Raw genomic sequence first — 57,671 nt, 5'->3', positions numbered from 1 at the left:
TGAGCTGAAACGGATCATGCGCACCGGCACAGTCGCCTCGGTCGATAACCGCAACTGGGAGCTGCGCGATCAGTCCGGCCCGGTCCAGCGCCTGAGCCAATCACGCGCAATCGCGCTGGATATGGAAAGCGCAACAATTGCTGCAAATGGCTATCGGTTCCGCGTCCCCTATGGCACGTTGCTGTGCGTGTCTGACAAGCCGTTGCACGGGGAATTAAAGCTTCCCGGCATGGCTTCGTCGTTCTATACCACTCAGGTCAGTCGCCATCTGGCGATCGGAATTCGCGCGATGGAACACTTGCGCGGCATGCCGTTAGAGCGTCTGCACAGCCGGAAATTGCGTTCATTTGACGAAACGGCCTTTCTCTGACGCAAAAAAACAACGGATTCCCCCTATTTTTAGGGTTTTCCGCGCTACTATTCGTTGTGTTCGGCCACAATATCCCGTTACAGTTACGCGGTGAGGCCCTATGTATCGGGCACGTTAAGGAGACCAAGAAATGGCAAAGCCTATGACAAAGACTCAGCTGGTTGCTGCTCTCGCTGAGGAAATGGGAACCGACAAGAAAGCTGCAAACGCCGCGCTGGAGGCCGTGACCGGCCTGATCACCCGCGAAGTTTCTGCCGGCGGCGCAGTGACCCTGCCCGGCGTTGGCAAAATCTACTGCCGTGAACGCCCCGAGCGCATGGTGCGCAACCCCGCCACCGGCGAGCAGTTCAAGAAAGAAGCTGACAAGGTGGTCAAAATGACCATTGCGAAGGCACTGAAAGACAGCGTGAACGGCTGATCCCAGCTTTCACTGCTAACGATTGAGGGCCGCCTTTTGGGGGCCCTTTTTCTTTTTTGTTTTGCGAATCGTGAACGACTGCTCGATCACCTGAGCTAGCACCACCTTGCTAGTGGCGCTTACAGAACGCTCATAGCAAAGACAGATTTCGCCTGATTACCCCAGATCAAAGATTTCTGTTGGCAATTGGGCTGCCGGTATGTCGATTTCTGCCACCGTGTCCTCGGGCAAAGACAGCTCAGGAAACGTCGGGGCTTCAGGGGCAGAAACGTCCACTGGTAAATCTGGCAATTCGACGTCTGGAACGTCGATTTCCGGGAAGTCGAAATTCAACTCCTCGAGCTTGTCGATTGCATTTTGCGAAGGGGTTGGCACTTTTGTAGGCTTCATTCATCTTGCTCCTTTTAGTTATCCACTCGACGCTTTTTCAGGACGCTTTGATTTGCCTTTTTTGTTTTCGCACACCTATTCGTATCCAATGTGCCCGCTGAACTTCCGGGCTTATCTTGCACGCACCAATGTGAAGCATCCAAACAAACGGGAAAGAAACAATCTGTTCACTTTGAGTAAACAGTGGTGGTCTGGTCACACCTTGGAAGCATCAGCGCACTGCCCAATCATGAATGACCACGCGAACAACCAGAACAAGTAGACAGCCAAAGAACCGCCCCAAGATGCGAGCGTGATTTTATGGTGAGGCTTTTTGACAAGCAAAGCTTGCAGCCAAATTGGAAATCGGGAACAGTCCCAGCGATGTGACAGGAGGCCCAATGGACTTACGCGCAATAGCCATGGGGCTGGTTTTTGCCTTCATATGGTCGTCGGCCTTTACCTCCGCTCGGATTATCGTTGCTGATGCGTCTCCACTTTTTTCACTGGCTCTGCGATTTTTGGTTTCGGGCTGTCTGGGCGTGGCAATTGCGCGCGCCATGGGTCAAAGCTGGAACCTGACGCGGCCCCAGTGGCGCGCGACGATCCTGTTTGGAATTTGCCAAAATGCCCTTTATTTGGGTCTGAACTTCTATGCAATGCAAACTGTTGAGGCCTCTGTTGCTGCTATCATAGCCTCGACCATGCCACTGCTTGTGGCGTTGACTGGGTGGTTGTTTCTTGGAGAGAGGCTGCGCCCAATTGCGGTACTGGGCTTATGTGCCGGCTTCGCTGGCGTGGCCCTGATCATGAGCACCCGCATCGGAGGCGGTGTCGACCTGTTTGGCGTAACCCTCTGCTGTATCGGGGCGCTGGCGCTGACCTTTGCCACGCTAACCATACGCGGGGCGACCTCGGGTGGGAATTTCATGATGGTGGTCGGGTTGCAGATGTTGGTCGGATCGGCCGTTCTGTTCGTCGCTGCATCTTTGTTTGAAACGATCTATATCCATCTGACAGTGCCTTTGGCGCTGGCGTTCACCTACACCACTTTGTTTCCTGGGCTATTGGCCACGCTGATCTGGGTATTGCTGCTGGACCGGATCGGTGCCACCCGCGCAGCGACCTTCCATTTTCTCAATCCTGTTTTCGGTGTTACCATCGCCGCCATTCTGCTGGGCGAAAAACTGGGCCCATTGGATGTTGGGGGCGTCGGGATCACGACGTTGGGGATTTTGGCTGTGCAATTGTCGCGGCAGCCGCTTCAGGGCAGCAAGGTCTCGACCTGACGCAGCAACTTGGGCGCGTCGGGCTTAACGTTGGCTCCATAGGTGGCAACGACAGAGCCTTGAGAATCCAGCAGGATCTTGTTGAAATTCCATCCCGGAACAAACCCTGTCTGAGCTGCCACGGACTTGTAGAATGGATGCGCCTCCGGGCCAGTCACCGGGGTAATATCTGTCATTGGTAGCGTCAGGCCGTAGTTCAGCTCGCAGAATTCTTTAACCTCATCTGCTGTGTTCAGTTCTTGGTTGAAAGAATCCGACGGCACGGCCAAAACAATCAAACCACGATCAGAATAATCCTCATATACCCTTTGTAGAGCCGCATATTGGCCGGTAAACCCGCATTGCGACGCTGTATTGACGACCAAAACCGGCTGGCCCCGCCAATCCTCGATGGACAATGTGCCACCGTCGATCGACGCAAACTCACCACTTACAGGAGCCGCCTGAACCGCACGTCCTATCAATATCAATGCAGTCAGAAGAAAAACGCGAACCATGGCAATACCTCCCTATTGTCATGGTATACGTTACGGTCGGGCCTGCGGATCAACCGCACGACTGCGCGAGCGCACTGAAATAGGGCTTTGATTTCCTCGCCCCTGCCCCCAGATTATGCCACAGGAAAAATGACCGGAGGAGCCATGACCCGCTATACCAAAGACCCCGAGGCCATCGCCGCCCTGTCGCCCGAAGAGTTTCATGTCACTCAGCGCAGTGGAACCGAGCGCCCCGGCACCGGCAAATACCTGAGCAACAAGGAACCGGGAATTTATGTAGACATCGTCTCGGGTGAGCCGCTATTTGCCTCGACCCACAAATACGAATCCGGTTGTGGCTGGCCCAGCTTTACCAAACCCATCATCCATGAGCATGTGGAAGAATTCCACGATGCCACTCATGGTATGATCCGCACCGAGGTCCGCTCGAAACATGGCGACAGCCATCTGGGACATGTGTTTCCAGACGGTCCGCGCGAACATGGCGGGCTGCGCTATTGCATCAATTCTGCCGCTCTGCGGTTCATCCATCGTGATGAGATGGAGGCCGAAGGGTATGGTGAATATCTGATCCACGTGGAGGAAATCCAATGACCGAAGAACGTGCCGTTCTGGCCGGAGGTTGCTTTTGGGGCATGCAGGACCTGATCCGCAAGCTGCCGGGGGTGTCTCGCACGCGCGTCGGCTATACGGGTGGTGACGTGCCCAATGCCACTTATCGCAACCATGGCACTCATGCCGAAGGGATCGAGATCTTTTTCGACCCCGCCACAATCACCTATCGTGATTTGCTGGAGTTCTTCTTCCAGATTCACGATCCCACCACAGTGAACCGTCAAGGCAATGATCGTGGGATGAGCTATCGCTCAGCAATCTACTATGTGGACGAGGACCAGAAACAGGTGGCCCTGGACACAATCGCCGATGTAAATGCCAGTGGCCTCTGGCCCGGCAAGGTGGTGACCGAGGTCGAACCCGTCGGTGATTTCTGGGAGGCAGAGCCCGAGCATCAGGATTATCTGGAGCGTATCCCGAACGGCTATACCTGCCATTTTCCACGCGCAGGATGGGTTCTGCCCAAGCGCGACGCAGCTGAATAAGAGGAAAGCCCCTGAGGGGGCTAACCCTTCGCCACTCGAGGGCGGCCGCTGGCCTCGACGGTGATCGTGGCCTCGACAAACACGTCTTGCGCCTCAATCCGGGCGGTTCGGACGTCCCGGTCGACCACGACTCGAATATCAGCTGCACCAGCTTCACGGACCGCATCTTCAGCCTCGGTTCGCAACACCGATTCCAAAAATTCCAACGCCGCGTCGGATTCGTTGAAATCCTGCGGTCCGTCTTCGAGGTGAACCCGGAACCGGCCCTCGGACGGGGACGTGACCGTCCCGGTTCTGCGCAGGGTTAGGCGGCCCACCACGGCACCGATGGCATTGGCCACGCCTGCATGTTCCGGCAGGATCATGCGACAGCGCAGACGCTCACCGACCGCAGGGTAATAGCTGGGCGCCGACGCCCCGAGGCCTACCACATCGACGTTCAACGTCGTATCCAGCGCCAACAGACCTCGGTGACCAGACAGGCCCCTTCGTGTCAGGACATGGCGGGCAAGATCAGCCGACGGAAGGCCAAAAGCCTCAGCCTCTTCTGCAAAAGCATTCTCTAACAAGGTCAAAGTGGTTTGTTCGGTCAGCTGGTCCACGATGATCTGCGCCAGTTCCTCCGGCGTCTTGGCCAGCCTGTCACCAGTTCCGATCCGCTTGCGCGCGATCAGTTCCAGCGCTTTGTGCGCGGCATCCCCATCCCAGGAATCCAACCGACCCAGAACATGGCTGGCATCCGATGGCGTCACGCCCGAGACCTGAACGATCCCACGATCCACCAACCGCGCCAGAGCCCCGTTCTCTATCCGGGTCCGCAGTAAATCGCCAAGCGGTAGAACCTTGTCACCCAGCCTTTCAAGCAGGCCCTCTTCCCGCGCATCCAAACCTTCGGCATGAATACCGGGAACGCGGCGAGCGAAACGCGTGTCATGCTCGCCCACTGTCGTTGCCCGCAACTGCGTGTCCAAAGCGACATGAACGACCTCAGGCGCTTCGGACGCAATCAGCGACACCGGCAGTACGCGGCGTGGTCCCAGAAATACGCCTCCTCCCAAACCTTCGGTCACCACATGCACCTGACTGTCACCACCCAGGCCATGGGTGCGCATCGCAACCGCCTCGACCATGGTGCGGAACCCGCCGACCTGCGCCCCCACCGGGTCAATCGCGGGCTTGCCGTCCCGGATCAGCGCTACATCGGTGGTCGTCCCGCCGATATCCGAAACCAGAGCGTTCTCGGTTCTCGTCAGCCAGCTTGCCCCGACAATAGATGCCGCCGGTCCGCTGAGGATGGTCTCAATCGGCCGTTCACGCGCCTGTTCCGCGCTCATCAGGGCGCCGTCCCCGCGCACCACCATCATCGGCGCGGTGATACCTAATTCCATCAGCCGGTCCTGCGCCCGCCCGATCAACCGGTCAATCATCCCGATCAGCCGGGCGTTCAGCACCGCGGTCACTGCCCGTTTTGGACCGTTCAGCTTGGCCGACAAGTGATGCGAACAGGTGACCGGAGCCCCGATCTTTTCCGCAATGATCCGCGCCGCCTCCAGCTCATGCGCCGGATTCCGTGTGGCGAATTGCGCCGCAATGGCAAAACCCGATATGCCTTTATGAGAGTCTAAAAACGCCTCAATCGCCGCCACATCCAGCGGCGCAGCTTCGCCCCCGGCATGGGTATGACCGCCTCCAACGACCAGCGCCGGATCACCCTTCAATGCGTCCCGCAAACCATGCTTGTCCAGATCACCGTCCTTGAACCCGATATAGATCAGCGCCACCCGCCCGCCCTGACCCTCAACCAGCGCGTTCGTTGCCAAGGTGGTCGACAGCGACGCCATCGAAATCTGCTCGGGCGCCACCTGCGCGGTGTCCAAAACCGCCTGAATCGCTTTGCCCACGCCAATCGCCAGATCGGCCCGCGTAGTCAGGGACTTGGCCGAGGCGATAACCTCACGCTCATCCCGGATCAGCACCGCGTCGGTATAGGTTCCGCCCGTATCCACCCCCAAAGCCAACGCCATCGGGTTCTCCTTCCTGTTCGCTGTGGATGGGTTTAGCGGTTTGGACCGACACGTCCAGCCTGTTTGCGGCACTTATGACAATCGTTGCACCGCCCAGCGCGCAGCGTCGGCAACTGTGGGGTCCAGATCATCGGTCAAACCCTGCGCGACGGGCCGAAGCTCGGACATACCCGAGTTTCCGATGGCGTACAGCACATTGCGGACAAATCGGTCCCGTCCGATCCGCTTAATCGGAGAGCCCGAGAATTTCGCACGAAAAGCTGCATCATCCAGCATCGCCAGTTCTGCCAAAGGCGGCGCTTTCAATTCGTCCCGGGCGGCATACCGAATGTCACTCGCCGCAACTGCAAACTTGTTCCAAGGACAGGCTGCCAGGCAATCGTCACAGCCATAAATCCGGTTGCCCAACTTGGTACGCAAGCCTTCGTCGACCGGCCCCTTGTGTTCAATAGTCAGGTAAGAGATGCATCGCCGCGCATCCAATTGATATGGGGCCGGAAAAGCATCGGTCGGGCAGGCATCCAAACATGCCCGGCACGAGCCGCAATGATCGACCTCGGCCATATCGGCAGGCAGGTCCACAGTGGTAAAAACAGACCCTATAAAAGCCCAATTGCCCCAGTCCCGGCTTACCAGATTAGTATGCTTGCCCTGCCAACCCAATCCGGCTGCATGACCCAAAGCCTTTTCCGGCACTGGCGCGGTATCGACAAACACCTTCACCTCACCCCCAGCTTCGGCGATCAGCCAACGCGCCAACCGCTTCAGCCGCTTCTTGACCAGATCATGGTAATCCTTGTTCTGCGCATAGACTGAGATTGCCGCCTTGTCCGGGTAGCCCAATACCTCAGTCGGATCATGTTCAGGCGTATAACTTTCGGCCAGCATGATGACAGATTGCGCCTCGGGCCAAAGCGCCGCCGGATCGCCCCGCCAGTGGGACCGCTCGGCCATCCACCCCATTTGACCATGATACCCAGCCTGTAAAAACGCGTCCAACCGGGCCGGAACCTGCGGCACATCCCACGGACGACAGATACGACAGGATACAAATCCTTCGTTCAGCGCCTGCGCCATCAACTTTTCCTTTAAACCCGATCCGCTCTTCATCTGGCTAAAAATATCCTCGGGGGAATCGCGCAACTGCGCGATGGGGGGCAGACAGCCCCCTTTTTACACTATCAGAAATCCAGATCGGCGTAATGCGGCGGTGGCCGGAAGCCGGGCACTTGATCCGCCAGAATAGACCGGAATGCCGGTCGGGATTTAATCTTGGCATACCAATCCTTAACCGCCTGAGAACGGTTCCAATCCACATCCGAAATGTAATCCAACGCCGAAAGATGCGCAGCAGCGGCAAAATCCGCCAAGGTCATCTGATCCCCTGCCAGCCAGCGCCGATGATCCAGCAGCCAAGCCATGTAATCCAGATGGTATTTGATTGCGCGGGCCCCTTCCTTGACGTTCTTACTGTCCGGATAGCCCTCACCCGTGACCTTCTTGTTAACCCGCTCATACAAAAGCTTAGAAGTCACCTCGTGGTGGAACTTGTCATCGAACCACCCCACCAGCCGGCGCACCTCGTATCGCGCCTCGGCCGTCTTTGGCATCAGCGGAGGCTCAGGTCGGGTTTCCTCGATATATTCGCAAATCGCAGCACTTTCCGCCATGACATGTCCATCCAGACGCAGCACTGGCACTTTGCCAGCAGGGTTGCGACGCAGGAAATCCGGGTCTTTCTCCCAGTATTTCTCTTCGACCAGCTCAACCTCGATCTTTTTTTCTGCCAGAGACAGGCGGACCTTACGGCAATAGGGGGACAGGGGAACATGAAACAGTCGCGCCATGGGCTTCCAATCGAACCAGTGAATACCCCCCAGCTTTAGCCTTGAGGGGCGATAAGTTTCAATCCTCGAAACAATCCGCGCGACCATCTGCGCGGATGGTGGCCGCTCCTTCCAGGATGGACGCCGCCCGCCTGCGGGTGAACACCGAAGGGTCGGTGACCGACCGTTTGCGGGGCGAGGGCAGAATGGCAGCAATCCGCGCGGCCTGTGTCGGCGTCATGTTTGCAGCACTGACACCGAAATTGTGCTGTGCCGCGGCCTCGACCCCGAACACACCGGTCCCGGTTTCGGCCACATTCAGATAGACCTCGAGAATGCGCTGCTTACTCCAGAAAATCTCGACAACAGGTGTAATCGAAGTTTCCAGCGCCTTGCGCACCCAACTGCGGTCCTGCCACAGGAACACGTTCTTTACGACTTGCTGAGTAATCGTGGACGCCCCGCGCGAACCGCCATCCTCCAACGCATCGCGGATGGCTTCGACATCAAATCCCCAATGCCGGCAGAAGTTGGCGTCCTCGGCTGCAACAACAGCACGGGCCATGACCGGAGAGATTTCTTCGATCGGCACCCAGTCACGTTCGACCTTGCCCAACCGGCGCCATTCAGACCAGATTGTATGGGTTATTGGCGGATTCACCACCGAATAGAGCATTACCAGACCAACGAAAAAGACCACGACGCCCAACAGGACACGCGTAACCCATCGACGAATCCGCGATAGGGTCTGTTTCTTAGCCTTCGACGCCTTGCTTTTCTTACTGCTCGACTTGCGCGCTGCTTTCTTTGCCATCCTGTTGCTATACGACGCGGCGGGCCGGTTTGGAACGGTTTATATCGCCAGCGCGCGGGCCTCGCGCGGGCGGATGACCGGGCGCGCGGTTTCCGGCAGCACCGGATTACGAGAACGCAGTTCCGGGAACAGACGCAATACCTCGTCCTGCGTGTCCTGCTCCGCCTGGGAAATTGCGTGGCCCGGATAATAGCTTTCGCTTTTAGCCCCGTTGGCTATGACGATCTCATGCTGTGCAAACAAAAGGTGGATGTATTCGACCTCACCACATTCGACGCGCGTGACAGTGCGCCCGTTAACCAGGCAATGCGCCGCAATCAGCACCTCGGAATGTCCAAACAAATAAGGCGCGCGCCAGTCAGCAATCAGCATTCGATGCTGCGGAGATACGGTCAACGGTTGATTCAGTCCCAATACTCCGGCCTCGAATCGGATGGGGGCCAGTTTACCCTGCGCCTGCACCTTGGTGCGCCCCATCCAAAGTAAGGGCTGGTCGCCATGATCTGTGGTGGTGATTAAATCCCCTACTTTTAAATCCTCGATCAATCGAGGCCCCTCGGGCGTGCCGATCATCGTGCCAGGCGTGAAACAGGGCGGGCCAAGATCACCATTTGCAATATTGACGGACCCGAATGAGGCCCCCGTATCGCTGGTATCTGTAATGGACGAACTGACGAAAGCACCGTCCTGCAGTACCTGGCCATCGGTGGGTGTAAACACCTCACGCCCATCGGCCAGATAAAACGTCACACCGGTATAAGTGACCTGAGTGCCGTCGCCTAACTCAACAGTTACCATGTCGTTGAAAAAAGAGGATGTGATGTCGACACCATCAACGGAATCGTCGTTCAAGCGATTGATCAGGTCATTATCGTTCTGATCGACAATATCAAACTTCTGCACCGTCAAAGTCGAGCCAGGCACCGTGCCATTGGCTCCTGGATTGGCCGGGTCCAGCACAAAGAACTGATCCGTATAGGTCATCGGCATGCGACTGCTTTCACCTCCTTGTCTCTCTGGGCTGCAATCTGCCTGCATCTCCCAAAAGAACTATGGCCACAACTAAACGTGGTCGGCATTAAATCGCAATTAACGAGGGGAAATTACTTTAAGACAAGGAAAACCCGCGTGCTTTTCGTGACACGCGGGCTTTGTTGTGTTCGGATGATCGCCTGGCTTATTCAGCCGGAACTGCTTCTGCTTCGTTGGTCAGAGGATGGCTGAGCTTGTTCAGCATCTCTTTCGGGCAAACCTGCAGGAAGTTGGCTTTTTCCACATCCCAATGTTGCAGAATGTCAGCGGCCTTGCGGCTGAAGGTCTCAGACTGATGGGTTTCGATCATCGATTTCAGCTGATCTTCCCAATGGTCGACGGTCACCGGGCAGGTCACCAGCGTTTCCATGTTCATCAGCTTTTCGGCCTTGCCTTCGGGGTCGTACAGATAGGCCATGCCGCCCGTCATGCCCGCGCCGAAGTTGGCACCGATATCTCCCAGAATCACAGCCACACCGCCGGTCATGTACTCACACCCGTTCGAGCCACAGCCCTCGATCACCACTTTGGCGCCCGAGTTCCGTACCGCAAACCGTTCACCGGCGCGGCCGGCAGCGAACAGGTACCCATCGGTGGCCCCGTACAGGACGGTATTGCCGATGATGGTGTTGTCATCCGCCTTCAGCGGGCTGACTTGCGGCGGGCGCACGACGATCATGCCACCCGACAGGCCCTTGCCGACATAGTCGTTGGCATCGCCCGACACTTCCAGCTTCAGACCCGGTGCTGCAAAGGCTCCCAGCGACTGACCGGCCGAGCCCTGCAGCTTCACGTGCAGGTGGTCGGACTGGAAGGTGTTCCGCATGCCGAAATTCTGCACGATGTGGCTGGAAACACGGGTGCCCACGGTCCGGTGCGTGTTCTGCACTGCGTAAGACAGCTGCATCTTCTCGCCGTCTTTCAGGAACCGCGCCGCATCGCGCACGATCTCGGCGTCCAGCGTGTCAGGTACTGCATTCCGATCCTTGTCACGGTTGTAGACGATGTCATGCGCACCATCGACAGTGATCAGCAGCGGGTTCAGGTCCAGATCATCCAGATGTGCCGAGCCACGGCTGACCTGAGCCAGCAGATCGGCCCGACCGATGATCTCGTCGATCGAGCGCGCACCAAGGCTGGCCAGCAGCTCACGCACTTCCTGCGCGTAGAAGGTGATAAGATTCACAACCTTATCCGCGTTGCCGGTGAACTTAGCGCGCAGGTCCTCGTCCTGCGTGCAGACACCGACCGGGCAGGTGTTCGACTGGCACTGACGTACCATGATACAGCCCATCGCGATCAGGGCGGCGGTGCCGATGCCGTATTCCTCAGCCCCCATCATCGCAGCCATAACGATATCACGACCGGTCCGCAGGCCACCATCGGTCCGCAAGGTCACGCGGTCGCGCAGATTGTTCATCGCCAGAACCTGATGCGCTTCGGTCAGGCCCATCTCCCACGGCAGCCCGGCATATTTGATGGATGTCGCAGGCGATGCGCCCGTGCCGCCATTATGGCCCGAGATCAGGATCACATCCGCCTTGGCCTTGGCCACACCAGCAGCAATCGTTCCCACGCCCGAGGACGCCACCAGTTTCACCGTCACCTTGCAGCGCGGGTTGATCTGCTTAAGGTCATAGATCAGCTGCGCAAGATCCTCGATCGAGTAAATGTCGTGGTGCGGCGGCGGCGAGATCAGGGTCACGCCCTTAGTCGAATGGCGCAGGCGCGCGATCAGGTCTGTCACCTTCATGCCCGGCAACTGACCACCTTCGCCCGGCTTGGCACCCTGCGCGACCTTGATCTCCAGCTCTTCACACTGGTTCAGGTATTCGGCAGTCACCCCGAACCGGCCCGAGGCAACCTGCTTAATTTTCGCTGACGGGTTATCACCATTGGGTTCCGGCACAAAATGCGCCGGATCTTCACCACCCTCGCCACTGTCGGATTTCGCACCGATCCGGTTCATCGCCACGTTCAGCGTCTTGTGCGCCTCGGGCGACAGCGCGCCCAGCGACATGCCCGGCGTGACAAAACGTTTGCGGATCGAGGTGATCGATTCGACCTCTTCAATCGGCACCGGCTTGCCTACGGGTTTGAAGTCCATCAGGTCACGCAAATGGATCGGAGGGTTCGACTGCATCTTGGCCGAATACTGCTTCCACAGCTCATATGAGGCTCTGTTACAGGCCATTTGCATCATGTGCATCGAGGTTGCTTCCCACGCGTGGGTCTCACCCGACTTGCGCGCCTTGTAGAAACCACCAATGGGCAGCACGTCCAGACCGCTGGTCCAGCCCTTGGCATGGATTGCCTCGGCCTTGACCCGGATTCCGTGAATACCGATGCCCGAAATACGACTGGTCATACCCGGGAAATATTCGGCCACCATGGCACGGCTAAGGCCGACAGCCTCAAAATTCAGGCCACCGCGATATGACGAGATAACCGAGATACCCATCTTGGCCATGATCTTGAGCAGGCCCTGGTCAATCGCCTCGCGGTAGCGGGCCACATTCTCGGTCAACGAACCGTCCAACAAGCCGCGTTCAATGCGGTCAGCCAGCGAATCTTCGGCCAGATAGGCGTTCACCACAGTCGCACCGCAGCCGATCAACACCGCAAAGTAGTGCGGGTCGATACATTCCGCCGAACGCACATTGAGCGAACAGAAGGTCCGCAACCCCTGGCGGGTCAGATGGCTGTGCACCGCACTGGTGGCCAGAATCATCGGCATCGCCACCTTGTCCGGCCCAGAATACTGATCAGTCAGAACCAAATGCCCGGCACCCGAGCGCACTGCCTCCTCAGATTCGGCTCTAATACGGGTCAAAGCACGATCCAATGCTCCTTCGCCGGGCTCAAAGCTACAGTCGATCTCGGCCAATGGAGAGTTGAAATTCTCGACCAGAGTTTCCCACTGAGCATTGCCGACAAAGGGGCTTTCCAGAACGATGATCTCGGTCTGGCTGCTGTCTTCGTCCAACACGTTCTTAAGGTTACCGAACCGCGTCTTCAGCGACATCACGCGGTATTCACGCAAACTGTCGATCGGTGGATTCGTTACTTGGCTGAAGTTCTGGCGGAAGAAATGGCTGAGCGGGCGGTATTGTTTGGACAGCACGGCCGAAGGCGTGTCATCGCCCATCGAAGCCAGCGCCTCTTTGCCATCCTCGGCCATAGGCGCCAAGATTTGCTCCAGTTCTTCAACCGAATACCCGGCAGCGATCTGGCGCTTGCGCAGCTCCTCACCTGCAAACAGGGGCCGTTCGGTCACACCGCTCAGCGTAGCATCCAGATCGTTGATCTTACCAACCCATTCGCCAAATGGCAGCGCACGGGCCAGTTTGTTCTTGATCTGCGTGTCGCGGTAGAGCTTGCCCTTTTTCATATCTACGGCCAGCATCTGCCCCGGTCCCAGCGCGCCTTTTTCGGTCACGGTGGCTTCGTCAATTGGCACCATGCCCGCCTCGGACCCCGCGATGACCAGACCATCGCCCGTCACCACATAGCGCATCGGACGCAGGCCATTCCGGTCCAACCCGGCACAGACCCAACGGCCGTCGGTCATGGCCAATGCGGCGGGGCCGTCCCAAGGTTCCATCACCGAGTTGCAGTAAGAATACATGTCACGCCAGGCCTGCGGCAGTTCCACCGCCTGCTTGGACCAGCTTTCCGGCACCAGCATGGTTTTCGCCATGGGGGCAGAACGCCCAGCGCGGACCAGAACCTCAAAAACAGAGTCTAACGCAGCCGAATCTGACGATCCTCCTGCGATGATCGGTTTGATATCATCGGCATAGTCTCCAAAGGTCGAGGACGCCATGCGGATTTCGTGGCTTTTAACCCAGTTGATGTTGCCCTTCAGCGTGTTGATCTCGCCGTTATGGGCCAACATGCGGAACGGCTGCGCCAGCCACCATTGCGGGAAAGTGTTGGTCGAATAGCGCTGGTGATAAATCGCAAACGCCGATTCAAAGCGTTCGTCCATCAGATCGGGGTAGAACACTGCAACCTGCTCGGCCAGCATCATGCCCTTGTATATGATCGAGCGGCAGCTGAGCGACGCCAGATACAAACCGGAAATCCCTGCAGACGCGGCGGCTTTTTCGATGCGGCGACGGATGACATAGAGCTCACGCTCGAATGTCTCCTCATCAACGCCCTTGGAATTCGAGATCAGGATCTGCTCGATCTCGGGGCGGGTCGCGTTTGCCTTTTCGCCCAAGCAGGTTACGTCCACCGGCACATGGCGCCAGCCATAGATGTAGTAGCCCATGCGTAAAACTTCGGTTTCCACGATAGTCCGGCACCGCTCCTGCGCGCCGAAATCGGTGCGGGGCAGAAAGACCTGACCAACGGCAATCAGTTCATCCAGATTGGGCTCATGGCCTGTGCGACGGATCTGATCATAGAAGAAGGGGACCGGGATCTGTACATGAATGCCCGCGCCGTCGCCGGTCTTGCCGTCAGCGTCCACAGCACCACGGTGCCAGATTGCCTTGAGCGCATCGATCCCAGCATCCACAACCTTGCGCGACGGCTTTCCGTCAACGGATACAACAAGACCCACACCGCAGGACGAATGCTCTTCTTCCTCGGAATAGAGACCGTTTTCCGCCATCCATTTGCGCTTGGCTTCTTCGGCCCGCACCCAATCGGCATCATATTTGGTCATTGGCTGTCTCCTTCTTCCGGCAGGGCATACATGGCTTCGACCTCGGCTTTGGTCATTTGCCTGCGTTCTCCTTCGAACGCGTATCCCTCGGGCTTTTTGTCGATATAGAGTTCAAGTTTCAGGGGGCTTCCGGTTCCGTTGTCGAACAATCCGGCGGCCATTTGTGTTTGTCCGTGCATTTCCCCGGGCAGGGTGATCCGGTACCACAGCGCCGATCCGCAATCCGAGCAAAACGCGCGTTCTGCCCAATCCGAAGACGCAAAGACCTTGACGGGTCCTAGCGCGGCATATCCAGGTTCGGCCTGAAAGGTCACCAGCATCGAGCTGGTCCAGCGGCGGCACTGATCGCAATGGCAGGCACCCAGCGCGTCGCGCGCCGGGGTGGCAGTCACTGTAACCGCGCCACACATGCATTGGCCTTGCAATTCGGGCATTCGAACCCTCCTGTCGCTGGGCTTGAGTTATTCGGCTGCGACGGCAGCCTTGCTGTTGAAACGGTCGATGATCGCATCGGCGCAGTCGCGGCCGTCGCGGATCGCCCACACCACCAAAGAAGCACCGCGCACAATGTCACCAATGGCATAAACGCCTTCCATCTCGGTCTCGCCGGTCTGGAAAGCTGCCTTGACGGTGCCCCAGCGGGTTACGGGCAGGTCGGGCTGACCGAACAGCGTGGGCAGATCTTCTGGCTCAAAGCCCAGGGCCTTGATTACCAGATCGGCTTCTTCCACATAGTCCGCACCTTCGATCACCTCGGGTGCCTGGCGGCCTGACGCATCCGGTTGACCTAGGCGCATCTTCTGCACCATCACACCAGACACGTTGTCGTCACCGGTGAACCCTTTGGGTGCGCTGAGCCATTCAAAAATCACGCCTTCTTCCTCGGCGTTCTGCGTTTCGCGCTGTGAGCCGGGCATGTTGGCGCGGTCACGGCGGTACAGACATTTGACCGAGGTCGCGCCCTGCCGAATTGACGTGCGCACGCAATCCATCGCGGTGTCACCACCACCGATCACAACGACCTTTTTGCCATCGGCGTTCAGGCGACCATTGTCGAAATCCTCGACCACGTCGCCAAAACTCTTGCGGTTTGAGGCGGTCAGGAAGTCGATGGCTTTTTCGATACCGTTCAGACCGCTGCCCGGCATGGACAGGTCGCGCGATTTATAAACGCCGGTCGCAATAATCACCGCGTCATGCTTGGCGCGGATCTCTTCAAACTTGGCGGCATCCACATCACAGTTCAGGACGAACTCGACCCCGCCATCGGCCAGCAGATCATTGCGGCGCTGCACGATGTCTTTTTCCAGCTTAAAGCCCGGAATACCGTACATCAGCAACCCGCCCGCGCGGTCATAGCGATCATATACGGTGACCTGAATACCGGCACGGCGCAGCATGTCCGCTGCAGCCAGACCACCGGGGCCGCCACCGATAATGCCCACACTTTCGCTGCGCTCAGCAGCAGGCGCGACAGGCTTCACCCAGCCTTTGTCCCATGCGGTGTCAGTGATGTATTTCTCGATGGTGCCGATTGTGACAGTGCCGTGGCCCGATTGCTCGATAACGCAATTGCCTTCGCACAGACGGTCCTGAGGGCAGATGCGGCCACAAATCTCAGGAAAAGTATTGGTGGCTTGGCTGGTTTGATAGGCCTCTTCTAGACGGCCTGTCGCCGTCAGGTTCAGCCAGTCGGGGATATTGTTGTGCAGCGGGCAGTGCGACTGGCAATAGGGAACACCACACTGGCTACAGCGGCTGGCCTGTTCCTGCGCTTTCGCCGACGCATATTCCGCGTAGATTTCATTGAAGTCTTCTTTGCGCACCTCAGCGGCACGTTTTTCCGGCATGTCCCGGTCGATCTGCACAAATTTCAGCATCGGTTGCTTGGCCACGGGTCAGACTCCATGAATTGGCTTGGTCGAGTTTCTTTAAGAGATGTCATCACGAATGAAAAGGCAATAGTGCTGACCTAATTTAGAAAAAATCAATCGATCCGAAAACTATCTGTAAAATAATTGAACATTTTAGTTCCGATTCGGACCCATTAAGGTGCTTTCAATTTCTGCAGCACGCTTATACCCATTTCTCACAAAGAATGCGTGAGGGCAGCACGGCAGGTCAGATGAGTCTTTTCCAGTTGATTCTCACGGCGATTATTCAGGGTATCACTGAATTTCTGCCGATTTCATCTTCGGGTCACCTGATCCTATTGCCCAGCCTAACGGGTTTGGACGATCAGGGTTTGGCCATAGATGTTGCCGTGCATGTCGGCACGCTGGGGGCTGTGGTTCTGTACTTTTGGTCCGACGTGAAACAGGCCGCATCCGGTCTGCCGCGCGCCCTGACAGGGAAGGTCGATACCCCACAGGCGCGTTTGGCGATGGGTCTCATCATCTCGACGATTCCTACCGTTATCGTCGGCACCTTCCTGTTCAATACCGGGCTCAGCCAGTCGCTGCGTTCCATGGCATTAATTGGATGGGCCATGCTGGGTTTTGGATTGCTGCTTTATTGGATGGACCAGAAAGGACCGCAAACGAAGCAGGCCGGTGACTGGGGTCTGCGCGACGCGGTGATCATGGGGCTTTGGCAGGTTCTGGCACTGATCCCCGGCACTTCGCGTTCAGGAATCACCATAACTGGCGCTCGACAACTGGGTTACAGCCGGGAAGACGGGGCGCGAATTGCAATGCTGATGTCGATCCCGACAATCATCGCCTCGGGTGCTTTGTTGTCCGTGGATGTCATTCGAAAAGCAGATGCCCAATTGGCTAAAGACGGCGCAATTGCCGCCCTTTTTGCTTTTTTCGCAGCCCTGTTGGCGCTAAGCCTCATGATGCGCCTGCTGCGCAGCGTCAGCTTCACGCCGTATGTCATCTATCGCGTGATTCTGGGCGCAATCCTGCTGATAATCGCGTACAGCTGATCAGGTCCGCAGGTTGCTGGCCGACTTCTGAATTTCGTCATACTGCCCAGAGGGGCGGAATTTCCACAGATAGTCTGGCAAAACGGATTCCAGAGTGGCCGGTTCGATCCCCAAATCCTCAAAACCTTTGGCGCCCTCAGACACTACATTGTCACGGCGCAGGTTCTTCAGCTGGTCACGCGTCAGGATGTTGTTGGGGAACAGCTGAAAGCTGACGAATTTCGCAATGTCCAGAACACCCGCCATAATCCGCGCGGCCAAGAATGGCATACCCACGATCACGCGGCGGCGATGGATCACCTCCAGCATCTGCTGCATCAGCGCGCGGAAGGTTTTCACCTCAGGCCCGCCCAGCTCATAGATGCCCGCCTCAGCCTGCCCCAGAACACCCTGAACGGCAGCCTTGGCCACGTCATCCACATAAACCGGCTGGAATTTGGTTTCAGCGCCGACCAGAGGCAGGAACGGCCCCATACGGGTCATCCCCGCAAAGCGATTAAAGAACTGGTCTTCGGTACCGAAAATGACCGATGGGCGCAGGATTACCGCGTTCGGCATATGCGCCAGCACTCCGGCTTCACCCTGAGCCTTGGTCCGAGAATATTCGCTGTTTGATTCTGCATCTGCCCCTATGGCCGAGATATGCACGAACCGCTCAACGCCCTGCTCAGCGGCGATCCGCGCGATCCGCTCGGCCCCTTCGGCTTGTACGGTTCCAAATGCATTCTTGCCTAGTTCGTTCAGCACGCCCACGCAGTTCACCACCGCGTCGGCCCCGTGCATGACGGACGCAACCGATGCATCGTCTCGGATGTTGCACAGAATAGGTTCAACCTGACCGACAACACCGTAGGGTTTGACGAACATCGCCTCATTCGGGCGCCGCACCGCGACCCGCACACGCCACCCTTCGTTTGCCATGCGCCGGGCGATATACCGACCGACAAATCCCGATCCACCATAAATCGTGACCAATTTGGACATGAGAGGGCTCCTACTGATAGGTCTTGATCCGATCTACCGCCCAAAGCCCCGGCAAACAAGGCGCAATAACGCCGCGCATCTGGGAAAGAACAGAGACCTCCAAGGCGTTTCGGGCGTGGGCCAAAAAACTTTCAAAAATCTTTCCGAATCTAGTTGACGCCCCCCGTCAGTAGGCTTAAACGCCCCTCCACGACACCTGCCCAGGTGGCGGAATTGGTAGACGCGCTAGCTTCAGGTGCTAGTGTCCGTATGGACGTGGAGGTTCGAGTCCTCTCCTGGGCACCAAATTTTCCGTAAAAATATAAAATTATCAAAACCTTATTTAAGGCCGGATAATTTTTATCCACCTTACAGCCCACCCTTAGACTATCGCTGTGGTTTTGCTGCGTTCCAATTTGAACGGCAGAAGGTGAACATGCGCTAGGGTGTACGGTAACGTCAGCCAAGCGGACAAATTTTCCATCCGCTTCCTTTTCTCAACATCCGCTAGTGCTTGAGTCTGGCATCTGTGCTTTTTCCGCTGTAGGGGATGGTTCTTCTGCTGGTTTTTAGTGCAAGAAAAGATGTCTTCGCTCCTACTGACGGAAATGAAATGTGTTGAAGCTCATCAAGAATGCGCGCCTCTATTCACCTGAACCTGTTGGTTTGGGCCATATTCTCACCGCGGGTGAACGCATCATTTACCTCGGCAGCAAAAAACCCGAATTGCCTGACCAGCTTCAGGCAGAGATCATTGACGTCGAAGGTGCAGCGGTTGTTCCGGGTTTTATTGATGGGCATGCGCATATAACAGGCGGTGGCGGTGAAACCGGACCAGCCAGTCGAGTGCCGCCGCTTGCCCTGTCCTCTTTCACGCGTGCCGGTGTCACTTCAGTCGTTGGAGTATTGGGCACGGACGATCTGACCCGCAACACGCAGACGCTGGTGCAACAGGCCTATGGGTTGCGCGAAGAAGGACTTTCAGCCTGGTGTCACACCGGTGGCTATCACGTCCCACTGACCACCCTCACCGGTTCAGCCCGTGGAGACATTGTGTTCCTTGATCCGGTCATCGGTGTTGGGGAACTGGCGATCAGTGATCACCGGTCGAGCCAACCGACATTGGACGAGTTTCTGCGGATCGCAAGCGAAGCACATGTCGCAGGCCTGATGACTGGCAAGGCGGGGATTGTGCATTGCCATATGGGAGATGGCGAGCGAGGGCTGTCAATGTTGGAACAAGCTATCGCGACCTGCGAAATCCCCGCACGCGTCTTCAATCCAACCCATGTCAATCGCAACAAACCACTCTTCGAACAGGCCGTGGCGCTAGCACGGCACGGATGTTACATCGACGCTACCGCATTCCCCTGCGGACATGTCGAGCCGGGCATCTCTGCTGCTGAGGCCTACATTCAGTTTCGCGATTTGGGCGGTCACTCGGACCGGTTCACCATCAGCTCTGACGGTGGTGGCTGCCTGCCCGCCTTTGACCATGAAGGCAATCTGACACGGTTTGGTGTGGGTTTGTCGGACACTTTGCCAGACACGCTGCGCGAACTCACCAACAGAGGAGTACCAATGCCCGAAGCGCTGGCTCCGCTGACCTCAAATGTCGCCGACCTGCTGAAGCTGCACCAAAAAGGTCGTCTGAACGTGGGTATGGACGCTGATTTGGTCGTTCTTGACGAAAACACTGCCGTGCGGCATGTGATGGCCCGGGGGGAATGGCATGTACGCGACGGCCAGATAGCCCGACGCGGCATGTATGAATAGGTTTGAGCGTCCGCGCGGTCCCCGGTGGCTGCCCGCTATAACACCGGAAGGTAGTTAAGATATGTGCCCTGCACCCGTAGATGCAGAAACCCCGCGCGGGTTCATCATTCCGATCGGCGGCGGTGAAGACCGCGTCAAGGAAATGCAGATTCACCGAAAGTTCGTAGAACTGTCCGGCGGTGCCGACGCTGATATCGTCGTGATCCCAACAGCCTCGATGCTGGAAGAAACCGGACCGGACTATAACCGCATCTTTTCCGAGCTTGGTGCAGGCAAGGTTGAATTCCTGCCTATCTCGCGCCGCGCCGATTGCGACAACCCGGATTACGCGGGGATGCTGGATCGTGCTACCGGAATTTTTATGACCGGTGGGAACCAGTTGCGCCTGTCAGCGATTCTTGGAGGCACGCTGGTCGCCCAGAAAATCCGGCGCCGAAACGCGGCAGGGGTGCCGGTTGCAGGAACCTCGGCCGGTGCTTCGATCATGTCCGAGCATATGGTAGCAGGTGGCAGCAGCAACTCTGGTCCAGCCGAAGGTAATATCACGCTGGCTCCCGGTATGGGTCTGACCAACGCCGTCATCATTGATCAGCACTTCACCCAACGCAACCGCCTGGGTCGATTACTAACCGCTTCATCTTTTAACCCTTTTCTAATCGGATTGGGCGTTGACGAAGACACGGCGGCCTTCATTGGGCCCGATAACGTCTTTGAAGTAATCGGCAGCGGAACGGTTACCGTGGTGGATGCCAGCCATTTGACCCATTCTTCGATGTGGGATGCCCGTCGCGGCGAAGCACTCAGCCTTCTTGGACTTCGGCTTGACGTTCTGGGTGAAGGGTGCCGTTATGATCTGACGGCTCGCCAGGCTTTTCCGCCGGATGAGCATATGGCGTTCTGCACATTGCCGGATCTGTCCGAGGATGAGGCCGCCAGCGGGGGGAAACAATAAGCTAACCAACGGGGAGCCTCATGAAAATAATCTCGACCAATGTATTTGTCGGCCCGAATGTCTGGGCAAGTTTTCCGGTCATTCGCCACGTCATTGATCTGGGCGTTCTGGAAGATTGGCCTTCGGCCAAAATTGGTTCCGAGTTTATTGATGCATTGACCCAGGCCCTTCCCGGTCTGGCGGAACATGGCTGTTCCTACCGCGAACCCGGTGGTTTCATCCGCCGATTGCGCGAAGATGAAGGCACTTGGCTTGGTCATGTTTTGGAACATTGTGCCATCGAAGTTCAGAACGTGGCCGGTTCGGATGTAACCTTTGGCCGCACGCGCGGCACAGGCGAACCCGGCCAATACAACATGGTTTACGAATACCGCCAGCGCGATGTTGGTCTGGACGCAGGCAAGCTGGCAATGCGGCTGCTGATGCATCTATTGCCGCAATCCCTCAAGGAACAGGTGGACTACGACTTCGACCCGGAATTCAACTGGGACGACGAGTTGCGTAGCTTTGTGCTGCGGGCGCAGCGCAAAGAGTTTGGTCCCTCAACCGGCTCATTGGTTAAGGCCGCGCAAGAGCGTGACATCCCTTGGATCAGGCTGAATTCTGGGTCACTGGTTCAGTTCGGGCACGGCAAATACCAGAAACGCATTCAGGCAACCATAACCTCTGAGACCAAGCATATCTCGGTCGAGATTTCCTGCGACAAGGAAGACACCCACAATCTGCTGAACGATCTGGGCCTGCCTGTGCCGCAGCAACGCATGGTCTATTCCGCGCGTGAAGCCGTGCGCGCCGCCGCACGGATCGGGCACCCGGTGGTGGTCAAACCGCTCGATGCCAATCATGGGCGTGGTGTTTCGATCAACCTGAACTCGGATGAAGAGGTCGAGGCAGGCTTTGCCGAAGCCAAGGAACATTCCCGCAGCCGCGCCATTCTGGTGGAAAGCTTCATCACCGGGTTCGATCACCGGATGCTGGTGGTGAACAACAAGCTGGTCGCTGTAGCCAAGCGCGTGCCGGGCCATGTGGTAGGCGATGGCACGCACACGATTGCCGAACTGGTCGATATCGTGAACGAGGATCCGCGCCGTGGCATCGGGCATGAAAAAGTGCTGACCATGCTGGAGATCGACAATCAGGCCAACCGCCTGATGGAAAATGCGGGCGTGACGGAAGAAACTGTGCTACCTGACGGCGAGGTCTTCTATCTGCGATCAACCGCGAACCTGTCGACTGGCGGCACGGCCATTGATCTGACGGATGTGGTGCACCCTGACAACCGTGACATGGCCGAGCGTGCCATCATGGCCGTCGGGCTGGATGTGGGCGGCGTCGATTTCCTGATCGACGACATCACCAAATCCTACAAGGATATCGGCGGCGCGATTGTCGAGGTGAACGCCGCCCCTGGTTTCCGGATGCACGTGGCACCGTCCGAAGGTCAGCCGCGCGACGTGGCGGGCAAAGTGATCGACATGCTGTTTCCGGCCACCGAGGAAACCCGCATTCCCATCGCGGCAATCACCGGAACCAACGGCAAGACGACCACTTCAAGGATGCTGGGGCACATCATGAAAACCAGCGGCAAGACCGTTGGCATGACCTCGACCGATGGCGTTTATGTTGACGGCAAGCTGAGCGTCAAGGGCGACATGACGGGACCTAAGTCGGCACAGATCGTTCTGCGCGACCCGGCTGTCGATTTTGCGGTGATGGAAACCGCACGCGGCGGACTTGTGCGCTCGGGTCTGGGCTATCAGCGCTCGAACGTAGCGGCCTGCCTGAACGTCTCGGCAGATCATCTGGGTCTTGGCGGCATCAACACGGTTGAGGAACTGGCCGTTGTCAAACGCGTGGTGGTGGAAAGCGCCACCGACACGGCAGTTCTGAATGCCGATGACATCAACTGTTTGAAAATGGCCGACTATGCCGGTGCGGATCAGATCTTTTATGTCACCACCAATCCGGGGCACAGCCTGGTCAAGGAACATATCAAGGCAGGCGGCAAGGCAATTGTGCTTGAAAAGGGCATGAATGGTGACATGCTGACCATTTATGACAACGGTCTTCATATCCCGGTGCTGTGGTCGCATCTGATCCCGGCGGCATTGGAAGGCAAGGCCATTTTCAACGTCCAGAACGCGATGTTCGCCGCCGCGATGGCCTATAGTTTCGGAGTGGACCTGGACAATATCCGCCATGGGCTGCGCACCTTCGACACCAGCTATTTCCAGGCACCCGGGCGGATGAATGTCTATGACGAGCATCCATTCAAGGTGATCCTCGACTATGGCCACAACCCTGCCGCGCTCAAGGCAATGGCGGCGCTGGCCGATCAGTTGGAGGTCAAGGGCCGAAGGCTGTGCGTTGTTGCGATGCCCGGCGACCGGCGCGATGAGGATATCATCGACGGGGCCGCCGCATTGGCCGGGCATTTTGATCATTTCATCTGCAAGGCAGATGACCGCCGCCGGGGCCGTGGACACGACGAAGTACCGCAAATGATGCGGCAGGCCCTGATCGACAACGGCGTCGATGATGCCGGGATCACGATCATCCCGGATGAGGTCGAAGCGGTGACTGCAGCGTTGGAACAGGCCGCACCGGGCGATCTGCTGGTGATTTTCGGTGATGACACAACGCGCTGCTGGAAGCAGATCATCTATTTCAACTCCGATAGCGAAGCGCCAGTCACAGAGGCTGCGCCGGTGGCAAGCCCCATCGACACCTCGTTCGAGGACATGTTCGAAAGCGACCAGAACCTGATCCGGGATGCGCGCGGAGTGCGCCTGGCCCGCGACATCAGCGAAGACGCGGATTAAGCGGGGGTACCGGAATGGACCGGATCGAAGAGCTTGAAAACGCGCTGACAATTGAAAGCGCGTACGCCGATCATATCCGGGTAGACGATGCCCGACGCTTGACCGGGCCGGGACTGTTGTGGAACCGCCCCGGCGCGGTGATGGATGTGTTTTTAACCGATACCGGCACCGCGCAGGTCACTGCTTTGTGGGAAAAACACGCGCGCCGCGTGCTGGACGCACTTGGCTGGCAGGATCAGGACGTAACCCACCGCAGTTTCACCGGTGGCGTCAATCTGGCGATTTCAGCACCGATGGATCAGCTTTATTCCGCTATCTTCGCGGTGCAAACCGTCTGGCATTTCTGTGCTGCCGAACTGTTGGCATCCGAGCCCGGCGATTTCGATCAGATGGTTGCGGATGTCAAAAGCGTTATGGAGAAGGAAGCCAATCCCGCGCTGATCGCCCTGATTGCGGCAGCAGAAGCGCATGGTGTGGATATCCTGTGCGATGATGACGAAGTGTCGATCGGGCACGGTACTGGCAGTCAGACCTGGCCGGTCGATGCGCTGCCTACCCCCGATGACTTGGACTGGTCGGCTCTGCACAATATCCCGGTGGCCTTCATTACCGGAACCAACGGCAAAACAACCACAACCCGTTTACTTGAGGCGATCGCGCGCGCTTCGGGCAAGGTTGCCGGGCTGACCTCGACCGAATTTGTGCGGGTGGGAGACGACATTCTCGACCGTGGCGATTATTCCGGCCCCGGCGGCGGGCGAATGCTGTTGCGTGACAAAAGGCTGGAGGTCGCCTGTCTGGAAGTCGCGCGCGGAGGTATCCTGCGCCGGGGTCTGCCGACCCGCGCGGCAACGGCAGCGGCAGTCACCAATGTGGCAAACGACCATCTGGGGCAATACGGGGTCAACACGGTGCCGGAACTGGCTCAGGCCAAATTCGCCGTGCATCGCACGCTGGCCGAGGGTGGCGTGCTGGCACTGAATGCCGATGACTTGTATGTCCGCGCAGAAGCGGAAAATACATCCGCAAATATCTGGTGGTTCTCGCTGGATGCGCAGAACAACCTTGTCCGTCAGGCGCGTGATGCGGGCAAGTGCTGCGCCTATGTGCAGGAGGGAGATATCGTCTTTTTCGACGGTGCGGTCGAACAGGTAGTTATTGCAGTTTCCGATGTTCCCCTGACCATGGGCGGCGCTGCGAAATACAATATCCTGAACGCGCTGGCGGCCCTGTGCCTTGCCTTGGCACTGGACTTGCCCGTTCAGGGGGCTCGGGATGGGTTGGCCGGGTTCAAACCCGACGCCAAGGACAACCCCGGACGCTGCAACGAGTTTAGTTACAATAATGCGCGTGTTTTTGTGGATTTTGCGCATAACCCGCACTCGATTTCGGCCGTTTGCGATGCGCTGTCAAGCCTACCGGCGAAACGGCGTTACATTATGCTCAGCCATGCTGGCGATCGGTCGGATCAGGATATCCGGGACGTTACCACGACGGCGTTAAATTTCCAGCCCGACGTAGTCGTCGCAGCCGAACTGGAAGGGTATTTAAGAGGTCGCGAATTGGGAGAAATCCCGGACCTGATCAAAAAATCCGCCTTAGAACAGGGATATGACGCGCAACAAGTCCTGAGAGCATCTTCGCCCTCTCTAGCTGCCTCGATGATATTGGAAAAGCTGGAACCGGGTGATATTGCCTTGCTGTTGGTCCTGTCCGAACGCGACGCCGTGCTCGCGATGCTCGACGGGTAAAAATCAAAGACTGTCGCCGGATTCATGGTGTTATAGTTGGCACGAGGCAATATCAGTAAGCGCAGATGCAGATAGTCAGCACCCCGGGTGCCTAAAATGTTGCGCCTTTGCCGTGAGACCGTTCAGAGGCGGAATGGCGCAGAACCAGCCATTTGATCGTTGCGCAGCAATTGGTAGATTTGGCTCCATGCAGTCATTCGCTGCTATTTGTTCGTATGACTGCTTTGCGGACAAAGTTGCCATAGGCTCAATGGTTGTTGAGGACCGGTCTCAGCCCAAAACGGACATTCGCAACTAGACTTTGCAGTTTCGTAGAGCGCAACAAAGCGGCCATAAACCCAACTCGCCGAAATAGGTTATTTTCTGCGAGCCGCGGCTATTCCTAGAATGAACTCCAAAATCGCGTTGGCCAACAAGTCCGGCCTGTGTACCGGTGCGCCATGGCTCACACTCGGCACCATTACCAGTTTTGCGCCACCAATATTTTCGCTCGTGTACTCCGCCATCAGCCGATACTGATCCAATGATTTTTCTCCGTACAAGATCAAGGTCGGGCAACTGATATTGGAGAACTCTTGAAACGAAAGCGGTTCGGCCGATTCCGCGTATAAATCGGGCAGCATCGTATGGCGATTTTCCAAATGCACTTTTTGAATATCCGGGTGGAGCTCAGAAAATTCACCTGCTTGCATGCCATAGACGGCCTCAAGACCAACTCTCATCCCGCGCTCCAGATCGCCGATTTCTGCCAACTCGTATGCCGGTTCTAGACGGTTCCACGCGACCTCGCGCGCAGTCTTCAGCGGCCCACTTTCTGTTGGTGGCTCACATTCAAATGATGGTTCAAAGATAGCAAGTGAAAGGACACGTTCAGGTTTTGTTGCAGCTGCGCGAAGCAAGATGCCCCCCGCATACGACCAACCTGCAAGATGAACGGGCTCTTCCAGCGCGTCCAAAATATCGATTAGATCTTCCGTATGAACTCGGCGTGCGAATGGCTTATCGTCTGGCCATTTCCAATCCCCGAAATGACGCTGGGTGATAGCCAAGAATTTTGCTTTCTGAGATACCGGCTGCCAAAAGCCACACCAAATCCGGTGATCGGCCCATGCTCCGTGCACAAACAAAATGGGCGCACCGAGACCAACTGCCACCAAAGGAAATCTCGTTCCATTGACTACAAATGGCCGCGGAGCAGGCATACCCGCTAAGTCGACTACGTTTGAACATGGTTCCATTTTGAACAGCCTAATCAATGAAAGTCGGGCGGGCAATTTTTCCGAATTCAGCGGTCGTCTAACACGCGCTCCAGCTTGAGCCCGCTTTGTGACTCAGAATTGCCGTTCCCTACGATGAGCATGATTGACTGCTCGCAGCCCAAACCAGACATTCAGAGTCGGACTTTGCAAAGTCCGACGGAAGGAATAGGCGGACTTTCTTGCCTATTTGAAGATCATGCAAACTTCATTCAACTTGAGAACCGGTGTGGTAGCTTGGTCGAGCGAGTTCATGAGATCAGATCAGTCCAATTGGAGTACGACCATGCGTCATATCGAGCTATTTCGGATATTACCAAAAGCGACCATAGCCTTTGTGGCTTCAGTATCGATGGCCTGGGGATGCACTGGCATCATGTTGACAGGGCAGGATGGAAGCATCGTTCGCGCAAGGACCGCCGAATGGGGGCCGTTCGATCTTGAGACAAAGATCAACATTATTCCGCGAGGTTTCACTTATACCGCAGGCGAAATGCCAGATGAGCGAGACGGAGCAAACTGGACCGGCCGATTTGGAATGGTCGGTATCAGCATGTTGGATCATGGGGCTCCCGCAGATGGCATCAACGAAGCTGGGTTGACCGCCGGGTTGTTTTATCTGCCCGGCTTCACCGAGTATCAGGAGTACGACCCTGACCTTTCCGGCAACACGATTCCCGGCGATTTGCTAGCCAGCTATGTCCTTTCCCAATTTGAGACAGTTGAAGAGGCTGCCACCGGGTTGGCGAATGTCCGTGTTGTCGGGGTCGTAGATGAGACTCTCGGATTTCCCTTCCCATTTCATATGTTGGTTGCTGACCGGTTCGGCGGAAGGATCGTTGTCGAGTACATTGACGGTGAACTGACGATTTTCGATGCTCCGCTTGGCGTGATCACCAATTCGCCAAACTACGATTGGCACATGACGAACCTTAACAACTACGTAAACCTGTCGGCCCTTGGGCTTCCGGAAGTTGAGGCAAGTGGCGTTACTTTCGCGCCCCTTGGCGCTGGGAGTGGAATGATAGGGCTGCCAGGCGACTTCACACCCCCATCCCGGTTCGTCCGCGCAGTCGCCTTTTCTCAGACGGCGCGGGAGACGCAAGGTGGCTATGACACCGTGCGCGAGGCGTTTCGCATTCTGGATAATTTCAACATTCCGGCCGATGCAGCGGAGGGCGCTCAAGACGATGTGCAGTCGGACGACCTGCTTTACAGCGCAACTCAGATCACGACCGCTGCGGACTCCCTCAACCTCGTCTACTACTATCACACGATGTACGACAGAACGGTGCATATGGTCGATATGAAGCAGATTGACTTCGGAGCTATGGGAGACGAGATGATCGTCTTTGAAACCAGCGGTGATCGCGAACCAACGTTAGTCGATGTGACCCCAACGAACTGACGTTTTACCACGTGGGCCGTGGCGGCATCACCGCTGGCTGCGGCCCAACAAAACTTCGGAATGGAGGGTTTACCGCTCCAGCGAATTACCGGCGCTAGGCTCGAAGCCGCGTTCACCACTGTTCGCACTAGTGACTGGAGGCAGCCCGAAGCGGACCTTCACTATGAGCTTTACACCCTCTGAGATGCGGACTTTGCGGCCGAAGAAATTTCTTGCACCAAGGTGCTAAGCCCAAAAAGTTAACAAATCAGACCGTTCCTCTAAGCCGATGTTTTTCCTATGGTTGGTAAGTAGTACCAAGCCGGGAGGTCTTAATGAACAAGCTTATCTCAGTAACGGGTGCCGTCTGCTTTGCTTTCACTGGAGCTTGGGCCGACGAACATACCCCGCCCAACATTCTTGTCATCATGGCAGATGACGTAGGTTGGGCGAGCGTCGGCGTTTACCACGGAGGTGTCAAAAGCATCGAGACGCCGAACTTGGATCGTCTCTCGTCAGAGGGTGCTCGTCTCACAGATTATTATGCCGAGCCAAGTTGTACTGCCGGTCGATCAGCTTTCATGACCGGACAATTGCCAATACGGACTGGTATGCACACGGTTGGACTGCCGGGTGATCCGATAGGTTTAAACCCAGATGACCCAACGCTTCCGATGTTCCTGAAAAAGTTGGGGTATACGACGGGGCAGTTTGGAAAAAACCACCTAGGCGACCTCAATGAGTTCCTACCGACTACAAAAGGTTTCGACGAGTATTGGGGTTGGCTCTACCACCTGAATGCTATGGAATATACGTCTGATCCGGATTGGCCAGACGACCCAGAATTCAACGCGCAATTTGCGCCTCGCAACATCATTCATTCATTTGCAACAGAGGAAGTAGACGAAACAGTCGACCCGCGATTTGGAAAAGTCGGGAAGCAGCGCATTATTGATGACGGGCCTGCGCCTCCTGAGCGCCAAAAGACTTTGGATGACGAAGTGACATCTTACACGAAGGACTTCATTTCTCGTGCAGTAGAGTCGGACACTCCGTTTTTTGTCTGGATGGCTCCAGCCCGTGCACACGTCTGGACTCACCTCAGCCCCGAATACGAAGATATGTTGGGCAATGGGCGCGGACTTCAGGATGTTGTCATGAAGGAGTTGGACAACAACGTTGGTAACGTTCTCAGCCACCTTGAGGATCTGGGAGTTGCCGATAATACCATAGTGATGTTCACCGCCGACAATGGCCCGGAAACACTGACGTGGCCCGATGGAGGTACGACACCGTTTCATGGGGAAAAGGGTACTACCTGGGAAGGTGGCTTTAGGGTTCCTGCGATTATTCGCTGGCCTGGAAAAATCCCTGAAGGACAGGTTTTGAACGGTATCTTCAGCGGCATGGATTGGATGCCAACACTTGTAGCCGCGGCGGGAGGCCCCACAGACCTAAGAGAAAAACTCTTAGAGGGTTATGAAGGGTACAAAGTACACCTCGATGGCTACAATCAACTATCTTACCTGACGGGTGAGGATGCAGAGAGCAATCGCCGCGAGCTGATTTATTATCAGGGTACGGATCTCCAAGCCGTACGCTACAACGATTGGAAAGCGCACTTTGTCGTTCAAAACCACGGCTGGTCAGGCCCGAAGGAAGAGTTGGTCGCCCCGCTGCTTTTCAACCTTCGCCGCGATCCTTACGAGAAAGCTGCGGAGGAAAGCGGGATGTACGTCCGCTGGATGGGCGAGAAAATGTGGGCATTCGGTCCAGCCGCCCGACTAGTGCAGGCGCATCTCGCTACCTTCGAGGAGTTCCCTCCGCGGGGAAAGCCGGTAGCCAATCAAGACCATGTTGAAGAACAGACATCAACCGAAGGCGGCATCTCTCAGTAGAAGAAGCGAGGCTTGCAATTCGCCTTTCTCACCGCAGCGTGGGCATCCGGTTCGGAACTTCGGATGCCCCAAAAAACCGACTAGGAATTTCGCAAAAAAGCGAAACCTCTACGAGAAGGAGTCCTCCATGAGTGCTAGATTGGTCCTTCTGCTTGCTGCCGTCGGTCTCATGCCAATCGCGTTATCATACGGTCTGATGCCAAGCAGTTCGATCCCAGTTTTGCTGGGATTTTCGGTGGAAGGAACGAACCAGACGCATGTCTTCCGTGCGATTATGGGACTTTACCTGGCAAACGCTTTGTTTTGGTTAGCGGCCGTGGTGAAACCAGATCTACAACGACCGGCGCTTTGGGTTCTTTTTTTGTTTATGTCGGGACTGGCCGTTGGACGCATACTAAGCATTCTTATCGATGGAGTTCCGAACGGGATACTTCTCTTTTATCTTGCGGCCGAGATAGCTTTTGCAGCTCTGGCGGCGGTTTCACTGAAAAAAGCACGATGAAACAGGAAGTGATAAGATGCTGTGGTTTTTCTTTGTTCTCTCCATGATTGCAACTTCATCAATTTCGACATCGGTTCTTGCACAATCGTCATCTGCCCAGAGTGCGGTGGACGAAAACTTCTTAGTGCTTGAGACTGCCGTTGAAGAAGCGGGAGCTACGCCAATCGCATCGATAGATCACGCGCGACTGGCCAAAGCCGAAGGAGTAGAAATGCCAGCGTCTCGTGTGCTCCTTTTCTCTGATCCAGAGATAAACACGCCCATTCTGAAAGAGAACGTGCGAGCAGGTCTGGACCTTCCTTTTCGCGTTCTTTCCTTCGATCAGGATGGTCGTCCACAGATCGCCTACACAGACTCTCAATTTCTCAAAGTCCGGCATGGGCTCACGGACGCTTCTTCGTTGAGTGCGTTTCAGAGCAAGATGCTCGAAGTTCTAAACGACTTGGATGCAACACCAGCGCCGACCAACGGATTGTTTGCCGACTACGGGATCATCGAACTGCAAACTCTGCTCAGCGTACCAGAGGCAGTCGAACGTCTCAGGACAGCTGTCATGGGGCAGGACGATACTGTCTGGTTCGGTGAAATCGATTTTGCGACCGAAGCGTCCCAACTGGGGGTGGACCTGCCGGAGGCGGTACTCTTACTGTTCGGCGGACCAGCACCCGGTGGCGTGGCTATGGCGGGCTTTCCGGCAATTGGTTTGGATGCCTTTTGCCAAAAACTATTGGTTTACGCGAATGAAGAAGGCGGCTCCGTAGTCATTTTCAATGACATCGCTGCTTTGGCTGAGTTGCACTACGGTTCTTCAGCCGAACCTCATTACGGTTTGAACAAACGGCTTACCGCAACATTTCAAAACGCAATAGAGTAGCCGCTGATAGGAAACCGCAATAGAAACCCTATACCGATTGGCCATCTTTTCGTTGTCCACTTTGGGCTCGCAGTCGACCTTCGCTGGTTCCCGTGCCTATGTCTGGAGGCAGCCCTAGCCGGACATTCCAAACTGAACTTTGCAAATCCCGACAAGCGGACAATGCTGCCGTCGGATGCCGAACGAAAATGACCGCTCGCAGCCCAAAACGGACATTCGCAATTAGACTTTGCAATTCCCGAGAAGCGTAGCAGATCAACCATTTGCTCGCGCCGCGAGTGCTTGCGCAGCATCAGTTCACAGGAGCGGCACGAATGTCGATGCGTTGCTGCTGATGACGTCAGGCCAGTCATTCATAGCCACGAGGAAACCTTGATCACGTACCGCTCTGTCGCCGCACTCAGGCTCGACAAGAGAGACGCGGACTTAAGCTGCCATTCGCTGCTGCTCCGCCCCCAAATCCCTACAACAACAGATTAATGCCAAGTAACTTCTTTCGGCGGTTCACCAGGCTACTTGGTCACGTGCTTGTTTCACAAACACCTGCCTTAGCAGTACTAGCGTTGCGACGAGGGAAACTTCCTTGACTCTATTCTGGCAAAGGACCACAAACGTGCATTGGTGAAAATTACTCGTCGTCGCGATGCTGCCGGCTTCGATGATCCAATGGCCTTCAGACTAACTGTAGCATGTGCCCCAGCATAGGAACGGGTCGCGCTGGGGTCTTCGCGTTGAGCTCGTTCCTCGCAAGCATTCGCAACTGTCACCTGACATGCTCCAGTTATCGCGTGACCCATCAATGAAGGCGCCGTATGAACAGAACATGGCTTATAAATCGCGTGCCCGATGCCGGATAGATCAGGTCTCAGGCTCCGTTTCAATCAGTCACTCATCGTGTTTTCGCGCCGCGTTCTTTGTTTGATCCCGACACTCTTGGTGTTGCTCTCCGGAACGCAGCTTCCCGCCCAAGTCGCAGGCAATGCTGATGGATCGGTCTGTGACGAAGGCTTCGAAAACAAGAACGGATCGTGTCAAAGAGCAAACGCACCTGAAAATGCGCATTTGACCGGCAGTTCCTATGGTCCAGGTTGGGTATGCAACCATGGATTCAAGCGTGTTGGAGATTTTTGTGAGGAAATAGAAGTTCCTAAAAACGCATATCTTGCATCGACCGGAGATCGATGGGAGTGCAATCGGCTCTTCCGACAAGTCGGTGAAAGATGCGAAGAATTGATAGCGCCTCAAAATGGGTACGTCGGAACCCGGTTTGGCGCACAGGAAATACACTGCAACTGGGGATTTCGTAAGGAAAGCCAAACATGTGTTGCAATAGAAGTTCCAAAAAACGGTCGTCTGAGCGACAAAAGAAGCTCGGATGGGTGGGTATGCCTCAGAGGGTACAGGGCAGCGGAGAGCGGCTGTGAGCCTGTGGCCGTTCCACAGCATGCATACCTTGCGCCTGAAACCTACTCTGGATGGAAATGTGAACGTGGTTTTCGCGCAAACCGGGACAGGTGCGTTGCGATCCTTGTCCCTTCAAATGCTCACTTAAATCGAAGAGGTGATGGTTGGGAATGCAATCGGCCGTTCACACGACAGAACGATAAGTGCACCGAAAATGTGCCGCGACAATAGGTTGATGGAAATCAATACCGCCTGACAATTCCGGAAGGACCAAGCCGTGAACCATAACTCGATTGACGAAAACCTTGCCAAAATGCTCAAAGCCGAAAGGGCACATCGCTGGTCCTATAGAGTGAAGATGTTTATCGCATTAGCGGTGTTTGTTGCGGCCATAATTGCGGTGGTGTTTCTCTGATGCGCAAAAATGCCCCTCAAGTAACCCTTCACGGTTCAAAGATGTCAGCTCGTGGTCTGGAACAAAGAGCATTTCAGGATCGCAGTGTTCGTGAGTCGCGGAACGCTGACGTAGCAGGAGTGATTGAAGAAGAATTTGGAAAGTACTTGATTAAGGCCGGCATCCTGAGCGGTAACAGCGTTGCGCGCGCATTCCCCAAGCCACCGGCTAAAACGCAGACAATGATTGCTGATGCAGTCGGCGAAACACCAGCATTGGCCATCGAAGCATTAAAAGAAATTCTCGGTGAACGAGACAGGAAACGTAGCGGTCAACGCCGTTTGGAGAGAAACTCCGGCACCCTCGTTCCCAGTGAAAGAGAATATGCCGAGGCATTGCGACAGATCAGGCTCACCCCTGCGCAGGTCACAATGCTCAAAGCACTTACAATCGCAGGCAAGGACGGTCTGACCATTGGTCACTTGTCTCAGGCAGCCGGTTACAAATCGCGCGAGGCCTCCATCAAGGTTTTTAAGAAAATCGGACTATTAATCGCAGAATATCTGGAACTGGACCTACCCGAAGCCGGATCGGTGCAGAATGATGGCGCCGCTCAGGTCCTGGCGTTTTCTCACATCGAAAGTGACGATGAGCCAGCCACTTGGGTTATGCATCAGGAACTGCGCGACGCTGTTCGTTCGGTTCTATGACGCACGTTCCAGCCCCCGCTTTTGCAACGAACTCTGAACCGGAACAATTGCACGAAAGGTTGCTCACGTAGCTTATGTTGGAGAAAAGACCATATCCGCTCGACCTGATCTATGTACCTGTGAAACGGGCGAAAACGCTTGATCAACAAAAAGTTCTGACGCTGGCCGAAGATATCCTGAAGAACGGCCAGAAGACCCCGATCCAGATACGCTCGGACAACAAGAGGTTCGTGCTGATTGAAGGCCTTCACCGATTAGAGGCCATTCGCGCCCTGGGCGGTGATACGGTCGAAGCCTATCTGGTACGCGCCAGACTACACTAAATGCCTTTTGGAATTGGCGTTCGACAAAGCCTCGGAAAATGTCAGCAGACGTTGACTTTTTTCATCCCAAAGATGCAATCGTGCACAATGAAAGCTCTCATATAGAGTAATACGCTGGCAATTTTCTAACGCAGAATGGTCACGCAAAACTTCGTTTAGCCGGTAAAACGGTATGCGGCTGGCAAGGTGGTGAACATGGTGTACGCCGATGTTAGCAGAGAACCACCGCAGGATGCCTGGTAGGGCATAGTGAGAACTTCCATAGAATGCGGCGTTCTGTAGGTTCCACCCCTCTTCCCGTTCCCAGGTCGTGTGTTCAAACTGGTGTTGAATATAGAAAAGCCAAACACCAATCGATGATGCGACAATCATGGTTGGTAGGAAAACATACGATAATACCTCAATGCCTCCGGCCCAAAAAACTAGGGCCAATATCCCTGCAATTGCAGCGTTTGTTCCCATCGCACTTGCCCAGTACAGCCAGCCCGAACGCATGAAACCAAGAGGTAAACGGTTTTGAATAAAGAACGTATAGATCGGCGCAACACCGAACAGGAAGACGGGGTTCCGGGTCAGACGATAAGCGGCACGCCCGAACCACTTCCGCTTCAGGTATTCTTCAGTGGTCAATGTAGGGATGTCACCCATACCACGCCGATCAAGGTTACCGGTTGAAGCGTGGTGAATCGCATGGCTTTGCCGCCAAACGTCATAGGGTGTCAGGGCAAGAACACCTAGAACCCGACCGGTCCAATTGCAAACAGTGCGACTTCTAAAGAAAGATCCATGACCGCAATCATGCATAATGATGAAGATACGGACCAGAAACGCGGCATTCAGGATGGCCAGTAGTATTGCGATCCAGACACTAAAAGATAACGCAAACCACGCTAGGGCCCATAGCGCAAATAAGGGAGCAACTGTGATCGCAAGTTCAAAAACACTGCGCTTCGCATCGGCAACACGGTATTGCGCGAGCACCCGCGTCCAGTCTTTAGGTTGCAAGTTACTTGTTCTCCAATGGCTTATTGTAGCCCATTGTTCAATAGGGCACCCGAAAAGGGTGCCCTTAAAAAAGGTCAGGCGAGTGCCAGATTGGCGGCGCTTTCGCGTCCGTCACGGCCAGCTTCGACGTCAAAAGTAACCTTCTGACCGTCTTTTAATTCACTAAGGCCGGAACGTTCGATTGCTGAGATATGTACGAACACATCGCGCTTGCCATCTTCAGGCTCGATAAAGCCAAAACCTTTAGTCGAGTTGAACCATTTTACTGTGCCATTTGCCATGGTGGAAATCTCCAAATACTTGCCGCCCGCATTATTGCGGCGACTCGGCGTGGTCGGTCTGAATCGAAAGACTGAACGCCGAATTGGGGAGACAGCAGGTCGAAAAAGAAAAACGTAAGCCTTGTGTATATGGACTTCGAGTACGCACGATACAAGCCTTGATGCGGTGGAGGGCAACAGAGAAATCGAACCTGCCTGGCTTAGAACTCTACAAGTTGAGAAGACGCTGTCGTTCTGCGATCCAAACGCGAAGGCGGCTTGGGAGGCCGTACAAAAGATCAATGACCGCTTTTGGGAATCTATCCCGCAACATCCGAGACAGCTATAAGCGTCCGTTTTGATGCCGTAGCGAGACTTTGCAAAGTCCGGTTTCTGCGCATTGCTGTCATTGGAGTTTCGCGCAGCATCAGTCAATTTTGGGCTCGAAACCGCCATTAGCTGCGTCTTGTACGAACGTCCGCTTTGCCCTTTCAATGGTTTTCCAATAGGGCTTGCCCTATTGGAGCACATCAGCAGATGTGTTTATCCTGTCTCATATAAATAGTATTTGATTTTTGGGCCATTTGTTCCGCATAATTTAAGAGGTTATTGAGACAGAAGGTGCTACATGATCATTGGCTATGCACGGACTTCCACTCTAGATCAAAAGGCAGGTTTGGATGCCCAGATCGACGAGCTCAAAAAAGCGAGCTGCGAAAAGATTTTCGAGGAGCAGGTTTCTTCAGTCGACGTGACTGCTCGAGACAATCTTACTGCTGCGCTTGAGTTCGTGAGAGAGGGTGACACCCTTGTTGTGACGCGCTTAGATCGTTTGGCGAGATCTGTAGCGCACCTCATGCAAATACTGGATAGCCTGAAAGGCAAGGGTGCGAACCTCCGCATTCTTGGTCTGGGTATCGATACGGGCAATTCGACAGGAAAACTTATTCTGACTGTGCTTGGAGGCATTGCCGAGTTCGAGCGGGACATTATGCTGGAACGACAACGCGAAGGGATCGCGAGGGCAAAAGCTGCTGGCAAATACAAAGGCCGTAAACCCACCGCTCGGGCGCACGCAAAGCAAGTGCTTGAACTTTATAAAGCAGGCACTGGGGCAACCGAAATTGCAAAGACGATTGGGATTGGGCGAGCTTCCGTCTATCGCATTTTATCTGATGAGAGTATCGAACAATCTTTGGAAAAAATTGCCGATACAGCTGCGAGTTGACGCTCACTTGGTGAACTCGAGTTCACTACAGCTTTTTTAAAAATCCTCATGAACAACGAAAAATTAACCATTGTGGCAAATGACTGTAAACGAACCCAAGTCAGTCACTCGCGGTTTATCAAAATAGAAGAAACAGAGTGTTCGCTAAACGTTTGGCCGGTTGACAGTGACGTCGCAGTGTCAAAGGTATTCCCGTCAAGATGGAGCCGCGCGTGGAAACGAATACCAGATAACCAGCATGCAATATTCACGCTATCAACTTACGCAAATTGGTTTCAAAGGATGGGATCGTTGGGATAACATTGCCAACTGGGACTGCCCCACGTCTGGAGGCGTATATGTAGTTCACTACTTTTGTGAGGGCTTGCCAGATTTCTTGCCTGAAAGCTCGGCTGGCTGGTTTAAAGGCAAGAACCCTTCGGTGCCTGCTGAAACACTCACAGCTAACTGGGTAGATGAAGTCAGCATTATTTATATTGGCAAAGCCAACAACCTGAGGCGACGGCTCCAACAGTACGCAAGATTTGGAGCGGGAAAGCCAGTCGGGCATTGGGGTGGACGATTGATTTGGCAATTGCCCGATGCCCATAACATGTTGGTTGCTTGGCGCGAGACACCCGACGAAGTTCCGAGGACAGTTGAAAAGCGGATGATTGGCGAATTCCGCAAGTCCTATGGCAAACCACCGTTTGCTAACGATCCGCATCGTTTAGGGAAGTGAGATGTGTTCAAGTGAACTCGAGTTCACCGGATGCAGTCCCGAGGTGTGAGAGGCCGTCGGCACCTATCTTGTACCTCTGCACTTTGGAAAAATCGCGCAAATTGGAACAAGCTATCCGTCCGTTCCGAGTTCTGAAATTCGTCTGTTCCGCCGGTTTACAAAATCCGTGGTGCTGTGCATTACAGCCCGATACTCCTCAACATTTTCAGGATATCCATCTCTCTGAAAGTTTTCGGACGGTAAGAAGAACCGAACTTGTCCTTTGTCGACCAAATCATTCAACAAGAAAAACTCAACATAGCCATCAAAGCTATGAAATAGATCAAAAAAATCACTGTACCGCTCCAGTACCTCCGAAAGCGGGCTTTCTTGATGAATGTAGTGACGCCGTATGCATTCAAGCGTTAGGTCAATTCTATCTCTGATTTTTGGATGACAACCGCGAGCCATGTTTATTGTCCGCTTTTTGTCAATCATATTGCCGGGGAACAATATGTATGCGCCAATCGTCGAACAAAGCCTGTAAAATTCGGCCATCCGATCTTCATGGATCAAAGAGGTTATTGGGATCATTCGATTTACGCACTGGAACGTGTTGCTGAAGGCATCGCTGCTTAAATGGAACTCACCTTTTGCTGAAAGATGATACAGGTACGTTCCTGCTTTGGTATCCGTCAAAGTGAACAGGGTGCCGTCTGGAAGTGGTTTGCTCCACAAATACTGATGATATTTTCGAAGTGTGGGGCTGTATTTGTCAGGGTCTTTCCCACTAGGCGTATCGCTAAACACGTCAAAATCTGTATCGACAATCATGAGCTGGCTCGAAATCTTGGTGACAAATTCTTTCTAAAGGAAGTCTATCCCCAAATTTAATAGAATGGCATTGCGTTGTTCCCAAAGTATCTAAACAAGGTATCGTCAAAACCAAAGTGAACTCAAATTCACTGCACTTCGATCTTGGTTTCTAGCTTCAAGTGCTCAATTTCGGCTAGCTCTTCTTCGATAGATTAAAGGGGATATCTGGAAGGCGTGGGAGATGGTTCTTGAAAACTGCTTCATTGAGGCTCGGTCGGGACTGCAAGTGTCGCTCCAATCTTCCGCGAGCAATTAGAACCTTTGCGTCGGTTGGTGCCAAACGGGACGCTTCCAAAAGCAGTGTTAGCGTCTCAAACTCGTTGCTGGGTGGCGCTGACACCTCAGCCCTTTCTTCAATTGCTGACACCAAATCATCACAGCCTTTTTGCTGTATCCACACGGTCACTTCCTTCGTTTCCTGTGCCGTGCTCGAAGGAAGGTGCGCGTGCCGTTTGGAGAGGGCTTTGATTTTCCTGTCGAGTGCGACAAGGAGGGAGACGTGAAGTTCGTGAGCCAAGCGTTTGCGTTCTTGGTGCCATTCGCGCATCAGTAAGCTAGAAATACTGTCTCGTGCCGTTCCAGTTCCCATCAGAGCTGCACATGCAAATACTGGACCCAGTACCAATGCTCCTGCAGGTCCAATCGCAAGCAAGCCAATCGCGGTTCCCCCAGCGTTACCGGCTAACCCTAGCCCGCCTCGTGCAACTCCGTCTATCAGCATCCAAGCCGGGAGGTCATCTAGCGGAATTGCGCCGCGCCAAACCTCCACTCCGCCGCGAACCAGCCCAACAGCGAAGGCAAAAAACAGAACATCGAGATCCACAAGTTCAGAAGCGTGGTCTAGTGCTTTCGCTAGCTTTCCTTCGACAATGCTCAGGTCAAACCCGGGTAAGGTTGTTACAAGGCTGGCCCATTCTTCGCCTTGTTCCCAAGCTTTGTGCGCGAGCTCGCTATTGGCGATCACCGGGATGCCTGGGTATTTCTCGAAATGCTCAGCGAGTATGCCGAGCGTTTCCCCGCATTTGACTTGAATTTCACACCCGTCAACCAGCAAATCAAAGCCTGGCATGTTGCTACTTACTGGCATCACAACATCGTGTCCTGCTGCAACCAATTGATCCAGCACAAGCCGTTCGGCAGTATAGCCGCGCAACGATATCTGCGCCCCACGCATCGCATACTCATGAGCGTTTGCCGCAAAGGATAGCGGGTCACCGAGGTTGATACTCCTAGAAAAGTCCGCAGCACTTAGTACGTTTCGATCCATTGCGATTGCGTGCCATAGGAGCTCACCTGTAGTCAGAGTGGCAACTGCCGTCGCATCGACGAGATCAGCATAATCTGTCTTTGTCTTAGAAGAGCATATGCTTTCGTCCCAAGGCTTCGGGGGGCTTCCGGCGGGAGCAGGCAATGGGCCACCAAGAGTACTTTCGATTTCCGCGATCCGCTTCCGCATCTGGCGCTGTGATGATTTGTCGAGATGTTGGAATTCGGTCGATTTTCCATTTGCGCTGGCACGCATGTCGGTGATGAATTTTTGGACGCCGAGATTGGTGTCCTGACTGCCTCGCATAGCCAGCATTGCGCAAAATCTCGCTGCTACTTGGCTACGGGCTGTGCTGGTCGATTTTCCAGCTCCAATCCAGGCTAAACCACCCAGGCCGACCAAGAGTGTCGCAGGATTAACTATGACTGCCAGAAGCGACACAAGTCCTGGGCCGCTCACAAGTGGGATAACTGCGCTGGCTTTAGCCGCCAGAATGTAAGGAGCAAACCCGCTATTTGCGACGACACCGGCAAATACGGCCCAGCCCGCACCACTTGCCATAGCCGCCTGAGACTTTGTTCGAGCGCGCTCCAGAGCCTCCCTCGTGTCCAAGTCGGTCTGCTTTGTAATCTCGTCAAAAGTGGTTTCATCATTGATGAAGTCTAAAAACTCTTCCGATGCGATTTCGGCGAACGGCAGTGGATCACTCTTCGAAAAAGTGTTTCGAGCGGACGCAACAATCGAACTTGCTGACGCAGTCGCCTTTTCGACCAACCCACCAGTTGTCGGTATTTGTGCAGCTTTCTGGCGTCTTTGGCGCAGTTCTGGTGAAAGGCGTTCTGAAGTCCGCACGGCCAAAGCGGCAGAAGACCTGTGTGCTGACTTGAATGTATAAGGTGTCTCAGAAACGACCGACAATCCTTCGGAAATTCTAAACCAGAGGCGATGTCTTAGGGTTGGTGTCGAGATTGGTGAGCAATCAAGTTCATCAGTGGCCGCGCGCACTCTCTGAGCGTCGTCAGCGTCATAGAGTTTCAGGCTCTTTGCAACACCATCAGTGGTTTGTCGCAACAGGTTGAGCAGATCGACGCTTTCTAGGATTGCAATCAGGCTACAAAGAGATTGGCGATCTAGAAGTCCAATACCTGCTAAAATGGCATCGGGCGGCAGGTCAAAATTGGTACTAGTAAAAGATTTCATGGCAACACTCTCGCGAGCAATTTCACGGCAGTCAATCCGAGATATTTACCGGGCTGTGATCGACGTTCAGTAGAAACAAAGGTACCCCCCTGAAGCGTTGGTGAACTCAGGTGTTGGCCAATCTAAGTCATTGATTTTTAATGTTTCAGTCTTAGACGTGCCCAGTACAGAGGGTTGCGACACAGATCGTTGTCGATGGCGCTTGAAGTGCAAACCTTGAATGGTATGTTCCAAGGTTCGCGAAAATTTCATAACGCATTGTAAATAAGACATAAAAAGGCGGTGCGCTATTTCTGTTCGGCATCTGTTGTCTCGATCTTCCGACTCCGGTGAACTTGAATTCACTGACTTTAAAGATGGTATGCCAGAGCAGACGCACGTGATTGAAAGTGAACTCAAGTTCACTGGGGAAGGCCAGTTAGCGAGACTTCGAAAGACTAAAGTGGGAAACGTATTTTGAGCGATACCTGGGATGTTGAAACGCTAGGCTTCTTCGCCCTGCTAGTACGCCGCAACACCTGAGTTGGGGTAGTAGTGGCATTGAGTAGAGGCATCTTTTGCTGCCTCGAGTTCGATTGTGCCGATGTTGAAGGTATTCGCTAATTCATTGAGCGTGTAGTGAATGTCAGCCACAATGACGCCTAGTTCCTGGCACATCGAAAACGCCTTGACCCATGCACAGAAGTAGCTCCTCAAACGCAGGTAGTCTTGAACAGCTGAGAGGCGAAGGTTTTTGTCGGCAGTTTTCTCAGCTTCGATCAGCATTGCTTCGGTGCTCTGCAATCCGATTTTTAAACGTCCTTCCAGCCGTTCAAGGTTTGTCTCAGTCGGGAAGACATCGACACCATCGCTTGTTTTGACGATATGGCACCCAAGCATTCTGAATGGCTGTGTGACTGGTCGGATTAAATTCGGTTCGGATTTTTGTGGATGTGTAGTGAATTTCCCACCCGGCAGCTTGGCGATGCCAAGGCGCAGGGCTTCGAGTGCGTATGCGAGACTGATTTTGTCTTTCCCGAGCAAGAAGAAGTTATCAGCGTAATTTATCAAAGCGGTGTTCGCGACTTTGATCATTTTGAGTTTGCTGATGCTGAACTCGGCAACAACGCTCGATGCGGCACTGCCCGGAGGAATGCCGAGCGGGTGAGGATGAATAATATTGGTGTTATACCCAGAAGATATTTTGGATGGGTGTATTACCCACTGGGCGGATGACGCTGCTATGATCTGCATGATTGCCGATTTTGGCAGCGGGAGCCAGTCTACCAGGGCTTCCGTGGAAAAGCTTGGATAGTGGTCTTTGATATCTAGCTCTGTCACATAGGCGTAGTCCTCTTCTGTAATAAGCCGGAGCGTCTCTTCGATGGTTGCATGGACGCCCAGGTGATTGAATTGAAACGGTGCTGGGCTATAGGCCATCCGGATCAGCTCCACCGCCAGAAGCTGCGCTCCTCGGGCAACTGGGCCGAAGTCATAGATGGTTCTGTAACCACAGCCGGAAGCTTTGGGGATGTCCTTGACCGCTACGGGTTCGTTCAGCTCGATCATGACTTTGTACAGCTTCGAGGTTTCCAAAATCTGGCTAATCGACAGTCGATCTTTAATGGGGCGGCGTTTATTGGCTTCGACCATTTTGGCCTGGAGGCAGGCCAGTGAACTTAAGTAGTTGTATCGCGCCTGCGGTCCCTTCTTTGGATCAGTGAACGTAAGTTCACACCGTTTACGCATCTTCTGTTCTTTCTGTCGCGCTTTTGCCAACACTTGGGCGTCATTGTTAAAGGTGCAAGCCTCCTGCGGATAGAGCGGTGCATAGTGCTCGAAAACCTTGATCAGACCCGGGGTATTACTTGCCTTCGAACAGAAGTTGACGGTCATTTTGGCGTTCCTTCGGGTGATCGGGTCTAGCCCATGCGTTTCAGGCTTCGACGTCTTTCCAGCAACTTAGCGCAGCGATTTCAGGAATTCGTCTACCTCTTCCTCGCACCAGTAGAGCCGAGACCCCACACGGATCGGGTTCGGGATGTGGCCGTTTTCCAGATCGCGGTAGATGCTGGAACGGGACCGGCCCCCGAGCTTTTCAGACAACTGGCAAAGGGTAATGTAGCGGTTTGGCGTCAGGGTCATTTTGGGTCTCCTTGGATCATGGAGACAAAGTAGCTGTGAATTTTTTGGCCAAAAACGCCAATTTCTAACTATTTTTTGGCCAGTAGATTGGGCCAAATCAAGAAATTAGGGCTGCAATCGTGGTGCACTCAAGTTCACTGACGTCAAACGGATCTGACGTCCACCCACTCTATTCCCCACCTGTGCAATGCACTTAAGTTCCCTCAATTGCCGCCAACACAAGGTTATGAATTATAAGGTGAACTCAAGTTCACCGGTTGGGTGAGCCTATTTGAGGCTAGGCTTAAGTGGTTTGTCATAGCCAAACAGCGTATCTGGATCAGTTAGGCCAAAAACAGAAGCAATCCGCCCAGATAAATTGGGAAGGTGGTTGTCGTTCTTGTCTTCCATAGCTCGTCGCAAGGTCCGTGTGCTGCATTTCAAAAAAGGACCGTCAGCCTGAATTTTGATGTCTCGAAGACCTAACGATGCAAAATCAAGAGCGTCATAATCGGTGTTGAACTCGCTGTGTCTGTAGTCTTGTCGGTTCCACGCGCGAATGCACGCCGTCGGCATTGCCTGGTAACTACGCTTATCCTTAACCCATGCCCTAACAGCGATCACAGCTCTGCGCCTTACTTCGTTTTCAATTCGGCGTCTGATGACGATCAATGGGCGTTTACCTGCTCCTTTCCAACTCGGCTTTTTGCCTAGATGATAGTCCGCGGTTAGCTTTAGAAGGTGATCTGCCAGCCATTCCGGCAGTGCTATCTGGTGTTCACTGCAAAGAAGAATTGCTTGGTATATAGCTGTCGGATCGCCACGGATGATGGCCTTCTTGAACTCCAATAGGAGCACCGCAGGTTTTTCATTCAGGTTGATCGCCTGTTCTCTTAAAATTGATTCAGAAGCCATCAAATGTGCTCTTCTTCTTAGCCGTCACATGGTCCGCCCACGTCTCCATGATCACGCGTCGCTGCTCTAAATAATCTGTCCGCCGATAGGCTCGTTCAATCTGACCTCCCACCGAATGAGCAAGACAGGTCTCCGCAATTTCGTAGGGTGTGTTGGTCCGGTCTGCTACCCAATCCCGAAAGCTGGACCGGAACCCATGTGGCCTGTATGGCAAACCCACCTTGCGCATTTGATGACCCATCGTCATGTCCGAAATCACTCCCTTGCGAAGGCCGGGGAAGAGAAATCCATCCCGATTAAATGGCTTTGCAAGATCGACCACGCTCACGGCCTCGCTGGATAGTGGGACGCGGAAATCAGAGGTTTGACCTAACCGCCCCTTCATTTGATCCGCCGGAATAGTCCAAACACCGTCTTGAATTTGATCGAACCGCATGAATCTAATTGGGCCGGATCGAACCGCTGTCAGGATCAGCATTCTCAAAGCGAGATTGGTCGTCGTCGGCTCTTCCAATGTTCTGTAAAATTCGGGAACTTCGTTCCACGGCATGGCAGCAATATGCTGAGGCCTGTGTCTGGACCTCCCGAGCAGAGCCTTTGCTTTCTCTGTGGCCTGCAAATCCACGTCTAACCCAAGGGCAGCGGCGTGTTTGAGGACGATGCCTAGGCGATTTATGGCTTTACGCGCCGTCTCTCCCTTGGAATGCCAGATAGGCCTCAGAGTATCCCGAATGTCGATCTGATCGATTTCTGATACAGGGACCTTGCCCAGTTTTGGTAATACGTGCAGTCGAAGGGGAGAAAACCACCGTCCAGCCTTACCATCGTTTTTCAATTCGGCTTTGCGGCTCTCATATGCGTCCAGAGCGACTTCAGTTAGACAGTACAGGTTGCGCTCTGCTTCGCGGCGCTGTTTCTCGCGCTCTTTGATAGGGTCGATGCCCTGACGCGCAAGGGCACGCCAATGTTCTGCCTGCTGTCGTGCTTCTTTAAGCGAGACTGCGGTGGCGGACCCGAGGCCCATCTCACGCCTGCGCCCATGAACTGAGATCCTGAGAAACCATTGACCGCCACCATCTTGCCGCTTGTATAGCCACAACCCGGCGCCGTCGCAATATTTGCCGGGACCTGCTGCTTTTACTGCAGCAGCAGACAGTTTGTGGATTGGTCTCCTCATTCGTCCACCCTTTTGTCCACCTTTTTGTTTAGGACATCCTGCTACACTCTGACACGCGATGGAATAGATAAGGTTTTAAATTGTTTTCCTTTTCCTAAAAATGTGGAATGCCGTGGGGTATGTTGGTGCAAGGTCTCAATGCATCTCCTGGGCACCAAATTTCCGAAATAAACAAATACTTATTAGCCGTTGCGCTTAAATGATCCTTTTCGGACCACCCCCGAATACAACCTTTGAACCTTCGTCAATCGGCCAAACCGCCTGTTATGCGAAAAATCCGCTCGGGAATGAGTTAAAACCCAAACTCCGGGAAAACCCAATCAAGAACAACGCTGTAATTCACCGTGTTGCTCCTCTTCGGCGTCTAGACGGACGGAAAAAACAATCAAAGAAACATAACTCCCGCCTGAAATTAGAAACCGTGCCAAGCTTGTTTCCGACGCAGAGTCCAACTGGAACCACGCCAATACCACACTCGAAACCCATTCATCGGCACCGCCTGCAAAATTGCTTGGAGGCAGAGTAGTTAACCACTACCATCTGAAAAATGGACCGGCACAAAGTGTCTTGTAATTGTATCGTTATATTGTTGCTGGATGATTGATCATAAAAGCCGCACGCTTCTCCAACCACCTGAAGTTGCTTCATTTTTTGTTTGTGTAGCGATTCTGTCGCTGTTTGTCGCTCTTGCCGCATTCTGGCAACAATCAGTAGCCTGGGGAGAATTAGCCTTTCGCACCGGCGCGGCCTTGGGTATCGGCGGATTTGGCCTTTTGTACAGAAAGCTGGATCGCAACGAAGGAATCGCGTTGGTCCTGATTGGTACCGGATTGTTCGTTGGGTTCACCAACAGCACCATTTTTTTGAATTATCTTTTTCTTCCGGTATCTCGGCCAATTGTCGATCCGTTTCTAATACGCGTTGACGCTTTTTTTGGCTACCATTGGAAATCTTTCGTTGTCGCACTTGCAGATTATCCGGAGTTCGGTCGCGCCTTGGCATGGGTTTATCATACTTCTGTCGTGCAAATGTTTGGGCTGATTGTCATTCTGGCCTTCTCGCAAAATCACCTGCAACTCTATCGATTTATTGTCGCGGGTATGGCCGCAGGGCTCATGACAGTCGGTATCTGGGTTTTGTTCCCAAGTTTTGGTCCCGCAGCTTATCAGACAATCCCTGCAGGCGTTTCAGAAAAAATTAACCTTGTTGTCACGAACGACTATGGAAGGGAGATTTTACGACTGGCTGACGAAGGCAGTGCTATTATCTCCTTCTCACATACCCTCGGGCTAATAGCCCTTCCTTCGTTTCACACGGTTATGGCGGCGCTTGCAGTATGGTTCAGCCGCGGCTTGATTATTTTCTATCCGGTAATGGCACTAAACATCCTGATGATACCAGCAATTCTGTCTCATGGCGGGCACCACCTGGTTGATGTGTTCGGCGGGATTATAATATCCATTGTCGCCCTGGTCATAACCCTAAAATTACTGCCGGAACCGGGGGCAAATCAGGTGGTTCAGGCAAGTTGATTGCCCGTTCTGCCCTAATATTCCGCACGCAACCCTCATGATGGGTGCGTCGGTTGGGCCTGCCCTCAAGTGAACTACACAAGGATCAGTCATCCGGTTGTAGCACTCGGCCTTCAGTGAGTGTCAGGACACCGACTGTTCCGATACGATCTCACCGAACCGGGTGAAGAACTTGCCTGACAATTTCTTGGCTGTTCCCGAAATTAAGCGGCTACCCAATTGGGCAATCTTGCCCCCAACCTCGACCTTCGCAGCATAGGCCAGAACCGTCTCATCTCCGTCCTCGGTCAGCGTCACATCTGCGCCACCTTTGGCAAAACCTGCCGCTCCTCCCTTCCCCTCGCCGGACAGTGAAAATCCGCCAGGCGCATTTGTATTGTCCAAAGTCACCTCACCCGCGAACTTTGCTTTGACTGGGCCGATTTTCAGGACAACTTTCGCCTCGAGCTCCTCGGGTGACTTTTGGATCAGCTCCTCGCAACCCGGGATGCACTCTTGCAGAATCTCGGGGTTGTTCAGGGCCCGATACACCACGTCCCGCGGTGCCGCGATGCGAATTTCGTCACTAAGTTCCATCCAATTTCCCTTTTTTAAACAGCATCTTGGGTAAACAAGAAACGCAACCTCAATCGCCTCTTCAACGATTTTTCCGAGGCGCGCAGCCGGTTAAGCACGTTTCTCACCAGACGCCTCCCTCGCCTTGTCGGTGTTTCGCCACAGCACAATCTTCGACAAAATCAACACTGTAATCTCATGTGGGTCAATCGCATGGATATCCAACCCCGCTGTTGATTGGACCTTTCCCACATATACCGAAACCACACCCTAAATGATAAGTTTCGCCGTTAACGTAACAGCCTTTCTGCAGCTAGCCACCCTGGAAGCTCGGGTCGCGTTACATAGCATGCCAATTCGCATCGGGCGCAATGAGCGAGCCGCTCGAAAAGGTCGGCCCTCCTATTCAATAAAGGACCCGACAACTACTGGATTACTGCATCTTCCCATGCAGACAGGAATTTTCTGCGCTTCAGGTCATCTAAAAATGTCAGCAAAGCCGGGTTCAATCCGATCGCCTCTCGATCCGCTGAACTGTCCTCAGACGAAAGCGGCGGCAGCGAAGACTGAATATCTTGCGATGCTGGTTTCTCTGCGATCAGGTAGCGGACGAATGCCCCGGCCGCATCCGGTTCCTGCGTTGCATGTGAAACCAAAGCTGTCCGCATCATGATGGTTTGAAAATCAGTTGGTAGAATAACCTCTAGGGTATCCTTACCCTCTGTGCGGACTGCGGCGTAGCTGCCAAGGACATTGTAAGCGACCAAAAGCGTCCCGTCGGCAAGATCGTTTATCATTTCGCCCGAACAGCAATACAACCGAACATCCAAACCGCCCATAACTTCCATCAAGCGCCAGTATGTTTCGGAAGCACGAGCATCCTGTGTCGCGAAAAGATAACCGAGGCCGGACTCGCGGACGTCATAGGTTCCTACTTTGCCGCGAAATTCTTCGGGGCGTTCACGCAGCGTTTCGATCAACCCTTGGCGTGTCAGAGGAAGTTGCTGACCTTCAAACGCAGTGCGATTTATTACGATGGCTGCAGGTTCCGTCGTAAACGAGAACAAGCTTTGGTGCCACTGCGCCCAGGACGGTGTTTCAATATCATCCAAAGGCAATGCAAAGCCATCATTTGCCAGCTTCAGTTGCAGATCCATTGCACTGGAGACAACAACATCGAAAGCGTCGGGCGTGGCGCGAACACGCTCGTTGATATCGGCGGTGCTAGAGACAAGGTATTCGATACTAATAAGGGGGTTTTGGGCGACAAAACCCTCTATCAACGGTGCAAACAAAACCGTATCCGTACTTGAAATAACCCGGAGACGAGGCCCATCGGCACCTTCGTTAAAGATCAGGCGATCTTCCCAATCTTCGGCCAATCCCAAGCCGGGCAACACGAGCAGGACTAGAGCGATAAGATAACGCATGCGCCCCCCTTTGGCTGATTTGTCAGAACCAATGTGCCGCCATGAGCGGTCGCCACATCCTCGGCGATGGTCAATCCCAGACCCGATCCAATCGTTCCAACGGCGTTTTTGCCACGCTCAAACCGTCGCGTCAGTTGGCCTATTTCTTCAGGAGGGAAGCCCGGTCCCGAGTCGCTTACCTTGACCTCAGGCTTCGCGTTGACCTCTATTTCAACGGCGCTGTCCGATGGTGCATATTTCAGCGCATTATCGATCATGTTGCGCACGGCGTTTTGTATCAGAATTGGATCACCGGAATAGGGAACCGTGGGGTCGCCTGTCAGCGAAAGTGACAGCTCCTTCATTTCCGCAATTGGCGTTAATCGCTGAACCAGCTCGCGGATCAATTCGACCAGATCCACATCTTCGCGTTCAAGGCGATCGGCACGGGACGTGATCATTGCATGATCCAAAAGCTGCCCCGCAGCGCGAGAGCTTTCGTCAATGGCGCGAACCATGGCACGCAGGGCCTCGCGGTTATCTTTTCGCTCAACCCGGTGGAGCGTTGCCTCGGCATATGATCTGACGGTTGCGAGCGGCGTTCGCACCCGGTGGGCTGCCTCGGCAATAAAGTCCTCGGACTGGCTGAGCGATTGATCCAAACGGCCCATCAGTGAATTCAAAGACGTCACCAATGGTGCCATTTCCCGAGGGACCGGTTTCTTGAAGGGGCTTAGATCTTGAGGGCCCCTTCGCGTCACCGACGTCGTCAGTTTGTTGAGCTGCCCGATGGTCGTCGAGGTAACCCAAAAGGAAAGTGCCGCTGTAAGAAGAAAGAAGCCCAATCCCAATAGGGCGGCATTTCGCGAAATTTGATCCAGCGTTTGTGATAGGGCGTCCTGTGTCTGGCCCAGCACGACCTCAATTTCCGTTTGCCTGCCCAAGCCGACCAGCGTGCGGCTGGCGCTGACCTGTCGGATACGTTCCCCGCGCAATTCACCGGATTTGAAGGACCAATCGCTCTCTTCTGCCCCTCCGGCCAAGCGCAGGTCTTCATACCCCGACAGAAACTCTCCATCCTGAAAGATGGCATAGAACACCCGGTCATCCGACGGGGTGCTTAGCATCGAGAACGCCGCATAGGGAATATCCACCTCAAGCACCCCATCCCTGAGCGCGGCAGCATCAAGGATGGATGCGACTGACGCCTCCAGAATGTTGTCCTGACCTTGCTGGGCGACTTGGGCCGCATAGTTTCGAACCGCGAAAAACAGAAGAACTGCAAGAACCGCCGCGCCGCCGATCAATGTCAGCACAAGCCTGTTCCGCAAAGATCCAGAAACGGTCGGATTATCGGTCATGATCCAACCTGTATCCCAGACCGCGCAAAGTGGTTATTTTCAGCTCTGACTTTTCAAGGTGCCTGCGCAAGCGACCGACATAGACCTCGATAGCATTGTCCGACACGTTGTCGTCATAAGAGAACAATCTGTCTGCCAGTTTCTGTTTCGAAAATACGTGACCGGGGGCGTTTATGAACAGCTCCATCAAGCGCAGTTCACGGTTTCGCAAAGATACGGTTTCCCCACCAACCGTTAAATGGCCAGCGACCGGATCAAACACCACGCCGCCCATCTCGATTGTCGATTTCGTGATGCCTGATTTTCGGCGCAGCACAGCGCGGCAGCGCGCCTCAAGCTCGGCGTGGTCGAAAGGTTTGGTCACGTAGTCGTCGGCCCCCAGATCAAGCGAACCGATTCGGTCCGAAACCTGACTACGGGCGGTCAAAATGATCACGGGCGTGTCCAAATGGCCTGCCCGGTGGCGTTTCAGAAAGTCTCGGCCATCCCCATCTGGCAGCATGATATCCAAAAGGATCAGGTCATATTCCTCGGTTTCTACGTAAGCGGTCGCATCGTCCAAATTCGCTGCGTGATCAATAACATGGCCATCCAGCCGCATTCGGGAACTGACCGCATTCGCGAGGTCAATATTGTCTTCGACAAGCAGAAATTTCATTAGGCCCTAACAGAATTTTGCCGCGTGACAGGTTGATGTCAGGTTGGTGTGTTTTTGTTTAGCCCAGTCTGAGCCGCCATGCGGCTGGATGTCAAACGGGAGGAAAACATGACGACATTCAAACTGGGCCGACGCGCCCTGATCGCAGCTGTGACCGCAATTGGCCTGACTGGCCCAACTTGGGCCGATCAGGTGGTCGATAGCATTCACTTTCTGATCCCCGGCGGTGCTGGCGGCGGTTGGGACGGCACAGCCCGCGGCACGGGCGAAGCACTGACCAAAGCGGGCCTCGTGGGTACTGCGTCTTACGAAAACATGTCAGGCGGCGGCGGCGGTAAAGCCATCGGTTTCCTGATCGAAAATGCAGACAGTAACCACGGCACGCTGATGGTGAATTCGACACCTATCGTGATCCGCTCACTGACCGGTGTGTTTCCGCATAATTTCCGCGATCTGACACTGGTTTCGGGCACTATTGGTGACTATGCTGCGATTGTCGTGGGCAAGGACAGCCCGATCAACTCGATGGAAGATTTGCTCGCCGCGTTTGATGCCGATCCTTCGGGCACGGCCATCGGCGGTGGTTCGGTGCCAGGCGGCATGGACCATCTGGTTGCCGCAATGGTGATGGAAGCGGCCGGTAAAGACGCTCTGGCCGTGAAATACATCCCCTATGACGCAGGCGGCAAAGCCATGGCAGCCCTGCTGTCGGGTGAGATCGCAGCCCTGTCGACCGGTTTCTCGGAAGCCGTCGATCTGGCGAATGCGGGCGAGGTCAAGATCATCGGTGTAACCGCCGACGAACGTGTTGACGCAGCACCCGATGCAATGACCATGAAGGAACAGGGCATCGACACATCCTTTGTGAACTGGCGCGGCTTCTTCGCGGCCCCCGGCCTGCCGGAAGACAAGTTGGTGGCTTACCAAGACGCAATTGCCAAGATGTATGACACGCCGGAATGGGAAGAAGTTCGCGCCCGTAATGGGTGGGTGAACATCCACAACTCGGGTGATGATTTCCAGTCGTTCCTTGAGCAGCAGGAACAACAGATCGGCGATCTGATGAAAAAGCTGGGTTTCCTTTAAAAATAGATTTGGCAGAGCGGTGCGCCGCTCTGCCATCCCTAACGTCAACGAATAAGGAGGGGGTCACATGGCGCTGGATCGCTGGATCGCACTCGTTCTTCTGGGTGTAAGTTTACTTTATGGCTACGCCGCATGGTTCACTATGGATGGTAGTCTTCCCCCTTTCATGCAACGAAACCCCATCTGGCCAAGCACCTTCCCCAAAGTGTTGTCTGTATTGGCTATAATCACGACAACGATCATCCTGCTGGGTTTTGAAAAGTCCGAGCCGAAAGAGGCCGATATCGATTATCGACGCCTGGGAGACTATCACTTGGATCAGGCACTGATGCTGCTGGCGCTGATGGTCATATACGCCCTGTGTTTGCGCCCTGTGGGGTTCCTGATATCAACCTCTGCTTTCCTGATCCTCGGATCCTTCATTCTGGGTGAGCGCAGGTGGCACATCATGCTGCCCGTAGCGTTCATCGCAACAGGCACCGTCTGGTATCTGGTTCAGGAAGTTCTTGGCATCTACATGCGCCCCCTGCCGGGCATTTTCGGAGGCTGACATGCTTGAAGGACTTCTGATCGGCCTGCAAACGGCATTCTCAATCCAAAACCTTCTGATGGTCATCGCAGGATGTCTGATCGGCACGTTTATCGGCATGCTACCGGGCCTTGGGCCGATGTCGATCATTGCCATCATGATCCCGGTCGCCATCTCGATGGGCGACCCATCGGCGGCACTGATCCTGTTGGCCGGTGTCTATTATGGCGCAATCTTTGGCGGCTCGACGTCATCGATCTTGCTGAACGCGCCGGGGGTCGCGGGCACAGTCGCCTCAAGTTTCGACGGCTACCCAATGGCCCGACAAGGCAAAGCCGGCAAAGCGCTGACAATCGCTGCGATTGCCAGTTTCGCTGGCGGTACGCTGGGCGCTGTGCTGCTGATGGTGTTTGCCCCTGCCCTGTCTTCGGTCGCACTGTTGTTCCATTCGGCCGAGTATTTCGCTCTGATGGTGGTGGGCCTTTCAGCCATCGCCGCGTTTGCAGGAAGCGGACAGGTGGCCAAGGCCATCATCATGACGGTTCTTGGTCTGATCATGGCAACCGTTGGCGAAGGCGCACTGTTCAACCTGCCTCGGTTCACAATGGGGATTATGGACCTGCAATCGGGCTTTGGATTTATCACGCTGGCCATGGCCATGTTCGCCCTACCCGAAGCGCTGTTTCTGGTTCTCAAGCCAAAGGACCTGAAGGGCGACGACGGTAAAATCAAAGATCTACGTATCACCAAGGATGAAGCCAAAGCCATCGCTCCGGTGATCGGACGGCAATCGGTGCAGGGATTCTTTATCGGGGTTCTGCCAGGCGCCGGTGCAACGATTGCCAGCTTCCTTGGCTATGCAGTCGAACGCAACATCGCGCCTAAAGAAGAGCAGGAGGAATTCGGCAAAGGGTCGATCAAGGGTCTGGCTGCCCCTGAATCAGCAAACAACGCAGCCTGTACCGGATCATTCGTTCCGCTGCTGACCTTGGGCATTCCCGGATCGGGAACAACGGCAATTCTGCTGGGGGCGTTGATTGCCTTGAACGTGACGCCCGGCCCGCGCCTGATGTTGGACGAACCTCAGATCTTCTGGGCCGTGATCATGTCAATGTTCATCGGCAACCTGGTCCTTCTGATCCTGAACCTGCCGCTGATCCCCTACATTGCCAAAGTGTTGGCGGTTCCGCGCAACTTTCTGATCCCGTTCATTTTGTTCTTCACCCTAATGGGGGCCTATATCGGGCAGAACAACGCCACCGAATTGCTGATCCTGGTTGGGTTCGGCGTCTGCGCGACGGCTTTGAAGTTTGCCGACTATCCACTGGCCCCACTGCTGATCGGGTTCATCCTTGGCGGCATGATGGAGGACAACTTTGCCCGGTCCATGCAGCTTTATGACGGAATCGCGTTCATCTGGGAACGTCCCATGACGCTGGGTCTATTGGTGATTGCGGCCCTGTTGGTGCTGTTGCCCAGCTATCGGGCTCGTCGGGCGCGGGCGCGGGCAGCCGGGGTCGCAGATGGCGACTGAGCCCCTTGCGGGAATACGGGTTCTGGACCTGACAAACGTTCTGGCAGGCCCGTATTGCTGCTATCAACTTGCACTGATGGGAGCCGAAGTGATCAAGGTCGAACGCCCTCAGGGCGGCGACCTTGCTCGCGTATTGGGGGCTGACCCCGGGCGCAACAAGGCCGGAATGGGTATCAGCTTTCTCGCCCAAAACGCGGACAAGAAATCAGTTACCTTGGACATGAAATCTGCAAAAGGCAAAGAGCTGCTGAAACGGTTGGTGCAAACCGCGGATGTTTTGGTCGAGAACTTCCGACCTGGCGTCATGAACCGTCTCGGGTTGGGCTATGAAACCTTGCGCACTGAAAACGCCAATCTGATCTACTGCGCCATCAGCGGTTTTGGTCAGGACGGGCCGCGCCGAAAAGACCCGGCCTATGATCAGATCGTTCAGGGCCTCAGCGGTGTCATGTCGATCACAGGTGCGCCTGATACAGCCCCATATCGCGTTGGCTACCCGTTGGCCGACACTGTCGGTGGGTTAACAGCGGCTTTCGCCATCAGCGCGGCCCTGAACGCCAACCCTCGCGGCGCGTTTTTGGACATCGCTATGTCCGAAGCGGTGATTTCGACAATGGGCTGGGTGGTTTCGAACTATCTGATCGGCGGCGTCACCCCCGGCGCACATGGCAACGAAAACACGACATCCGCGCCGTCGGGCACATTTGCCACCACAGATTACCCGATCAATATTGCCGCAAACCGCGATGAGCAATGGCAGGCACTCGCCCGACATCTCGGTCGAGAGGATTTGCTGCAAAACCCCGACTATGCGACGCGCGAAGACCGCAAAAGGAACCGCCATTCTCTGCGAAAAGATCTGGAAGAGACTTTGCGCACGCGTTCGGCCACTGAATGGGTCAACGAACTGAATGCGTTGGGCGTTCCGACCGGGCAGGTCTTGACTGTGCCCGAAGCCCTATCGGACGACCAGCTCGCTGGCCGTGGATTGATTGGGTGCCTGTCCGTGCACGGTGAAGAAATGAAATTGGCCGGCAGCCCCGTCGTGATGGACGGACAGCGCAGGATGCCTCAATACCCTCCACCCGATCTTGGCGCAGACAACTCTGTGATCTGGTCGGAACTTGGCTTGTCCAGTGCAGAGATCGGCGCGTTGAAGAAGGAGGGTGTGATATGAACGATGTCGCCGACTGGTGGAAAACAGCCATCATCGACATGGAACCAGGACGCATAGACCTGCGCGGAGAGCCAATACAGGACCTCATTGGTAATCTCGGCTTTGCCGAAATGATCTGGTTCATGGTGCGTGGTGACAGGCCATCACCTGCACAATTGCAGTTGTTTGAGGCTGCGCTGGTCGCCGCCGTGGATCATGGACCGCAAGCGCCGTCAATTGCGACGGCCCGTATGGCGGTGACGTGTGGATTGCCTCTGAACAACGCCATGGCCAGTGCCGTGAATATGCTGGGTGACATCCATGGCGGCGCAGGTGAGCAAGCCGTCACGCTCTACCATTTCGTCAATTCGCACCCTTCAAGTGTTGGCGTGGCGGTGGACGACTGGGTTGGTTTGAACGGAAAAATTCTGCCAGGGTTTGGTCATCGGTTTCACACGCCAACGGACCCCCGCGCACCACGCTTAATGAGCTTGGTCGACGAAGCGGTGGCACACAACGCATGTGATGGCCATTTCAGAGCTATCGCGAGTAAGATTGAGGCAGAATTGGCATTCCGCAAGGGTAAGCCGGTTCCAATGAACATCGACGGGGCCACAGCAGTTATTTATGCCGAACTCGGCTTTGCTCCGCCCCTTGCACGGGGCTTGTTTTGCTTGTCCCGGTCGGTCGGCATTCTCGCGCACGCTTGGGAACAAACGCAACAAGGGGGTCGAAACAAAGGCCCGACGCCGCCCAAGTATCGCTGGACCTATGTGAATGCTGAGGAGCAGCACAATAACGGCCAATAAAACAACTTGATCAGGTTGATTGACCTACCAACCTGATCAAACGGTCAGGCCTGTTTTTCGACTACCGGCTCGACATCGGGGCGAACGGGTTCAATGTCCGGTTGGACAGGTTCGACGTCAGGACGGACAGGTTCGGCCTCCATCTCGATAATCTCGGGCTCAACCTTTTCCTCGGGCTCTTCCACTTCTGGTTCAGGCTCGGGTTCTGCCTTATCCTCCAGCGCGCCGACGATCAGCGGCAGCATGTGCACGCCGGTTGCGGTGGCAATCTCGGGTGTTTGCGGCGTTTGCCAGCTGAGCGTATCGAAGCTGCCGCAGTTCTGGCAGACCGGGCCCCATTCGGGTTGGATGTCGTGACAGTTGTCGCACACCCATTGCGGACCGCGCGGTGCATTCAGCGCCTTGGCCAACCAGCCCTGAACAACAGCGTCCGAGGCACCCTCGCCCCGTTCAATCGCGGCCATCAGGGTATAGGCCCGCGCATCAGCCTGCTTTTCCACCACATCGCCCAGCGCGCGGCGAGCTTCGGGGAAATCTTCAGCCACGATGTTCAGTTCGGCCAGGATCAGACGGGTTTCGGGATTTTCCGGGTGAATACGCGTCAACCCCGTGAATCGGGTGACCCGTTCAGCCGGTGTTTCATTCGGCGCAATTTCGGCAAAGGCATGGGCCAGATCGGGATGCGGCTGCACCTCCCACGCCTTTTTAAGGATCTTGGTCGCAGCACGCGGCTTGCCCTTTTCGATATAGGCGCGCGCAGCCATGGCAGCGGCCGGTACCAGATCGGGCGACAGACGATTAGCCTCGATCACGTGCTCCTGCTGTTCAACCGTGGCGCTGTCATCCAGAATGTCCTTGGCCTCGGACAGGGCCAGCACCGCATCGCGACGCTTGAACACGTCGCGCGGCAGGTGGCCAGCTTTCAGCTTGGCCGTCAGGGTCGAACGCGCGCCAGTCCAATCCTGCGATTTGGTCTGTAGACCTAACAGAATATCCTGTGTCTCGGCGTGACGTGGTTTGATCTCCAGTGCCTTTTCAGCCAGTTTGCGGGCGGTGTCGTCGTCACCTTCGGACAGTTTCTGTTTCATGATCCCACGCACGCCAACAAAACGGGTGGCGTTGTTCGTGACCAGTTTCTTGTAGGTCTCGGATGCTTTCTTGGTGTCTCCGTTCATCTCGGCTGCTTGCGCCACCAACAGGTTGGTCAGCTCAGGCTTGTTCAGCAATTTCTCGGCTTTGGTGGCCTTACTCATCGCCACGCGCCCCTCACCCGAGGCCAGCGCCATCAGGCCATCGGCCAGCGCCTGATACCCACGTTTTTCGCGACTGCGGTCGAAATAACGCGACAGAGCGGTTTCGTCACCGTTGAGGAATTTCAACGTGGCAATCAACAGGGTCAGTAATTTGAAGAACAGCCAGATCAAAGCCACAAGGATGCCCAGCGCAATAACCGATTGTAGCGGACCAAGCGTGTATTCAACACCTGCGGCAGTGATCTGCACACCGCCGCTGGTTTCCATCAGGAACATGGCGCCCATGGCCAGCAGGCCAATAATCGCTACAAAAACGAGGATCTTTAACAATGACCACAGCATGGCAGGTCCTTCAGTTCGAGTTTACGCTGGATTGCAGCGCATTTGCGGCATCCACGGCAGCCACACGTATCTGGGCCGCCTGTTCCCAATCGGCCAATGCAGCCTGTGCCGCATCAGGTAGAGATCTAACTTCTGCCAGCGCTGCCGAAACATCGCCTTTGGACAGAGCTGCCTGCGCCCGTGACAGGATCGCGTCGGCACCGTCACCCTCTTGCGGGGTCACAGACCGAGCTCCGGTCTGACGTTGCAGGAAGGCGACAAGGCCGGTGCCCTTGTCCGCGTCACGCGCATCAGCCAAAGCGGCGCGGGCTGCGGGCGGGAAAGCATCTCTCAGCGCGGCCAATGTTGTGACACCTTC

General features: G+C 54.9%; 50 protein-coding genes and 1 tRNA gene (2 of these 51 only partly in view). 25 read left to right on the top strand and 26 right to left on the bottom strand.

Annotated elements, in window-relative coordinates:
* Positions 1–370, top strand: the end of a protein-coding gene (locus GOW93_RS06800) for an AMP nucleosidase (RefSeq protein ID WP_170382499.1). It extends 1,094 nt beyond the left edge of the window; only the last 370 of its 1,464 coding nucleotides appear in the window; its start codon lies off the left edge, out of view; its stop codon occupies positions 368–370.
* Positions 371–500: 130 nt separating this feature from the next.
* Positions 501–788, top strand: a complete 288-nt coding sequence (locus GOW93_RS06795) for an HU family DNA-binding protein (RefSeq protein ID WP_170349467.1) — start codon at positions 501–503, stop codon at positions 786–788.
* Between the two features lie 156 nt (positions 789–944).
* Here GOW93_RS06795 and GOW93_RS06790 read toward each other — a convergent pair whose 3' ends face one another.
* The gene (locus GOW93_RS06790) at positions 945–1,178 is read right to left on the bottom strand and encodes a hypothetical protein (protein ID WP_170382497.1); all 234 of its coding nucleotides are present in this window, start codon (positions 1,176–1,178) and stop codon (positions 945–947) included.
* 380 nt (positions 1,179–1,558) lie between these two features.
* Between GOW93_RS06790 and GOW93_RS06785 the strand changes: the two genes are divergently transcribed.
* Positions 1,559–2,446 carry a DMT family transporter gene (locus GOW93_RS06785; RefSeq protein ID WP_170382495.1) on the top strand — a complete coding sequence of 296 codons (888 nt, stop codon included), beginning with the start codon at positions 1,559–1,561 and terminating at the stop codon, positions 2,444–2,446.
* Here GOW93_RS06785 and GOW93_RS06780 read toward each other — a convergent pair.
* Positions 2,422–2,943, bottom strand: a complete 522-nt coding sequence (locus tag GOW93_RS06780; protein WP_170382493.1) for a glutathione peroxidase — start codon at positions 2,941–2,943, stop codon at positions 2,422–2,424. The two genes, GOW93_RS06785 and GOW93_RS06780, sit on opposite strands and share 25 nt — an antisense overlap.
* Before the next feature lie 144 nt (positions 2,944–3,087).
* Between GOW93_RS06780 and msrB the strand changes: the two genes are divergently transcribed.
* Both msrB and msrA read left to right on the top strand, forming a co-directional pair.
* Positions 3,088–3,537: a peptide-methionine (R)-S-oxide reductase MsrB gene (msrB, locus tag GOW93_RS06775; protein ID WP_170382491.1), complete on the top strand. Its 450-nt coding sequence runs from the start codon at positions 3,088–3,090 to the stop codon at positions 3,535–3,537.
* Complete coding sequence (msrA, locus tag GOW93_RS06770; RefSeq protein WP_170382489.1) at positions 3,534–4,043, top strand: peptide-methionine (S)-S-oxide reductase MsrA; 510 nt, start codon at positions 3,534–3,536, stop codon at positions 4,041–4,043. Before msrB ends, msrA begins: the two co-directional genes overlap by 4 nt.
* 20 nt (positions 4,044–4,063) lie before the next feature.
* On the opposite strand, the gene GOW93_RS06765 is transcribed toward msrA, so the two are convergent.
* The 8 genes from GOW93_RS06765 to GOW93_RS06730 form a co-directional block, all read right to left on the bottom strand.
* Entirely contained in the window at positions 4,064–6,067 is a 2,004-nt protein-coding gene (locus tag GOW93_RS06765) for a hydantoinase/oxoprolinase family protein (RefSeq protein ID WP_170382487.1), read from the bottom strand.
* A gap of 72 nt (positions 6,068–6,139) precedes the next feature.
* Complete coding sequence (gene queG / locus GOW93_RS06760) at positions 6,140–7,177, bottom strand: tRNA epoxyqueuosine(34) reductase QueG (RefSeq protein WP_170382485.1); 1,038 nt, start codon at positions 7,175–7,177, stop codon at positions 6,140–6,142.
* A gap of 71 nt (positions 7,178–7,248) precedes the next feature.
* Positions 7,249–7,914: an FtsZ-binding protein FzlA gene (gene fzlA / locus GOW93_RS06755; protein WP_170382483.1), complete on the bottom strand. Its 666-nt coding sequence runs from the start codon at positions 7,912–7,914 to the stop codon at positions 7,249–7,251.
* A gap of 58 nt (positions 7,915–7,972) precedes the next feature.
* Positions 7,973–8,707, bottom strand: a complete 735-nt coding sequence (mtgA, locus tag GOW93_RS06750; RefSeq protein ID WP_170382481.1) for a monofunctional biosynthetic peptidoglycan transglycosylase — start codon at positions 8,705–8,707, stop codon at positions 7,973–7,975.
* Between the two features lie 39 nt (positions 8,708–8,746).
* Positions 8,747–9,697 (bottom strand): Hint domain-containing protein, encoded by a 951-nt coding sequence (locus GOW93_RS06745; protein ID WP_170382479.1) that lies wholly within the window; start codon positions 9,695–9,697, stop codon positions 8,747–8,749.
* Between the two features lie 187 nt (positions 9,698–9,884).
* Entirely contained in the window at positions 9,885–14,417 is a 4,533-nt protein-coding gene (gltB, locus tag GOW93_RS06740) for a glutamate synthase large subunit (protein WP_170382477.1), read from the bottom strand.
* The gene (locus GOW93_RS06735) at positions 14,414–14,851 is read right to left on the bottom strand and encodes a GFA family protein (RefSeq protein ID WP_170382476.1); all 438 of its coding nucleotides are present in this window, start codon (positions 14,849–14,851) and stop codon (positions 14,414–14,416) included. Before GOW93_RS06735 ends, gltB begins: the two co-directional genes overlap by 4 nt.
* Positions 14,852–14,878: 27 nt before the next feature.
* Positions 14,879–16,312 (bottom strand): NAD(P)-dependent oxidoreductase, encoded by a 1,434-nt coding sequence (locus tag GOW93_RS06730; protein ID WP_170382474.1) that lies wholly within the window; start codon positions 16,310–16,312, stop codon positions 14,879–14,881.
* Positions 16,313–16,542: 230 nt separating this feature from the next.
* On the opposite strand from GOW93_RS06730, the gene GOW93_RS06725 reads away from it, so the two are divergent.
* On the top strand, positions 16,543–17,346 hold the full coding sequence (locus GOW93_RS06725; RefSeq protein WP_170382472.1) for an undecaprenyl-diphosphate phosphatase: 804 nt from the start codon (positions 16,543–16,545) through the stop codon (positions 17,344–17,346).
* On the opposite strand, the gene GOW93_RS06720 is transcribed toward GOW93_RS06725, so the two are convergent.
* Positions 17,347–18,330, bottom strand: coding sequence for a complex I NDUFA9 subunit family protein (locus tag GOW93_RS06720; RefSeq protein ID WP_170382470.1), 984 nt, complete (start codon positions 18,328–18,330; stop codon positions 17,347–17,349).
* 198 nt (positions 18,331–18,528) lie between these two features.
* Here GOW93_RS06720 and GOW93_RS06715 point away from each other — a divergent pair.
* The 5 genes from GOW93_RS06715 to GOW93_RS06695 all read left to right on the top strand — a co-directional run bounded on the left by GOW93_RS06715 (position 18,529) and on the right by GOW93_RS06695 (position 25,610).
* A tRNA-Leu gene (locus GOW93_RS06715) sits at positions 18,529–18,615 on the top strand.
* A gap of 309 nt (positions 18,616–18,924) precedes the next feature.
* Positions 18,925–20,085 carry a beta-aspartyl-peptidase gene (gene iadA / locus GOW93_RS06710; RefSeq protein WP_170382468.1) on the top strand — a complete coding sequence of 387 codons (1,161 nt, stop codon included), beginning with the start codon at positions 18,925–18,927 and terminating at the stop codon, positions 20,083–20,085.
* A 61-nt stretch (positions 20,086–20,146) separates the two neighbouring features.
* Complete coding sequence (locus GOW93_RS06705; RefSeq protein WP_170353282.1) at positions 20,147–21,037, top strand: cyanophycinase; 891 nt, start codon at positions 20,147–20,149, stop codon at positions 21,035–21,037.
* A 20-nt stretch (positions 21,038–21,057) separates the two neighbouring features.
* Positions 21,058–23,859, top strand: coding sequence for a cyanophycin synthetase (gene cphA / locus GOW93_RS06700; protein WP_170382466.1), 2,802 nt, complete (start codon positions 21,058–21,060; stop codon positions 23,857–23,859).
* A gap of 14 nt (positions 23,860–23,873) precedes the next feature.
* Positions 23,874–25,610: a Mur ligase family protein gene (locus GOW93_RS06695; protein WP_170382464.1), complete on the top strand. Its 1,737-nt coding sequence runs from the start codon at positions 23,874–23,876 to the stop codon at positions 25,608–25,610.
* A gap of 356 nt (positions 25,611–25,966) precedes the next feature.
* Here the strand turns inward: GOW93_RS06695 and GOW93_RS06690 are convergent, their stop codons facing one another.
* Positions 25,967–26,764, bottom strand: a complete 798-nt coding sequence (locus GOW93_RS06690) for an alpha/beta fold hydrolase (RefSeq protein ID WP_170382462.1) — start codon at positions 26,762–26,764, stop codon at positions 25,967–25,969.
* Positions 26,765–27,152: 388 nt separating this feature from the next.
* On the opposite strand from GOW93_RS06690, the gene GOW93_RS06685 reads away from it, so the two are divergent.
* The 6 genes from GOW93_RS06685 (at position 27,153) to GOW93_RS06660 (ending at position 34,358) form a co-directional block, all read left to right on the top strand.
* Complete coding sequence (locus tag GOW93_RS06685) at positions 27,153–28,274, top strand: linear amide C-N hydrolase (RefSeq protein ID WP_170382460.1); 1,122 nt, start codon at positions 27,153–27,155, stop codon at positions 28,272–28,274.
* Positions 28,275–28,588: 314 nt separating this feature from the next.
* The gene (locus GOW93_RS06680) at positions 28,589–30,151 is read left to right on the top strand and encodes an arylsulfatase (protein ID WP_170382458.1); all 1,563 of its coding nucleotides are present in this window, start codon (positions 28,589–28,591) and stop codon (positions 30,149–30,151) included.
* A 127-nt stretch (positions 30,152–30,278) separates the two neighbouring features.
* Complete coding sequence (locus tag GOW93_RS06675; RefSeq protein ID WP_170382456.1) at positions 30,279–30,653, top strand: DUF4345 domain-containing protein; 375 nt, start codon at positions 30,279–30,281, stop codon at positions 30,651–30,653.
* A 16-nt stretch (positions 30,654–30,669) separates the two neighbouring features.
* Positions 30,670–31,527: a DUF302 domain-containing protein gene (locus tag GOW93_RS06670; protein ID WP_170382454.1), complete on the top strand. Its 858-nt coding sequence runs from the start codon at positions 30,670–30,672 to the stop codon at positions 31,525–31,527.
* A gap of 1,818 nt (positions 31,528–33,345) precedes the next feature.
* On the top strand, positions 33,346–34,035 hold the full coding sequence (locus GOW93_RS06665) for a hypothetical protein (protein WP_170382452.1): 690 nt from the start codon (positions 33,346–33,348) through the stop codon (positions 34,033–34,035).
* 74 nt (positions 34,036–34,109) lie between these two features.
* Positions 34,110–34,358: a ParB N-terminal domain-containing protein gene (locus tag GOW93_RS06660; protein ID WP_039524390.1), complete on the top strand. Its 249-nt coding sequence runs from the start codon at positions 34,110–34,112 to the stop codon at positions 34,356–34,358.
* Here the strand turns inward: GOW93_RS06660 and GOW93_RS06655 are convergent.
* Positions 34,350–35,363 carry a fatty acid desaturase gene (locus GOW93_RS06655; RefSeq protein WP_170382450.1) on the bottom strand — a complete coding sequence of 338 codons (1,014 nt, stop codon included), beginning with the start codon at positions 35,361–35,363 and terminating at the stop codon, positions 34,350–34,352. The genes GOW93_RS06660 and GOW93_RS06655 overlap by 9 nt on opposite strands.
* A gap of 74 nt (positions 35,364–35,437) precedes the next feature.
* The gene (locus GOW93_RS06650) at positions 35,438–35,644 is read right to left on the bottom strand and encodes a cold-shock protein (protein WP_170382448.1); all 207 of its coding nucleotides are present in this window, start codon (positions 35,642–35,644) and stop codon (positions 35,438–35,440) included.
* A gap of 607 nt (positions 35,645–36,251) precedes the next feature.
* On the opposite strand from GOW93_RS06650, the gene GOW93_RS06645 reads away from it, so the two are divergent.
* Together GOW93_RS06645 and GOW93_RS06640 are read left to right on the top strand one after the other, a co-directional pair.
* Positions 36,252–36,851, top strand: a complete 600-nt coding sequence (locus GOW93_RS06645) for a recombinase family protein (protein ID WP_170382446.1) — start codon at positions 36,252–36,254, stop codon at positions 36,849–36,851.
* A gap of 238 nt (positions 36,852–37,089) precedes the next feature.
* A complete protein-coding gene (locus GOW93_RS06640) occupies positions 37,090–37,572 on the top strand; it encodes a GIY-YIG domain-containing protein (protein ID WP_170382444.1) in 483 nt (160 codons plus the stop codon).
* Between the two features lie 111 nt (positions 37,573–37,683).
* Here GOW93_RS06640 and GOW93_RS06635 read toward each other — a convergent pair whose 3' ends face one another.
* The 6 genes from GOW93_RS06635 to GOW93_RS06610 all read right to left on the bottom strand — a co-directional run bounded on the left by GOW93_RS06635 (position 37,684) and on the right by GOW93_RS06610 (position 45,089).
* Entirely contained in the window at positions 37,684–38,385 is a 702-nt protein-coding gene (locus GOW93_RS06635; protein WP_170382442.1) for a DUF6994 family protein, read from the bottom strand.
* A 175-nt stretch (positions 38,386–38,560) separates the two neighbouring features.
* Positions 38,561–40,894 carry a hypothetical protein gene (locus tag GOW93_RS06630; RefSeq protein WP_170382440.1) on the bottom strand — a complete coding sequence of 778 codons (2,334 nt, stop codon included), beginning with the start codon at positions 40,892–40,894 and terminating at the stop codon, positions 38,561–38,563.
* A 501-nt stretch (positions 40,895–41,395) separates the two neighbouring features.
* Positions 41,396–42,769 (bottom strand): hypothetical protein, encoded by a 1,374-nt coding sequence (locus tag GOW93_RS06625; protein ID WP_170382438.1) that lies wholly within the window; start codon positions 42,767–42,769, stop codon positions 41,396–41,398.
* Positions 42,770–42,835: 66 nt separating this feature from the next.
* The gene (locus GOW93_RS06620; protein WP_170382436.1) at positions 42,836–43,018 is read right to left on the bottom strand and encodes a helix-turn-helix transcriptional regulator; all 183 of its coding nucleotides are present in this window, start codon (positions 43,016–43,018) and stop codon (positions 42,836–42,838) included.
* 267 nt (positions 43,019–43,285) lie between these two features.
* A complete protein-coding gene (locus GOW93_RS06615) occupies positions 43,286–43,912 on the bottom strand; it encodes a hypothetical protein (protein WP_170382433.1) in 627 nt (208 codons plus the stop codon).
* Positions 43,902–45,089 (bottom strand): tyrosine-type recombinase/integrase, encoded by a 1,188-nt coding sequence (locus tag GOW93_RS06610; protein ID WP_170382431.1) that lies wholly within the window; start codon positions 45,087–45,089, stop codon positions 43,902–43,904. Before GOW93_RS06610 ends, GOW93_RS06615 begins: the two co-directional genes overlap by 11 nt.
* Before the next feature lie 596 nt (positions 45,090–45,685).
* Between GOW93_RS06610 and GOW93_RS06605 the strand changes: the two genes are divergently transcribed.
* Entirely contained in the window at positions 45,686–46,621 is a 936-nt protein-coding gene (locus tag GOW93_RS06605) for a phosphatase PAP2 family protein (protein ID WP_170382429.1), read from the top strand.
* A 123-nt stretch (positions 46,622–46,744) separates the two neighbouring features.
* On the opposite strand, the gene GOW93_RS06600 is transcribed toward GOW93_RS06605, so the two are convergent.
* From GOW93_RS06600 to GOW93_RS06585, 4 genes are all read right to left on the bottom strand, one after another.
* Positions 46,745–47,197: a CoxG family protein gene (locus tag GOW93_RS06600; protein ID WP_170382427.1), complete on the bottom strand. Its 453-nt coding sequence runs from the start codon at positions 47,195–47,197 to the stop codon at positions 46,745–46,747.
* Between the two features lie 404 nt (positions 47,198–47,601).
* Positions 47,602–48,606 (bottom strand): ABC transporter substrate-binding protein, encoded by a 1,005-nt coding sequence (locus tag GOW93_RS06595; RefSeq protein WP_170382426.1) that lies wholly within the window; start codon positions 48,604–48,606, stop codon positions 47,602–47,604.
* Positions 48,585–49,946 carry a sensor histidine kinase gene (locus GOW93_RS06590; RefSeq protein WP_170382424.1) on the bottom strand — a complete coding sequence of 454 codons (1,362 nt, stop codon included), beginning with the start codon at positions 49,944–49,946 and terminating at the stop codon, positions 48,585–48,587. Before GOW93_RS06590 ends, GOW93_RS06595 begins: the two co-directional genes overlap by 22 nt.
* Complete coding sequence (locus GOW93_RS06585; protein ID WP_170382422.1) at positions 49,936–50,604, bottom strand: response regulator transcription factor; 669 nt, start codon at positions 50,602–50,604, stop codon at positions 49,936–49,938. Before GOW93_RS06585 ends, GOW93_RS06590 begins: the two co-directional genes overlap by 11 nt.
* 108 nt (positions 50,605–50,712) lie before the next feature.
* Here GOW93_RS06585 and GOW93_RS06580 point away from each other — a divergent pair, with 108 nt between their 5' ends.
* From GOW93_RS06580 to GOW93_RS06560, 5 genes are all read left to right on the top strand, one after another.
* Positions 50,713–51,690 (top strand): Bug family tripartite tricarboxylate transporter substrate binding protein, encoded by a 978-nt coding sequence (locus GOW93_RS06580; protein WP_170382420.1) that lies wholly within the window; start codon positions 50,713–50,715, stop codon positions 51,688–51,690.
* Between the two features lie 67 nt (positions 51,691–51,757).
* Positions 51,758–52,240 (top strand): tripartite tricarboxylate transporter TctB family protein, encoded by a 483-nt coding sequence (locus GOW93_RS06575; RefSeq protein ID WP_170382418.1) that lies wholly within the window; start codon positions 51,758–51,760, stop codon positions 52,238–52,240.
* 1 nt (position 52,241) lies between these two features.
* Entirely contained in the window at positions 52,242–53,753 is a 1,512-nt protein-coding gene (locus GOW93_RS06570) for a tripartite tricarboxylate transporter permease (protein WP_170382416.1), read from the top strand.
* Positions 53,743–54,930, top strand: coding sequence for a CaiB/BaiF CoA transferase family protein (locus tag GOW93_RS06565; RefSeq protein ID WP_170382414.1), 1,188 nt, complete (start codon positions 53,743–53,745; stop codon positions 54,928–54,930). Before GOW93_RS06570 ends, GOW93_RS06565 begins: the two co-directional genes overlap by 11 nt.
* Positions 54,927–55,718 carry a citryl-CoA lyase gene (locus GOW93_RS06560; protein WP_170382412.1) on the top strand — a complete coding sequence of 264 codons (792 nt, stop codon included), beginning with the start codon at positions 54,927–54,929 and terminating at the stop codon, positions 55,716–55,718. The genes GOW93_RS06565 and GOW93_RS06560 overlap by 4 nt, the downstream gene beginning before the upstream one ends.
* A gap of 44 nt (positions 55,719–55,762) precedes the next feature.
* Here the strand turns inward: GOW93_RS06560 and GOW93_RS06555 are convergent, their stop codons facing one another.
* Together GOW93_RS06555 and GOW93_RS06550 are read right to left on the bottom strand one after the other, a co-directional pair.
* Positions 55,763–57,313, bottom strand: a complete 1,551-nt coding sequence (locus GOW93_RS06555; protein ID WP_254443475.1) for a heme biosynthesis protein HemY — start codon at positions 57,311–57,313, stop codon at positions 55,763–55,765.
* Positions 57,314–57,323: 10 nt separating this feature from the next.
* Positions 57,324–57,671, bottom strand: the end of a protein-coding gene (locus tag GOW93_RS06550) for a COG4223 family protein (protein ID WP_170381827.1). 927 nt of this gene lie beyond the right edge of the window; the window shows 348 of its 1,275 coding nt (coding positions 928–1,275); its start codon lies beyond the right edge, outside the window; the stop codon is at positions 57,324–57,326.

It is taken from the genome of Ruegeria atlantica, from assembly GCF_013032455.1.
GTDB lineage: Bacteria > Pseudomonadota > Alphaproteobacteria > Rhodobacterales > Rhodobacteraceae > Ruegeria > Ruegeria atlantica_B.
Note: the sequence above shows the minus strand (reverse complement) of the source record. Positions and strands in the feature narration are given on the sequence as shown.

Bases quoted from the DNA above. Each gene is read 5' to 3' on its own strand.
- GOW93_RS06795 (WP_170349467.1), top strand. From the start codon at position 501: ATGGCAAAGCCTATGACAAAGACTCAGCTGGTTGCTGCTCTCGCTGAG.
- GOW93_RS06790 (WP_170382497.1), bottom strand. From the start codon at position 1,178: ATGAAGCCTACAAAAGTGCCAACCCCTTCGCAAAATGCAATCGACAAG.
- GOW93_RS06785 (WP_170382495.1), top strand. From the start codon at position 1,559: ATGGACTTACGCGCAATAGCCATGGGGCTGGTTTTTGCCTTCATATGG.
- GOW93_RS06780 (WP_170382493.1), bottom strand. From the start codon at position 2,943: ATGGTTCGCGTTTTTCTTCTGACTGCATTGATATTGATAGGACGTGCG.
- msrB (WP_170382491.1), top strand. From the start codon at position 3,088: ATGACCCGCTATACCAAAGACCCCGAGGCCATCGCCGCCCTGTCGCCC.
- msrA (WP_170382489.1), top strand. From the start codon at position 3,534: ATGACCGAAGAACGTGCCGTTCTGGCCGGAGGTTGCTTTTGGGGCATG.
- GOW93_RS06765 (WP_170382487.1), bottom strand. From the start codon at position 6,067: ATGGCGTTGGCTTTGGGGGTGGATACGGGCGGAACCTATACCGACGCG.
- queG (WP_170382485.1), bottom strand. From the start codon at position 7,177: ATGAAGAGCGGATCGGGTTTAAAGGAAAAGTTGATGGCGCAGGCGCTG.
- fzlA (WP_170382483.1), bottom strand. From the start codon at position 7,914: ATGGCGCGACTGTTTCATGTTCCCCTGTCCCCCTATTGCCGTAAGGTC.
- mtgA (WP_170382481.1), bottom strand. From the start codon at position 8,707: ATGGCAAAGAAAGCAGCGCGCAAGTCGAGCAGTAAGAAAAGCAAGGCG.
- GOW93_RS06745 (WP_170382479.1), bottom strand. From the start codon at position 9,697: ATGCCGATGACCTATACGGATCAGTTCTTTGTGCTGGACCCGGCCAAT.
- gltB (WP_170382477.1), bottom strand. From the start codon at position 14,417: ATGACCAAATATGATGCCGATTGGGTGCGGGCCGAAGAAGCCAAGCGC.
- GOW93_RS06735 (WP_170382476.1), bottom strand. From the start codon at position 14,851: ATGCCCGAATTGCAAGGCCAATGCATGTGTGGCGCGGTTACAGTGACT.
- GOW93_RS06725 (WP_170382472.1), top strand. From the start codon at position 16,543: ATGAGTCTTTTCCAGTTGATTCTCACGGCGATTATTCAGGGTATCACT.
- GOW93_RS06720 (WP_170382470.1), bottom strand. From the start codon at position 18,330: ATGTCCAAATTGGTCACGATTTATGGTGGATCGGGATTTGTCGGTCGG.
- GOW93_RS06705 (WP_170353282.1), top strand. From the start codon at position 20,147: ATGTGCCCTGCACCCGTAGATGCAGAAACCCCGCGCGGGTTCATCATT.
- cphA (WP_170382466.1), top strand. From the start codon at position 21,058: ATGAAAATAATCTCGACCAATGTATTTGTCGGCCCGAATGTCTGGGCA.
- GOW93_RS06695 (WP_170382464.1), top strand. From the start codon at position 23,874: ATGGACCGGATCGAAGAGCTTGAAAACGCGCTGACAATTGAAAGCGCG.
- GOW93_RS06685 (WP_170382460.1), top strand. From the start codon at position 27,153: ATGCGTCATATCGAGCTATTTCGGATATTACCAAAAGCGACCATAGCC.
- GOW93_RS06680 (WP_170382458.1), top strand. From the start codon at position 28,589: ATGAACAAGCTTATCTCAGTAACGGGTGCCGTCTGCTTTGCTTTCACT.
- GOW93_RS06675 (WP_170382456.1), top strand. From the start codon at position 30,279: ATGAGTGCTAGATTGGTCCTTCTGCTTGCTGCCGTCGGTCTCATGCCA.
- GOW93_RS06670 (WP_170382454.1), top strand. From the start codon at position 30,670: ATGCTGTGGTTTTTCTTTGTTCTCTCCATGATTGCAACTTCATCAATT.
- GOW93_RS06665 (WP_170382452.1), top strand. From the start codon at position 33,346: ATGCGCAAAAATGCCCCTCAAGTAACCCTTCACGGTTCAAAGATGTCA.
- GOW93_RS06660 (WP_039524390.1), top strand. From the start codon at position 34,110: ATGTTGGAGAAAAGACCATATCCGCTCGACCTGATCTATGTACCTGTG.
- GOW93_RS06650 (WP_170382448.1), bottom strand. From the start codon at position 35,644: ATGGCAAATGGCACAGTAAAATGGTTCAACTCGACTAAAGGTTTTGGC.
- GOW93_RS06645 (WP_170382446.1), top strand. From the start codon at position 36,252: ATGATCATTGGCTATGCACGGACTTCCACTCTAGATCAAAAGGCAGGT.
- GOW93_RS06640 (WP_170382444.1), top strand. From the start codon at position 37,090: ATGCAATATTCACGCTATCAACTTACGCAAATTGGTTTCAAAGGATGG.
- GOW93_RS06635 (WP_170382442.1), bottom strand. From the start codon at position 38,385: ATGATTGTCGATACAGATTTTGACGTGTTTAGCGATACGCCTAGTGGG.
- GOW93_RS06630 (WP_170382440.1), bottom strand. From the start codon at position 40,894: ATGAAATCTTTTACTAGTACCAATTTTGACCTGCCGCCCGATGCCATT.
- GOW93_RS06625 (WP_170382438.1), bottom strand. From the start codon at position 42,769: ATGACCGTCAACTTCTGTTCGAAGGCAAGTAATACCCCGGGTCTGATC.
- GOW93_RS06620 (WP_170382436.1), bottom strand. From the start codon at position 43,018: ATGACCCTGACGCCAAACCGCTACATTACCCTTTGCCAGTTGTCTGAA.
- GOW93_RS06615 (WP_170382433.1), bottom strand. From the start codon at position 43,912: ATGGCTTCTGAATCAATTTTAAGAGAACAGGCGATCAACCTGAATGAA.
- GOW93_RS06610 (WP_170382431.1), bottom strand. From the start codon at position 45,089: ATGAGGAGACCAATCCACAAACTGTCTGCTGCTGCAGTAAAAGCAGCA.
- GOW93_RS06605 (WP_170382429.1), top strand. From the start codon at position 45,686: ATGATTGATCATAAAAGCCGCACGCTTCTCCAACCACCTGAAGTTGCT.
- GOW93_RS06600 (WP_170382427.1), bottom strand. From the start codon at position 47,197: ATGGAACTTAGTGACGAAATTCGCATCGCGGCACCGCGGGACGTGGTG.
- GOW93_RS06595 (WP_170382426.1), bottom strand. From the start codon at position 48,606: ATGCGTTATCTTATCGCTCTAGTCCTGCTCGTGTTGCCCGGCTTGGGA.
- GOW93_RS06590 (WP_170382424.1), bottom strand. From the start codon at position 49,946: ATGACCGATAATCCGACCGTTTCTGGATCTTTGCGGAACAGGCTTGTG.
- GOW93_RS06585 (WP_170382422.1), bottom strand. From the start codon at position 50,604: ATGAAATTTCTGCTTGTCGAAGACAATATTGACCTCGCGAATGCGGTC.
- GOW93_RS06580 (WP_170382420.1), top strand. From the start codon at position 50,713: ATGACGACATTCAAACTGGGCCGACGCGCCCTGATCGCAGCTGTGACC.
- GOW93_RS06575 (WP_170382418.1), top strand. From the start codon at position 51,758: ATGGCGCTGGATCGCTGGATCGCACTCGTTCTTCTGGGTGTAAGTTTA.
- GOW93_RS06570 (WP_170382416.1), top strand. From the start codon at position 52,242: ATGCTTGAAGGACTTCTGATCGGCCTGCAAACGGCATTCTCAATCCAA.
- GOW93_RS06565 (WP_170382414.1), top strand. From the start codon at position 53,743: ATGGCGACTGAGCCCCTTGCGGGAATACGGGTTCTGGACCTGACAAAC.
- GOW93_RS06560 (WP_170382412.1), top strand. From the start codon at position 54,927: ATGAACGATGTCGCCGACTGGTGGAAAACAGCCATCATCGACATGGAA.
- GOW93_RS06555 (WP_254443475.1), bottom strand. From the start codon at position 57,313: ATGCTGTGGTCATTGTTAAAGATCCTCGTTTTTGTAGCGATTATTGGC.